Source organism: Pseudomonas syringae, from assembly GCF_000737245.1.
Taxonomy (GTDB): domain Bacteria; phylum Pseudomonadota; class Gammaproteobacteria; order Pseudomonadales; family Pseudomonadaceae; genus Aquipseudomonas; species Aquipseudomonas syringae_J.
Genome location: NZ_JPQU01000034.1, coordinates 113,900 through 171,570, shown reverse-complemented (window position 1 = coordinate 171,570; position 57,671 = coordinate 113,900). Strand labels below are relative to the sequence as shown.

Sequence of the window (57,671 nt, the reverse complement as noted above, 5' to 3'; positions counted from 1 at the left end):
TAGAAGACCTCCAGCTGGTTCTCCTCAATGGCTTTGCGCAGCTGGATCTCCAGCTGCAAACGCTCAAGGGTGCTGGCCTGCAAACTTTCGGTAAAGAACTGAAAATTATTACCACCCAGATGTTTCGCGTGTTGCATGGCGATATTGGCCTGGCTGACCAGCGCGGATATCTCCCGCGCCGAATCCGGCAAGAGACTGATCCCCACCGAGGCACTGACAACCAGATCATGCCCGGCCACGGAGATGGGCGTGCGCAGTTTGGCCAACAGGCGACTGGTCACCCGGGTGAGGCTGGACAGATTGCCGTAAGCGTCAAACAGCACCGCGAACTCATCCCCCGACAATCGGGCAATGGTGTCGGCTTCCGGCATGGCGCTGCTCAGGCGGCGCGACACCTGCTTGAGTAACTGATCGGCCACTTCATGACCCAGGCTGTCATTGAGAAGCTTGAAACGATCTAGATTGATATGCAGCAAAGCCAGGCTCCTGCCGCCTTGCCGGACGCGCTGATTGGCCTCGCGCAAACGCTCCTTGAACAGCGAGCGGTTGGCCAAGCCGGTGAGCTCATCGAAATGCGTCAGGTAGCGCATTCGCTCTTCCGACTCGCGACGAGCTGACAGATCGGCGAAGAAGCCGACAATGTGACTCATATTTCCGGCAACATCTCGAACGACACTGAGCTGCAACCACTGCGGATACAGCTCGCCGTTCTTACGGGTTTCCACCAGCTCGCCCTGCCAGCTGCCGGTCTGTTCCAGTGACTGATGAATGGTCTGAAAATGCCGGCGGGCATCACGGCTACTGGCGATGTCAGTCACTTTGCGTCCGACCATCTCCTCCTGCTCGTAGCCGGTGACGCGGCTGAACGCCTGATTCACCGCCAGGATGTTGTAGTCCGGATCGAAAATGACAATGCCTTCACTGGCCGCTTCAAACACAGTCGCTGCAAGCCTTGGCGGGCTTATGCTGAGGGCCAGGTTGGCTTCCTCCAGTTCGCTGGTGCGCAACGCGACGCGCACTTCCAGCTCGGCCTGAGCCTCCCGCAGCTCCAGCTCGGCCTTGCGCCTCTGGTCGATTTCATGGCCCAGCTCAGTATTGAGCTGCGCGCCGTTGATTTGCGCCTGCTGCAATTCGTCAATCAAGGCCTGATTCTGAAAGCGTCTGATCAGGCCACTCTGGATCAGGCGATTGACCTGCCAGGCAACCACGATCAGTGCGACCAACAGCGTTATTCCCAGCCAGCCCCAGCCGCGCATCGGAATGTCACCGCCCCAGAAAAGATAAGCGATCGGCGGCAGCAGACACGGCAAGGTAAATGTCAGGAAGGCCGGAATGCTGGCGGCGTAGGCGATGCTGGCAGAAAGCGTCGCGGCACCGATCAGGCCGAACACCCAGGCCTGTTGCTGGAAGTTCTCCACGGGCACCAGCACCAACGCCGCGCTGGCCAACGTCAGACCACTGACCGCGGCGCCCAGCAGAAACATTCGGCCCCAGACCGGGTCAGCACGGCGTTCAGGTGTTGCGGAGCGAAACGCGGCAACCTGGATGACCCGCAGACTCACCAACGCCGATAGCCAGCCGAGCCAGACGCTGACCAGCAGATAGCGCTCCGGACTCCACAATAAAAAAGCGCAGACCGCCCCGTTGATGAACATCAACAAGGTGGGCAACAACGACCCTTGATAAAGCAGGCGCGTGCGCTCCACGGCCAGGGGGCCTGCGTACTGCTGACGAATGGAGTCGCGGCTCACGCGTGTGGCGTCCGAGGCGCTGAAACTGAAAGGCATGGCGGATTCTTATAATAATGAGGCTCTGAGCGTGCATCGGAGCATACACAAGCCGTGCGGGAGACCAAACTGTCTGGCGTCATTAAATCCACCTGTTTGCGTCCGTTGGGGATCTCGGTTTGCCGGGAGGCCTTCGCTGAACCCCCAATAGGTTTGACGGACTCAGAACCTGTGGGAGCGAATTCATTCGCGAAGGCAATATCCCAATCATCGAAACTGCACTGGATTGACTGACCCCTTCGCGAATGAATTCGCTCCCACGATAGACCGCAACTCCTCTGAGTGTCAGACAGCGGCCCCTCAAACTGGTTTATCCAGATAAGCCACCGCAGGTCACTTTTGTCGCGCCGAACAAAGCATGGTTTGCCCGGTTACGCTCGGCACCCTAGAATGCGTCGATGCGCGATGATCTCTCCCTTCTGCTTAATTCCCTCAACGATGCCCAACGTCAGGCCGTAGCTGCCTCCGTGGGTCGTCAGTTGGTCCTGGCCGGCGCTGGTTCCGGCAAAACCCGTGTGCTGGTGCATCGCATCGCCTGGTTGATCCAGGTCGAGCAAGCCTCGCCCCATTCGATCCTGTCGGTGACGTTCACCAACAAGGCGGCGGCAGAAATGCGCCACCGGATCGAACAGCTGATGGGTATCAACCCGGCCGGCATGTGGGTTGGCACTTTCCACGGCCTGGCGCACCGCCTGTTGCGGGCGCACTGGCAGGAAGCCGGTCTGGCGCAGACGTTCCAGATCCTGGACAGCGACGATCAGGCACGGCTGGTCAAACGAGTGATCCGCGAGTTGGGTCTGGATGAGCAGCGCTGGCCGGTCAAGCAGGCCCAGTGGTTCGTCAATGGCCAGAAAGACGAAGGGCTGCGGCCGAAACATATTCAGGCCAGCGGTGATCTGTTCCTGACCACCATGAAATCCATTTACGAAGCTTACGAAGTCGCCTGCCAGCGCGCCGGCGTCATCGACTTCTCCGAGCTGCTGCTGCGGGCCCTGGACCTGTGGCGTGATAACCCTGGCCTGCTCGCCCACTATCAACGGCGTTTCCGCCACGTCCTGGTGGACGAATTCCAGGACACCAACGCCGTGCAGTACGCCTGGTTGCGCCTGCTGGCTCAGGGCGGTGACAGCCTGATGGTGGTAGGCGACGACGATCAGTCGATTTACGGCTGGCGTGGCGCGAAAATCGAAAACATCCATCAGTATTCGTCTGACTTCCCGGACACCGAAGTTATTCGCCTGGAACAGAACTACCGTTCCACCGCCAGCATCCTCAAGGCGGCCAACGGGCTGATCATCAATAACAGCGGCCGCATGGGCAAAGAGCTATGGACAGATGTTGGCGACGGCGAACTGATCAATCTCTACGCAGCCTTCAACGAGCACGATGAAGCTCGCTACGTGGTAGAAACCATCGAGAGCGCGCTCAAGACCGGCCTGGCGCGTAGTGAAATTGCCATTCTCTATCGCTCCAACGCCCAATCCCGTGTTCTTGAAGAAGCCTTGCTGCGCGAGCGCATTCCGTATCGCATTTATGGCGGTCAGCGCTTCTTCGAACGTGCTGAAATCAAAAACGCCATGGCTTACCTGCGCCTGCTGGAAGGCCGTGGCAACGATGCGGCACTGGAGCGGGTCATCAACGTTCCTGCACGCGGGATTGGTGAAAAGACCGTCGAAGCGATACGTCAGCACGCCCGCCATGCTGATGTCTCCATGTGGGAAGCCACGCGTCAGTTGATCGCCAATAAAGGCCTGACCGGTCGTGCCGCCGGGGCGCTGAGTGGTTTCGTCGAGCTGATCGAGAACCTAGCCGCCAAGGTCATGGAGATGCCGTTGCATCTGATGACTCAGACCGTGATTGAGCAATCCGGTTTGATCAACTATCACAAGGAAGAGAAAGGCGAGAAAGGCCAGGCCCGGGTAGAAAACCTTGAGGAACTGGTCAGCGCTGCGCGCAACTTCGAGAACAGCGAAGAGGATGAGGAACTGACCCCACTGGCGGCGTTCCTCGGCCACGCTTCGCTGGAAGCCGGCGACACTCAGGCCGAAGAGCACGAAGACAGTATTCAGCTGATGACCCTGCACAGCGCCAAAGGCCTGGAATTCCCTTACGTTTTTCTGGTGGGCATGGAAGAAGGCCTGTTCCCGCACAAGATGAGCCTGGAAGAGCCTGGCCGCCTTGAGGAAGAACGGCGTCTGGCCTATGTGGGTATCACTCGCGCCATGCAGCAGTTGGTGATGACCTACGCCGAGACCCGTCGCCTGTATGGCAGCGAGACCTACAACAAGGTTTCGCGTTTCGTACGGGAAATCCCGCCATTGCTGATTCAGGAAGTGCGCTTGTCCAACAGCGTCAGTCGACCTTTTGGCGGCACACAGAAAGTCAGCACCAGCAGCCTGTTCAACGGCACGGGAATTCCGGAAACCGCTTTCAGCCTCGGCCAACAGGTCAGGCATGCGGTGTTTGGTGACGGTGTGATCCTGAATTTCGAAGGCGCTGGCGCCCAGGCCAGGGTGCAGGTCAACTTCGCCGAAGGCAGCAAGTGGCTGATGATGGGCTATGCGAAGCTGGAAGCGATTTGAAGATCCGCCTGTAGGCCGACATACCTGTGGGAGCGGTGCTTGCCCGCGATAAGGCTGGACGCGATCTAAAGTGAACGCGTCCAGCCTTATCGCGGGCAAGCCTCGCTCCCACAGGGTTATGCGATTAAGGTTCTATCGCCCTCCCGCTTGAATCCACCGCCGGTCAGCTCCATATAGATGAGCAGGCCTGACGATCCGTCCTACAGAACTTTTACCGAAGCCCTACAGACCAACCTTTACAGGCTCTGCAAGCTTCTACGTAAAAGCCGGAAACATTTGGCCGCTAGCCATACACATAGGCCCTATGCAATATGGCGCGCGTGCAATTCATAAAACGGGAATACCCTTATGCAACGTTTTCTTAGCATCGCTCTGGCGCTGTGCATCGGGCTCACCATGAGCCTCGACGCCAACGCTGCGCGTTTCGGTGGCGGCAAGAGCATGGGCTCCGCGCCAAGCCATCAGGCGCGCCAAACTGCTCCGTCCACTCCTGCTGCAGCGCCTAACGCTGCTGGCCGTCCGGCCCCTGCTGCCAGCGGTGCTTCTCGTTGGCTCGGCCCATTGGCCGGTATCGCTGCCGGTGGCCTGCTCGCTTCCATGTTCATGGGCGACGGCTTCCAGGGGATGCAGATCTTCGACATCCTGATCATGGCGGTTATTGCCTTCCTGATCTTCCGCTTCATCGCGGCCCGTCGTCGCAAGCAGCAAGGCCCGCAAATGGCCACTCCTGCTGGTCCGGTGCCGTATCAGCGTGAAAACACCGAGCAGCCTGCACAGAACTCGATGTTCGGCGACATGGGCGCAGCTTCAGCCGCCGCTCCGGTGATCAACGCTCCGGCCTGGTTCAACGAAACCCGCTTCCTCGAAGCCGCTCGTAGCCACTTCCAGTCGCTGCAGCAGCACTGGGACGCCAACGAGATGGACAAGATCGAAGAGTTCGTGACCCCGCAGATGCTGGCCTTCCTGAAGAAGGAACGCGCTGATCTGGGCGAAGGCTTCCAGTCGACTTACATCGACAATCTGACCGTGCAACTGGACGGCCTGGATGATCGCGCTGATAAAACCATCGCGACCCTGACCTTCAGCGGCGTATCCAAGACTTCGCGCTTTGATCAAGGTGAAGTATTCAGCGAAAGCTGGAACATGGAACGCCCACAGGGCGAGAATCAGCCTTGGCTGGTTGCTGGTATCCGCCAGAACGGCTGATCCAGAGCGCTCCATGCTTGAGCAAAACCCCGGACTTGTCCGGGGTTTTTGTTTTATCCGATCGGATAGTTATTTTGAGAAAGGCTTTACGCTACTGTATAAACCGCGCCATCAAGTCAGAGGAGCCAGGCCGTGGAAGAAGTCATTGAACAATTACGCGAAGCGAATGAACCTGTTCCGGTTCCGCTTGAACTGCCCGACGAGGATCAACTCGTCGAGGTCGAAGAACAGCTGTTTATCAACATTCCCTTCGTCTTCAAGGAATTCCTGCTGACGGTAAGCGACGTGGTTTACGGCAGCCTGGAGCCGGTGACCATTACCGACCCACAGTCGCACACCTACCTGCCAGACGTTGCTGCCAACGCTTGGGACGTAGGCGTACCCCGTGAGCTGATCCCGATTTGTCAGGACGGCGAAGACTACTACTGCGTCGAAGAAGACGGCACCGTGGTGCTGTGGTCCGGCGAGGAAGAACTGGTTACCGAAGAAAACTGGGAATCGGTGTGGCACTGGGCGCGGGACGTTTGGCTGGAAAGCTGAGTTTCTGACGCATCCCCTAAAGCACCGATACCTGTGGGAGCGGTGCTTGCCCGCGATAAGGCTGGACGCGGTTTCACTTAGGATCGCAGTGACCTTATCGCGGGCAAGCACCGCCCCCACAGGGGTCTATCGCCGCTCAATGCTCATTCGGCTCCTGATGATTGCCCAACGTATCCAGCAACGCGATCTGCATGCGCGTATGCACCCGAATGAACCAGCGCCACGCCACCGCAGCGACGATCGCCGCAATCACCACGATCAAAATCAGCAGCTCATTGGTCGGCAGAATGCTCGCGGACAAAGCCGCCAGCAGTACGAAAATCACCAATAGCGACAACAAAGGGATCACCTCGGCGATCACCTTGCGCACCCGCGCCGTATGCCGCCCCGCCATCTCGGGTTTGACGCCCATTTCCGCCAGCAACATCGACAGCGCCTTGAGCTTGCGATACGCGGCAATCAGGAAAGGCAGCGACAACAACAGCGCTGCGCCACAGATCCAGGCTTTCTGCTGACCCACGTCGCCGATCCAGTCGCTGATATAGATGCCGATGCGCTCGGCGAAATAGCCGCCGCAGAAGAAAATCGCGATCACCAGCGCCAGATTGACCCCGACCTGCAACAGAATCCGCCGAATCATCGAAGCCAGAAGCGCACCCTCGCCTTGCGGCTGGATGCTGCGCAGCCACTCGCCATACATGCCGAAAACCCGGGACATGCGTTCGGGCATGATGCGCGCCAGATGATGAGACAACGGGTCTGCGCCCCGAATAAGGTAAGGAGTCAGCAACGTGGTGATGGCGGATACGGCAACCGCCACCGGGTACAGAAAGTCGCTGGTGACCTGCAACGTCATCCCCAATGCCGCGATGATGAAGGAAAATTCGCCAATCTGTGACAGCCCCATGCCCACCCTAAGTGAGGTTTTGCCGTCGTTACCGGCGAGAAACGCCCCCAACCCGCAGGAAAGCATCTTTCCCAGGACCACTGCCACCGTAATAACGGCAATGGGCCACGCGTACTGAAGCAGGATCGCCGGGTCTATCATCAAGCCGATGGCGACAAAAAAGATCGCGCTGAACATGTCGCGGATGGGTTCGATGAGGCGCTCGATTTTCAGTAACTGGCGGGATTCAGCCATGATTGCGCCAATCAGGAACGCGCCGAGCACCATGCTGTATTCCAGCTTGACCACCAGCAGGCAGAAACCGAAGCACAGGCCGAGTACGGTGATCAGCAGCATCTCGTTGCTTTCGAATTTCGCCACATAGGCCAGCAAGCGCGGCACCAGCAAGATGCCGATCACCAGTGCAACGATCATGAACAGCGACAGCTTGCCCACCGTGGAGAACACTTCACCTGAGCTGACCGAGCCGCTCACTGCAATCCCCGACAGTAGCGCAATGATGCCGATGCCCAGGATGTCTTCGACGATCAGCACACCGAATATCAGTTGCGCAAAGGGCTGATTCTTCATTTTCAAATCGTTGAGCGCCTTGACGATGATGGTCGTCGAGGAAATTGCCAGGATTGCCCCAAGGAACAGCGAGTCCATGGTGCTCCAGCCAAAGAACTGGCCGATTTCGTAGCCAATCCAGATCATCAGGGTGATTTCCAGAAACGCGGCAATGAAAGCCGTCGCGCCCACCTTGAACAACTTGCGCAGGCTGAATTCCAGCCCGAGGCAGAACATCAGGAAGATCACCCCCAGTTCAGCCAGGGTCTTGATGGTGTCTTCGTCGTGGATCAGGCCGAAAGGCGGGGTATGCGGCCCGATGATGAAACCGGCAACGACATAGCCGAGCACCACCGGCTGTTTGAGCCGATGGAACAGGATAGTGACGACACCAGCCACCAGCATGATCACCGCCAAATCCTGAATAAAGCTGATGGCATGCATGGGTCCGGCTCCTTATGAAACGCATCGCAGGTAGCCGAATTGCCGCAAAGACGACGGGCAATTCAGCTACTGCACTGCAAAAATTCTGATTAATTTGTAAGAAATTACCCGTTCCACGGGCTTTTGCAGGTTAACACCGCACATTCCTCGGTAAAGCCGGTGCAATATATGGAAACAGATGGACCCAAGCGTGACGGGCCGCGGCTGATAAGCGTCCCGATAACTGTTCATGCAAAGCTTGAATCGATGAGCACCGCCATAAGGTGCAATTTCTGACCCGAACCGCCTTGATCGTGAGAACGCTATGGAACCCGGAAACGCCCAGCTGTCGATGACTGTATTGATGACACCGGACATGGCCAACTTCTCTGGCAACGTGCACGGTGGCACCCTGTTGAAGTATCTCGATGAAGTCGCTTACGCCTGCGCCAGCCGTTACGCGGGGCGTTATGTGGTGACACTGTCGGTTGATCAGGTGATTTTCCGCGAGCCCATCCATGTGGGTGAGCTGGTGACCTTCCTTGCCTCGGTGAATTACACGGGCAACACGTCCATGGAAGTCGGCATCAAGGTGGTCACGGAAAACATCCGCGAGCGCTCGGTACGCCACACCAACAGCTGCTTCTTCACCATGGTGGCTGTGGACGATCAACGCAAACCGGCCAGCGTTCCACCGCTGGTGCCCGAAAGCCTGGACGGCAAACGCCGCTACATTCAGGCCCAACAACGCCGACAGATCCGTCAGGAACTGGAAAAGCGCTATCAGGAAATCAAAGACGAGACGTTATAAGTATCTGGCGTAATGCAGACCTGTGGGAGCGAGCTTGCTCGCGAAAGGGCCAGTGCATCCACATGACGGGTGCCTGAATAACCACCTTCGCAAGCAAGCTTGCTCCCACAAATGGCATGCGTGAGGGAGAGGTTTACAACCGCACCGCTTCAAACCTCACCCGAGGGTGCGCGGTGCGGTCCTGGGCGCGGACCAGTTCCAGTTCGTAACTGCCGCAGGCCTGGGTTTCCAGCAGCACTTCGTGAACAGCCGCGGCGGCAAACTCGAACGCAGCCACCCAATCATCCCCCAGCAGTACCCGAGCCAGGAACAGCCCGGACGTCAGGTCGCCAACACCCACTGGCTGGCGCGGAAAGGCCAGTAGCGGGCGACGCAGGTGCCAACTGGCATCGGCAGTCACCAGTAACATTTCGAAGCCGTCAGCAGCCTTACCGGGGTAATCCAGATGTTTGACGACGATAGCTTTCGGCCCGCGCGCCAACAGGCTACGAGCCATCGCCACACAATCAGTCAGCGAATCAGGCTTGCGCCCGGAAAAACTGTCTAGCTCCAATTGATTAGGGCACATGAAGTCAGCCACGGCCGCGGCTTCTTCAAGGAGAAAATCGCTGACCTCTGCCGGTACGATGCAGCCTTTCTCAGGATGGCCCATGACCGGATCACACAGGTACAGCGCATTAGGATTGGCCAACTTGATACGGGCCACACCCTCGAGAATCGCCCGCCCCTGAGCGGCACTGCCCAGATAGCCGGACAACACAGCGTCGCAGTTGCCCAGCTCGCCAATGGCGGCAATGCCGTCGATCAGCGCGGGAATCTGCTGGGGAGGCAAAACATCCCCCGCCCACTGCCGATATTGAGTGTGATTGGAGAACTGCACGGTATTGAGCGGCCAGACGTTGACCCCGACTCGCTGCATGGGGAACACGGCGGCGCTGTTGCCCGCATGGCCGAAAACCACATGGGACTGAATGGCGAGCAAATGGGGTGTGCGTTTCATCTAGGGGCCCTGAACACGATGCAAATGCAGTAGTGAGAAATTTAAGTCGCGCAGTATGGCTGGAAATCCTCGGAGACAGTTAAGCTGGTGGCACTTTGTTGGAGTACCTGCTCATGCTGACCCTGGGAAACATGTTTGTATTGATGCTGTTCGCCACCGGCGGCGCATGGTGGTGGCACTCCCATGGGCTGCGCGAGCGTGCGCTGGAGCGGGTCAAGCAGCATTGCGCTCGCCTGGATCTTGAATTGCTCGACGGCAACGTCGCCCTGCGCAAGCTCACCTTCGCGCGGGACTCTGAAGGTCGTAAACGCCTTGCCCGGGTCTATAACTTCGAGTTCACCGTAACCGGCGAGCAGCGTCATCCCGGCACGATCACGATGTTCGGTGCCCACAGCGCCCAGATCGAATTGGCGCCCTACCCGTTCGAAATCAAAACCCCGCCGCCCACTGCAGAAATTATCCAGCTGAGCGAGTGGCGGCAGGAACATAACAAGTGGAAGCAGTAGCAACGCGGTGTCACGACCTGTACACGGTCCCTGTAGGAGCGCGCTTGCCCGCGATAGCGGTGGGTCAGTTGAAAAATGATAGTCTGATCGAACGCAATGGCGGGCAAGCGCGCTCCTACTGATCGCAGTGATCTAGAGCACGCAGGCCACCAGTTCTGCCTGTAATCGAGCTTCATCCTGTGGCTCGGTAAAGATCAACTCCAGCCGCGAATCCTTGCGCCATTCGCTGGCTTGCCAATTCAACGCAGCCCCTTCCAGCGCATTACCCGAAACCCAACCATTTTCGCTGTGGATAACCAGCTTGGCGCGTTGCCAGTCCATGCCTTGTAGCCAGTGCTCAATGCGCTCCAGTGAAAAACGCTGACTGGGGTGCCAGCGCCAGCCGGTGCTCCAGCCCTCTTGTTGCGACTGGCTCAGGCAAATGGGCTGACGGGGATCGGTCCAGACAGCCGGGATACTCCCGAGGCTCTTGGGTAGGGACAACTTATCCACAGCCGACTCACTAAACACCGCGCGCCCCCCAATCCCAGGCAGATCAGCCAAGGGCAGCGCGCCTTGATCGGTCCAGAACAGCGGCTTGTCGGCGGGCAAGCCTTTGGCAATCTGCTGACGTTGGTCTGCGTCCAGATGTGCGGATTTGTTCAGCACCAGCAACCCGGCCTGAGCCAGAGCCAATTGCTGGCTGAGCGGTAACGGCCGGCCCGCCGCAAGCGCTGTAGCGTCCAGCACCATGACACTGGGCTGCACGCTCAGCACGCCCAGCCACGGCGCCTGGTTCAGTTGCTCGATCAGTTGCGCGGGATGCCCAAGCCCCGACGGTTCGATCAACAATCGATGCGGTCTGGCCTTGCGCAACAGCCGCCCCAAGCCGATCTGAAACGGCGCGCCATTGACGCAACACAGGCAACCGCCAGCCACTTCGCCAAGTGCGATACCATCGGCCCCGGTGGTCAGCAGCGCCTCATCCAGGCCAATCTGACCAAATTCATTGATCAAGATCGCCCAGCGCTCATCCGGCGGCTTTTGAGCCAGCAGGTGCTTGATGAGGCTGGTCTTGCCTGCCCCTAAAGGTCCGCCAATAACGTGGGTGGGAATGTTCTGCAGCATATGGATCGCTTATGAGGGTCGCATTGAAAACCAGGATCGTATTCTGTCTGCCGCTGTTGCTGGCGATGATTTCAGGCCAAGTGTGGGCCGAGGCGTGTCTGGTGCATAGCCAGGCGGAGCGGCTGGACGTCAAGGTTTGCCAGCAAAACCGCACGATTCCACCAAAACTGTTTCACGACGGCTTTTGCAAGCCGGAGCTGGCCGGGCAGAAAACCGAGGTGAGTTTTCTGGAGCAATGTCCAACCGGCGCCTTTGGCGTTTGCAGCAATGCACAAGTGGCCAATATGCCTTATCGCGAAGACATTCACTATTACGGCATTGCCAGCGATACGGCGTATCTCAAGCCGTTTTGTGAAGGACAGAGTCGGGGGAAGTGGCTAGTGCCATGACGCTTGCTCAGTAGGAGCGCGCTTGCCCGCGATTGCGGTGTATCAGCCAACGTATAATTGCCTGACCCACCGCAATCGCGGGCAAGCGCGCTCCTACGGAAATGACAGCGTCACCCCAACCAATCCAGACTCAACAGCAACCGCCTTTCGTCTCGCTTGGGCTGAGGTGAGCGGTGAACAAGCCCGTGACCTTCGTTGCCGATCCACCGTTCGCCCTTGAGCAGCGCCACGTCGCCGCAATTGATCTGCTGGATCTTCAACACATCCTGAGGCTCGGCTTGCGGATTGCCCAGTTGGCTGCGATCAATCGCCCCTTCCTTGAGCCATTGACTGCCGATGCCCGCGTAAGTGGTGATCAACCGAATAGGAACGTGATCCACATGGAAACGCGGACACATGGCCTTATCCAATACCCGCAACCGCACCCCAATGCACTTGGCGCCCAACAGGCAGGCATAAGCGCTGATTAGCCAGGCAACGTCCGCGACAAAGCCCTCGTAGCCTTCGAGATCCGCATAGGCCGAGGCGAATCCCTGAAGATCAGGCAACGCTTCTTCATCGTTGATTTCCAGCGTCAAGGATTCAGCCAATGGCTCATTCAACGCAAGTAATAGCCTGCCAAAGTCTTCAATGTGCGCGGGTAATTGCCGCTGCCAGACCGCCAGGTTCACATCGTCTTCCAACACCTTGCCAAGGATCGCGGGAGTGGCACCTTGGACCTGACGAACCAGCGGCCGCCAGCGAGTCATCGGCGCCAGCATTACGCAGCCTCCTCTTCATGCCACGGGCCGAACGGGTCCGGCAGCAAGCGCCAGGCTTCGCTGCCCCCGGCCATTTCAGCATCGGTCAGCAGGCAGTTATCCAACTCGGCGGTGAGCTGCGCGAAGTCGATATTCTGCCCGATGAACACCAGTTCCTGACGGCAGTCGCCGGTTTCTGCCGACCAATTGCTCTTGATGGCGCTGACGCTTTCATCGTCTTCAGGCCAATGCGCCTTGGGCACGAAACGCCACCAGCGACCGGCGAAGCCATGCCGCATCAAGCCGCCCGCCTGGGACCAACTGCCAGCATCCTGATGCTTACTGGCCAGCCAAAAGAAACCCTTGGAGCGCAGCAATTTGCCATTGGTCCATTCGCGATCGATGAAGCTGAAGAACCGCTCCGGGTGAAACGGCCGACGCGCTCGATACGCCGTGGAGGCAATGCCATATTCCTCGGTCTCGGGCACGTGCTCACCGCGCAACTCCTTGAGCCAGCCGGGCGCCAGTGAAGCGCGCTCGAAATCGAACAGGCCGGTATTGAGGATTTTCGCCAAGGGCACTTCGCCCATAACCATCGGTACGATTTCCGCCTGGGTGTTGAGGCGCTGCAAGATGGCGATCAATTCCTCGCGCTCGCTTGAACTGATCAGGTCGATCTTGCTGACCAGGATCACATCGGCAAACTCAATCTGCTCAATCAACAAATCAGTGATCGAACGTTCGTCATCATCACCCAATGTTTCGCCGCGGCTCGCGAGGCTTTCGGCGGCCTGGAAATCGAGCAGGAAATTCACCCCGTCGACCACTGTGACCATGGTGTCGAGGCGCGCCATGTCCGCCAGGCTTTTGCCGGCTTCATCTCGAAAAGTGAAGGTCTCGGCAACCGGCAAAGGCTCAGAAATGCCCGTTGATTCGATAAGTAGATAATCGAAACGACCTTCCTGAGCCAGTCGGCTGACCTCTTCCAGTAAATCTTCGCGCAATGTGCAGCAAATGCAGCCGTTGCTCATCTCGATCAGTTTTTCTTCAGCACGGTTCAGGCTGACATCACGCTGAACTTCGCTGCCATCAATGTTGATTTCGCTCATATCGTTAACGATCACGGCGACCTTCAGGTTGTCGCGGTTACGTAAGACGTAATTGAGCAATGTGCTTTTGCCCGCGCCGAGAAAGCCGGACAGCACGGTTACAGGAAGACGACTTGGCATCGGAAATCTCATCAGCCTCACGGGCTAGTTGGCAAGGCTCGGAACCTTGTTCATAGGAAGGGTGCGGGGCACCTCAAGCAATCACCCAGACATGTTATAGTATAACAATGCTCGATTACCAACGGCTTGATGAGGATTTTTCCACTTATGAAACTAGCAACACTTCCCGACATAGCAGCCCAGGCCTCCCAACAGACGCAGCCTCTTGATTGGGTGGGTATGTGCGGCATTGCCCTACCTGTGCTCATCGAAGGTCACCGTGTGCAGGCCAAGGTGGATGCGGGGGTAAGCCTGGATGATGGGGAATCGCGAGGCATTCACATGTCGCGCCTTTACCTGGCGCTGGAGTTGCTTGAAACCGAGAATCTAACCCCAGCCCTGTTTTGCCAGCTATTGCATCGCTTCCTCGATAGCCACGAGGGACTTTCGCAGAATGCTTACGTCACGATTCATGCAGATTACTTGCTGAAACGCCCAGCATTGATTAGCCCTTTGGCCGGCTGGAAAGCCTATCCAATCAGCATCTTGGCAAGCATCAAAAACGGAATGTTCCACGTGGAACTAAAAATTGACGTGACCTACTCTTCCACTTGCCCCTGCTCAGCGGCCTTGGCTAGGCAGCTGATTCAAGCGCAATTCGCCAGCGAATTTGCCAATAACACAGTGGAATACTCAGCCGTTCATGACTGGCTAGGAAGCGCGAACGGCATCGTGGCAACGCCCCACAGCCAACGCAGTACTGCACATATTCAGGTGCAGCTCGATCAGTTCGCTCAACGCTTGCCTATTACGGAGCTGATTGATCAGGCGGAAGCAGCGCTGGGAACAGCCGTTCAGACCGCCGTGAAACGCGCGGATGAACAGGCTTTCGCCCTGGCTAATGGTCAGAATCTGATGTTTTGCGAAGACGCAGCCAGACGTCTGCATCAGGCGCTTAGGCAGAACGCGTTGCTGAAAGGCTTCGATGTGAAAGTAGTACATGCAGAAAGTCTCCACGCCCATGATGCTGTGGCTCACAGCAGTTGGCGTGGAGACGTGCACAAAAGCAGGCTCTGATCAGGGCGAACAGAACCGTGGAGCATCATGTGCGTGGCTGAACCGCGCCGCACTGCTGACCCAACCAAACCGCACGAGTGTCCATGCTACCCTTCTGCTGCTGGCCCGTCGCGTTGAAGGTGCCGATTACGTTGGTCGTAAATTCTCTATCACTCAAGAACTGCGCCTGACCATTGCCCTGTGCTTTCGGGCAACTGAACGTGAATTTCCAGTTCTTGCCGTTACGGTCAGTAATGCGCTGCGTGCAGCCCGACTTTGGATCAGTCAGCGGAATGTCATCGCTTTTTACCTGGGCCTGGGTAAGGCAGAAACGCACACCTTTACCACCCAGAGTGATCCCCTGATTCTTGAGGTTCTGTTCAACCATGGCGCGCTGCTCAGGCGGCAAGTTGTTGAGCTGTCCAAGGATCATCTGCAAGTCAGGCATGGCCTGACCGTCTACTTGCATGTTGCTGGAGGTGAGCTCCCACAAACCGGGTTGTAGCATCTGCGCCTGGGCAAACGGCGCGACCAGACAACACATCAATACCAGGGAAGAATTTATCAGGGGCAGCTTCATGTGGAGATCCTTGTTGAACCGTTACGGGCAAGGGCAACCGGATGCAGTTGCCGACAATGAAGGCTTAGACGACAGAACCTGCCGCCAGTTGCACCGCTAATAAAATAGCGACAATCCGGGTCTGCTGTGGTCTGTTAAGCAGGTCAGGAGAGAGGTTACGCATGGATTATCACAGCCCGTATTTCTTCGGCTACGTCATCGGCTTCATTCACCTGCTGGGTATCGGCGCTGCCATCCACGCGCTGTTGACTGTCCGTACAGCACAGGGCTCTATCGCCTGGGCTATGCCGCTGCTGTTCATCCCCTATTTCACCTTGATTCCTTATCTGGTATTTGGCCGCAGTTCATTCGACGCCTATATCAAGGCAAGGCGCCAGGCTAACGAAGAAATGCGCAGCGCCATCAGCGATATGAACTGGCGTCCCTGGATTGAGGAAGCGGTTGCCGCACGACGTTCCGATGCCTATGCCTCACTGCGCGCAATGCCCAAACTGGGCCACACCCCGGCGCTCGCTAATAATGAGGTCAAACTGCTGATCAATGGCGACGACACCTTCGCGGCGATTTTCGAAGCCATCCGAGCAGCAAAAGAGACGGTGCTGATTCAGTTTTTCATCATTCACGATGACGAGCTCGGCCGCAGCATGCAAACCCTGCTGCTGGAGAAAGCCGCTGAGGGCGTTGCCGTCTATGTGCTTTACGACCGGATCGGCAGCCACGCCTTACCCGGCGCCTACAGTGAAAAGCTTCGGGCTGGGGGCGTGCAAATCAAAGCCTTTGCAACTCGTGGCGGATGGCTGAATCGCTTTCAGATCAACTTCCGTAACCATCGCAAGATAGTTGTGGTGGACGGTACGACGGGCTTCGTTGGCGGGCATAACGTAGGCGACGAATATGTCGGCCTAAAGCCGCCGCTGGCCCCATGGCGGGACACCCACGTACAAGTCGTCGGTCCAGTGGTGGCATGTCTGCAAGAGTCGTTTGCCGAGGACTGGTTCTGGGCCACGCGCAAGTTGCCGCCGCTGAGTTTGCCCGACTCATTCCCGGAAGATGGCGTTCTCTGCCAACTGCTCACAAGTGGCCCGGCAGATAAGCAGGAAACCTGTTCGCTGTTCTTCGTCGAAGCCATTCATGCAGCCACGCAGCGGGTCTGGATCACTAGCCCCTACTTTGTTCCGGACGAGGCTGTGTCTGCCGCGTTGCATCTGGCGGTGTTACGCGGGGTAGATGTGCGCCTGTTGCTGCCGTCGCGGCCTGACCATTACGTGGTGTACGCCGCGTCCAGCCTGTTCGCGTTCGAAGCCGTCCGCGCCGGCGTTCGCGTGTTTCGCTACGGGCCGGGCTTCATGCATCAGAAGGTCGTGCTGGTGGATGACGAGATCACTGCAATCGGCAGCGCCAATCTGGACAACCGCTCGTTCCGCCTCAATTTCGAATTGATGTTGCTGACCGTCGATGGAGACTTCGCCCGGGAAGTGGAACGCATGCTTAACGAAGACTTCGCCCTGGCCCACGAGATTTCGGTTCAGGAAAGCCGCGAGACGCACCATTTGCAACAGCTGGGGATGCGCGTGGCGCGGCTTATCTCACCGATTTTGTAGGGATACCGATGACCATCCCTGTGGGAGCGGTGCTTGCCCACGATTTGGGCGACGCGGTTCAGCAAACGAGGCGCGTCCAGCCTTATCGCGGGCAAGCACCGCTCCCACAGGTCATCATTTACCGATAAATATCCTCGCGGGTCCATGGCAAATCATGGCTGCCATCAGCGCGAGGTCTGACCGCGAGGATCTGATGCAAATTGATCCAGCCATGGGCAAAGGCATACGCGCATCCCGCCAGGTACAAACGCCAGATTCGCAGCGTCTGTTCAGGCACCATCGCCGCAGCCTGTTCGAGATGGGTTTCCAGGCGCGAGCTCCAATGTTCCAGGGTTTTGGCGTAATGCATGCGCAGACTCTCGACATCGACAACTTCCAGCCCGGCTTCGCTGATCTCGGCGCTGATGCGCGACACGTGAGGCAGCTCGCCATTCGGGAAAACGTAGCGGCCGATGAATTCACCGGCGCCTCGCCCCACTGGACGCCCGTCTATATGCTTGGCGGTGATGCCATGGTTCATGACCAGCCCGCCCTCCTTCACCGCGCCAAACAGCCGCTGGGTATACAGCTCAAGATTGGCGTGGCCGACGTGCTCGAACATCCCGACACTGACAACCTTATCGAAGCGACCGTCCTGAGGCAGATCCCGGTAGTCGAGCAGCTGCAGATCAACCTGATCCTGCAGCCCTTCTGCTTTTACCCGAGCAGTCGCCAGAGCCAGCTGCTCCCGACTTAAGGTGATACCGAACACCTTGACCCCGTATTCACGGGCAGCGAAGCGGGCAAGGCCGCCCCAGCCACAGCCGACATCCAACAGGTGTTCGCCAGGCTTGAGGCGCAGCTTGCGGCACAGGTGGTGGAATTTGTCCTGTTGGGCCTGTTCCAGCGTTTCATCGCCAGTCTTGAAGTAGGCGCAGGAGTAGACCATCTCCTTGTCCAGCCACAACTGGTAGAACTCGTTGGACAGGTCGTAATGGTAGGAAATAGAGGCGGCATCGGTGGCTTTGTCGTGCTGGCTACGAACCGGGGTGTCTTCGTCTTCATCATTCAACAGAGCCTGGCTCAGTTCGTCGCAGACCCTCACGACCTCACTGATTGAGCCCTCCATCTCCAGCCGTCCCTCAACGAACGCACTGCCTAGCAGGTGGAGACTTGGGTGGGTAAATTCGGAAACCAGAAGCGGATCTTTTACAACGATGGTGACGCTGGGTGCCGGACCCAGATCCAGTTCGTGCCCGTCCCAGAGTATGAGACGCAACGGTAGGTGAAGTTTTTGCAAGGCCGGTGGAAGTTGCGCGAGCATTTGAGTAACCCCCAATGATCAAGAAACTCGAAAAAGGGTAGTTCAAAAACGGCTCCACTCTGGAACCGACAGGCTATAGACGCTATAGCGACTGACTATAAATCGACTTCCGGGAACGGCCCTGTGCCCTCTGATACGCCCACTAATGCAGCCTGGAGTGAACACCCCTTGATTTGACTGACTGTTAATTTGTAACAGAGTTCTTCAAAGCTCAAGCGCTTTTTTATACTTAGTGCATGCCTCTAGCTCAGTGCTTTCGAGGCACGACGTTGTCGCACAGCCTTGTAGGAGCGCGCTTGCCCGCGATTGCGGTGGGTCAGTCCCAGAAACTATCGTCTGACCCACGCCATCGCAAGCAAGCTTGCTCCTACAGAAAAGCATGTAATTCAGAGAGTTAAATCACCTTCACCAGCGGTTCATTGAACCGCAGCAACCGACCTGCATTGCCCAGCACCAGCAGTGTGCTCAGGTTGTGCAGGATGGCAGCAACCATGGCGCCAGCGGCACCCAGCAGGCCGAAGGCGGCGAATGCGACAATGGCCAGCGTCCAGCCCAGGCCGATGATCACGTTGACTTGCAAGGTCCGGCGGCACTGGCGGCTCAACCGTACGCACGTGCCGAGCCGGCGCAGATCGCTGCCGATCAGCACGATGTCAGCTGAAGCCAGCGCTATATCAGCGCCGCCCGCTCCCATCGCTACGCCTACGACGCCTGCCTTCAAGGCCAGCGAATCATTGATGCCATCACCCACCACCATAGGCCGGAAGCCACTGGCGATTTCCCCTCTGACCCGGCTCAGTTTGTCTTCAGGTAGCGCCTGGGATTCAACATCGCTGATGCCGACTTTCAAGGCCAGGTTATCGGCGACGGTTTTCCGATCACCGGTCAGCAGCAGTTGCCTGCCCATGCCCAACTCCCGCAGTTCAGCCAAGGCCAAATGCGCCTCGGGTTTGAGGGTGTCGGCCAGTAACAACCAGGCCAGAAACTCGCCGTCCAGCGCCAGCCCGGCAATCGGTCCGTCGTGGCTGGGCACCGCTGAAGTCGTAATACCTAATTGCTCAAACAACTCAGGACGGCCCAAAGCCGCCTTGCCCAACTCCGTCATAGCCACCACACCCAGGCCCTGGCGCTCATGGATATCACTCAGCGTCAGCAACTCATCCTTGGTCACCAGCCCGGCCAGCGCACGGCTCACCGGATGGCTGCTGGCAGAACCAAGGCTGGCGGCCAGGGGCAGGAAATACTGGCGCTGGGCAACCACTGCCTGCACCGACTCCAGCCTCAGGGTGCCGAAGGTAAGGGTGCCGGTCTTGTCCACCACCAGCGAGGTGAGATCCGCCAGCTCTTCGAGGAACGCCGAGCTGCGAATCAGAATTCCGTGGCGTGCCGCAACCGCGATGCCGGCGATGGCCGTGGCCGGCGCGGACAGCACCAGCGCGCAAGGGCATGCGGCGACCAGCACGGCCAACATCGCCTGAGCGTTGTTGGTGATGAACCAGGTCACCGCCGCGATCAGCAGGACCAACACCATGTAACTTCCGGCATAGCGCTCCAACAGGCGAGTGATGGGCGGTTTCGAGCGCTCGGCGCTCTGCATCAGGGCGATGACTTTACCCAGCGTCGACTCATTGCCAATGCGCGTCACCTCAATGCGCAGCAGCCCGTCCAGATTGATCGCGCCACCGAAGACTTCAATGCCTGCCCTCGCCTCCAGCGGTACGGACTCCCCGGTAATGGGCGCCGTATCGAGGCTGGCCTGACCGGAAATCACCCGACCGTCAGCGGGCACGCGATCACCGGCACGCACTTCCACCTGATCACCGGCCACCAGGGTCGAATTGTCAACTTCCTGCACGCTGCCATCGGCGGTAATCAGCCGTGCGTTGCTGCGGGTCAGCCGACCCAGCGCCTGAATCGCTTCTTGTGACCCGATCACGCTGCGCTCTTCCAGTACATGGCCGAAGATCATGATGATTGGCAGCAAGGCGGCGGTCATCAGATCTCCGGTTGCCCAAGCGCCCAGCATGGCAAGGGCAATCAGCTGATCAGTGATGCCGTGCAGGCTGGGGTGACGCAGGCTGTGCCAACCGGCGCTGACCACCGGGATCGCCACCAACAGTGACGCGGCGCCCAGCAGCAACTGGCTGACGCCAACCTGATCAGGAGCGAAAAAACGCCAGATCAATCCCAGCCCCAACAGCCCCAGCGCAAGCATCGCCAGGGTCAGTTGCCGGGCAGCGCTGCGCTGTTCAGACCTGCCCAGCATGCTGCCCGGCGCAGCTGGCTCAACGTGGATGTGCGCGGCTTCGCCACTCATTGCTCTGCTCCCTGAATGATCAGACGGGAATCGTCACGCGGATCGACGGTGGTGACTGAACCAGCCTGTTCGAGAATCTTCGGCACCCGCTCGCGATAGATCCGCTGCAATAAGCCGGGATCGCTTTTGTTCTGGATCGACTGCGCCAGACTGGCGACGGTGGCTGTATCGGTCCGGGCTTTTGCCAGTCGCTCGGAGGCCTGAGCGTGAGCAACTTGCAATGTTCGGTCGGCTTGCTGATTGGCGGCCTGAGTGGTTTTCTCGGCGTCGTTACGGGCGTTGGCGACTTCCCGGTCAGCGAGCTGGCTGGCGGTCAGCACCGCGTTGAAAGCGTTCACCGCAGCCGTCGGCAGGCTCGATTGCACATCGACCCGGGTCACCTCGATACCCATCCCGACACCCGTAGCGCTGAGTTCGCTCAACCGCTGATTGATACCGCGCACCAGATCTCCGCGCAGACGCTCCCGGCGCTGGGCTGACTGGCTGTCCGCCGAGACCATTTCCGGACGCGCTACCAGAATGGTGTCCAGATCCCGCGCCGCCGTGAGGGCTACGGCGCTGCGATTGACCAGGCGATCCAGCGCAGGCAATACGTGATCGCCCTGCAAAACGTAGGCGTAAGGGTCGGTCACCTTGTAGTACACCGTCACGTCCAGCTGTACGACACCGGCGTCACCGGTCAGCAGATAACCCGACCCCGCCAAAGCATCGCTCATGGGCGCGGCGAAGCTGGCGATTTTGTCCGCCCGCACCGCCTCGAATGAACGCAGCAAAGTCTCGACCCGACGCTCAATCACCCGATCCGCCGAGGGCAGCAACACCACTTGCTCAAAGGGCTGCGGCCAGGCGGTGAGCAATCCGGCATTCTGGATGCGCTCCAACGCACCGAGGCGCAATACCACCGCGCGATTTTGCGGATCGATTTGCCGCACGTTGGACAATGCCCAGCCCAGCGCGGCCAGTAAGGTGACGCCGTACAAGGCCAGAAACGCAAGGCGACTGGCCTGCACCCATGGGCCTTGTAGCGGCGGTTTTTGGTCGGACGCAGTCAGGGGTTCAGTCATGGCTGCGATCCGCTTTTGCCATCCAGTGTCGGCGGCCCGTCGACCAACACTCGGAACGGCGCGGCATCGGTGCGCAGAATCAGTTTGGTGCCTGGGGTGACGATGGTGCCCAGGGTGTCCAGCGAACGCAGCAAGTTATACAGCTGTGGCGAGCCCGCGTAGGCGCGGCCATAAATCTGCGCCGCCTCGACGCGGGATTGGGCTTCGATGTCTGCGGCCTTCACCGTGGCGTCGGCCTCGACAATCCGCGCATCGCGCTCTGCTGCCGAACGAATCTGCGCAGCCTCGCGCTTGCCCACGGCGGTACGTTCCGTGGCGATGGTTTCCCGCTCGGCACGCATGCGGTCAACCGTGGCGTTGAGCGTGACGGAAGGCAAGGTCAGCCGCTCGACGCCCACTTGCAGCACGCGCACGCCGTAGGTGGCGAGCAATTGCTGATCGATCTGCTGACGCAACTGGTTTTCAAAGTCGGTAATTCGCACCTGGTTGGCGTCGGTATTCACCAGACTCGACAGGTCGAAACTGCTGGCAGTGGTTTCCAGTGCAGAGCCGATAAAAGTGCGAATCTGCCGCGCCGCCTCATCCGGCTGGTTCTGCACGGCGCGCATGAAGCGCTGGACGTTCTCCGGATCGCCCTGCACCTGCCACGCCACGTAGGCCTGAACGATGATGCGCAGCCCATCGCGGGTGCCGACGTCCTGCAGACCGCTGGAGGTGGTACGCAACCGCAGATCAACCGGAATGGTTGCTTCAAACGGCGCGGGCCAGCGCCAGCTCAAGCCTGGCTCAAGCAAGACACGGGACGGATTGCCGAACCGGGTAATCACCGTCGCTTCGCCGGAACGCACCTGCACCAGGCTGGCTGCCGCGATCGCAAAGGCAATCAGGACGGCGGCCAGCGCAGCCCGTCGCCACGGGAAAACCGTTGGGCCGGCCCCTTCGCCGTGGTGGTGATGGCCGTGGTGGCCATGCCCGCTGTGATCGTGGCCGGAGTGATCATGATGGTCGTGGCTGTGGTTATGAAACAGACTCAAGGGTCGACTCCTTACTGAACGGCTTTACGCGGCGCCGTTGGGTCTGCCGGTAGGGTGAAAGTACGCAGGTCGATGGTCGGCGCGTTGTTGGCGCCGCCCAGACGATGATCAAGCACCAGCAATTTGGCTTTGTTCAGCCCCAGACTCAGCTGCGTGAGGTATTGCTCCAGCAGGAAGGCTTGGCCGGCCTTGGCATAACCTTCGCGCTCGGCGCTGAAACGCAGGTCCGCGCTTTGGGCCGCCGACATTACTTCCCGAGCATTACCAGCCGCCTGATCGCGGGCGACGCTGGCATTCAGTTGCGCGGCATTGGCCGCCGCACTGGCCGCGCCCCGCTCACGGGCAATCAAGGCCTGAGCACTGATCTGCGCAGCCTGAACCGCGTGGTAGGCGTTGGCCGCACCGGCTGGCGGATGGATTGCTTCCACTACCGTGGCGAGGATTTCCACGCCGCTGTTCAGTTGCTGCAGGTCGGCCTGAACCGCGTTGCCAATGTCATCGGACAGACCCGAACGTTGCTCGCCTAGCAGTTCGTCCAGGGTCCTTGAAGCAAAGTCGTGCACCAGCACGCGGCTGGCGGTACTGCGAATCAACGTCGGCACGTCTGCGCTGTTGTAGGTGGCGGCCATGGCAGCCTCGTCTGTCAGGCCTATGCGGTAGACGAAGCGCACGTCCATGTTGACGATCTGAAAGCCCTGCTTGTCGGCAGAGCTGCTGGCGATCACCTGAGATTTTTCGTTGATGTGGCTGGCGTCCCACAGACGATTGGCACTGCTCGGTGCCGGGCCTTCAGCGGCGTCGAGAATCTGCTCAATGACTGTAGAGTCGGCAACGCTGGTGGCCAGTTCGTGAACCACGCCATTTTCCACTGCCAGCACTCGTCCGAACGGCCACGGCAAACCGGCGTGCAAACCTGGTTTCAGAACGGCCACCGGTTTGCCGAAACGCTCGTAAATGCCACGCCCTTGCATGGGGATTTCGTGCACGCCGCTGAGCGCCCAACCCAATGACGCAATCGTCAGCAGCACAGGGAAAAATGCCCGGCGCATGTAGGTAAAGGCCCAGACTTGCCGTAGGTCGATTCCAAACCGATTGTGCAGTTCATGTTGCAGAGCGAGTAGCGGCTGCGGCGGCCAGCGCAACAGGCCTGCCACGAAACTGCTGGCAGTCAGACGTGGCTCAAGGCGCGGGTTCCGGGGGCTGAACAGTGAAAGAACGGCGCGCAACAACAACTCTGCAGCGACCACGCCCGGCAGCAAGCCAATCACCACCGCCAGCCGCGCAGGCCAGACCCGCTCAGGGCTGGAGAAAAACAGGCACAGCGCGCCCACCAGCAAAACCGCGATGACCACGCGAGTCAGCTGCGCAAGTTGTCCAGCTTCAGGCCATTCGTTCTGCTCGGCATTGAACTGCCGCTCCAACACCAGCGCGCCAAATGCCAGCAACAGAGCGATGCCACCCGCCACACTGCCCGTCTGCGAAAGCTGGGTGCCGGGCAACGACAGGTTCCAGGTCAGTTCAACGCTGATCAGTGCGAGCACGGCCCAACCGGCGAGCCACAAGGTGGGCGCGCCGATCTGCGCCAGTGTCGACTGGCCAAGGTGGCTGATGCGATTGACCAGCCGGTCGTACCAGTTGGTTTCAGCGATTCCTGGTTGAACATAGGGTTGGATGCTGCCCACATCGCCACTAAGCGCCAACGCTCGCCATAGCGCAATGCCGTGGGCGGATTGCAACGCGGCGGCCAGCACGAATAATGCGGCGGCATTGCCAGTCAACACGGCTGTCCACAGGGCGTCAGGAGAGAACAGATCAACGGCCAGCGCCATGACCAACCCGAAAACTCCCAGCCCGCCACTCAGCCAGATGAGCCGCCGCAATAGCGCAGCCTGCACCAAGGCACTTTGAAACCTCGGCAACCCCTCAAGGCTGCCGTGCTCAACATCCAGATCAACCCGCATTGATACCCCAGACCCCACTGAACATTGATATCCCCGCCCGCGCAGAGTCGCGCAAGAATAGAGCGTTACGATATAACAAACATAGTGAAACTTTCGTTGGTCTGATTAGAGCGTCTACTGCGATTCCGTGGGAGCGAGCTTGCCCGCGAATCAAACGACTCGGTTCGTCAGGACACCGCGTTATCGTTCATCGCGAGCAAGCTCGGCTCCCACAGATGATCACCCAACCTGTGGAAGCGCGCTCCTACGGATCACCAAGACCTGTTGGAGCGAGGCTTGCCCGCGAATCAAGCGACTCGGTCCGTCAGGCACACCGCGTCATCGTTCATCGCGGGCAAGCGCGCTCCTACGGATCACCAAAACCTGTGGGAGCGAGGCTTGCCCGCGAATGGGACTTAGCGGTCCGTCAGGCACACCGCGTCATCGTTCTTCGCGGGCAAGCGCGCTCCTACGGATCACCAAAACCTGTTGGAGCGAGGCTTGCCCGCGAATCAAGCGACTCGGTCCGTCAGGCACACCGCGTTATCGTTCTTCGCGGGCGAGCCCGGCTCCTACATCTGACCGCGATGTTCCGTGAACTCAGGTAATTCCCCGTGCTGAGACCCCGCGCACAAAGAACATCACGCCGCCGTGGTTACGTTGTGTTTCACTAAGGGCATTGACCTGCCGACAAGGAAAGCCGTCCGTTGATTTCGATCTACCAGCTCAAGCCCCGTTTTCAGAATCTCTTGCGCCCCATGGTCCAGCGTCTGTTCGACCGGGGTGTGACGGCCAATCAGGTGACGTTGAGTGCCTGCGCGATTTCCATCGTGGTCGGCGCTACCGTGGCGCTGTTCGCCAGCCACCCTTGGGTATTCGTGTTGATACCGCTATGGATGATCGTTCGCATGGCGCTGAATGCCATCGACGGCATGCTGGCCCGGGAATTCGGTCAGCAATCACGGCTGGGCGCTTACCTCAATGAGTTGACCGACGTGATCGCCGACAGCGCGCTGTTTCTGCCCTTCGCCTTGATACCCGGCGTCAATCTGCTGCTGATCCTGCTGGTCACCCTCGGGGCGATTTTCAGCGAGTACGCGGGCGTTCTCGGCCCCATGATCGGCGCCAGCCGCCGTTATGACGGGCCGATGGGCAAGAGTGATCGCGCATTCGTGTTTGGTGTGATCGGCGCCGCAGTCGCTGTGGGCTGGTTCGTCCCCCTGTGGATAAACATCATTCTGGCGGTTATCGCCGGTTTGCTGGTCTACACCGTGATCAATCGCGTGCGTCGTGGCCTGGCTGAGTTGCCTGCAGGCGAAGATGTTTCCCGGTAAGGCCCGTCCAGATCACACCCGTTTAGCTACAGCCGGAATAAGGAAATCCCATGCGTGACGTTCAGGATCAACGCTTCAGCACCCACGATGGTGTGGAGCTGTTCTATCGCCATTGGCCAGCGACCACAGTCGACCCGTCGGTGCCACGTCAGGCGGTACTGCTGTTCCATCGAGGGCACGAGCACTCGGGGCGCATTGCCCATCTGGTGGATGAGCTGGACTTGCCGGGTTTCGACTTCTTCGCCTGGGATTCACGTGGACACGGCCAGTCGCCGGGTGCTCGCGGGGACAGCCCGAGTTTCGCCACCAGCGTGCGCGATGTGCAGACCTTCGTTGATCACCTGAGCGCCACCTTCGCTATCGCCGAAGAAAACATGGCCGTCGTCGCCCAGAGCGTCGGCGCAGTGATCGCAGCCACCTGGGCTCATGACTATGCGCCGAAAATTCGCGCGCTGGTGCTTGCCTCGCCGGCCTTCAAGGTCAAGTTGTACGTGCCGTTTGCGCGGCCTGGCCTGGCGTTGCTGCGCAGGTTCAAAGGCAATTTCTTCGTCAACAGCTACGTCAAGGCGCGCTTTCTCAGCCATGACCCGCAACGCATCGCTTCCTACGACACCGACCCGCTGATCACCAAAGCCATTTCGGTGAATGTTCTGCTCGGCTTGTATGAAGCCGCAGATCGAGTGGTGGCCGATGCCCAGGCCATTTCGATTCCGACTCAGTTGCTGATCTCCGGTGCCGACTTCGTGGTGCATCGCGGTCCTCAGGAGCGCTTCTTCGAGCGGCTGGGCAGTGTGCGCAAGGAGAAACACATCCTGCCGGGTTTCTTCCACGACACCCTCGGCGAGCGTGACCGGCATCTGGCGGTCAGCCGTGCCCGGCGTTTCATCCTGCAGAATTTCGAAGAGCCGCTGTCGCGCCCTTCCCTGCTGGACGCCGACAAACTCGGCGCGACCTGTGCGGAGTCGGAAGAACTGGCTGCACCGCTGCCGCATAACTCGCCCCGCGACCTTTACTGGCGCATGACCCGCGCCAGCATGGCGTTGGGCGCGAAGTTATCCACAGGCGTGAAGCTGGGTTTCGATACCGGCTTCGACTCCGGCAGTACGCTGGATTATGTCTACCGCAATCAACCCACTGGCACCTCGCCGATTGGCAAGCTGATCGACCAGAACTACCTGAACTCCATCGGCTGGCGCGGCATTCGCCAACGCAAGCTGAACGTCGAAGAGCTACTGCGCCTGGCCATGGCACATCTGCGAAATCAAGGCACGCCAGTACGCATCGTCGATATCGCCGCTGGCCACGGACGCTACATTCTCGAGTCCCTGCAAGGCGTGGAGCCATTGCCGGAGTCGATCCTGCTGCGCGACTACAGCGACATCAATGTGCGTGACGGCAGTGCGCTGATCGAGCAAAAAGGCCTGGGGCACATCGCCCGCTTCATCAAGGCTGACGCCTTTGATCGCGACGATCTGGCGGCTCTTGATCCGAAGCCGACATTGGCGGTGGTTTCAGGTTTGTATGAGCTGTTTGCCAGCAACCAGATGGTGGGCGACTCGCTGGCCGGGCTGGCAGCGGCCGTTGAACCGGGCGGGTATCTGGTTTACACGGGCCAACCCTGGCACCCGCAGCTGGAACTGATTGCCCGCGCATTGACCAGCCACCGCGCCGGCCAGGCCTGGGTGATGCGTCGGCGCAGCCAGTCGGAAATGGATCAACTGGTGGAGGCCGCAGGCTTTCGCAAGATCACTCAGCGCGTGGATGAATGGGGGATCTTCAGCGTCTCACTGGCGCAGCGGATCAGTTGATGGCTCAGCGTGAAGCGGGTCTATGGAAGCGGGCTGTTGTCTGGCTGGTGCTGCTGGCACCTTTTTTCTTTGCCAGTTACGGCTTTGCCACCTGGCTCACAGCCCAACGCGATGATGTCGGCACGCTGGTGTTCGCCTGGGAAATGCACATGCCGTTCTGGGCCTGGACGATTATTCCGTATTGGTCGATTGACCTGCTGTACGGCTTCTCGCTGTTGGCGTGCCTGACCCGTCGCGAACTGGATACCCATGCGCTGCGGCTGTTCAGCGCCCAACTCATTGCAGTGAGCTGCTTTTTGCTCTGGCCCCTGCGCTTCACTTTCGAGCGCCCGGAACTGGACGGTCTGTTCGGCTGGTTGTTTGCGGTCCTGGCGGGCTTCGACAAACCCTTCAATCAAGCACCTTCGCTGCACATCGCGCTACTGGTGGTGCTGTGGGTTTGCTATGACCGCTACCTGCGCAACTTTCATCAAGGGTGGCGTTGGTTGCTGCATGGCTGGTTCGCCCTGATTGGCCTTTCGGTGCTGACGACTTGGCAACACCACTTCATAGACTTACCCACAGGCGCGCTGGCAGGGTGGTTTTGCATCTGGCTCTGGCCTGATCAAGGTCGCAGCGCGCTGCGCTCTGCGAAGCTGACGCAAGACCCGCAACGCCTGAAGCTCGGCGGCTATTACATCCTCGGCGGCGCGCTGTGTCTGGGGTTGGCATTGCTGCTCGGCGGGGGTTGGCTGTGGCTGTGCTGGCCTGCGGTCTCCCTGTTGTTGGTGGCGATTAGTTATCTGTTATTGGGAGCTGACGGTTTTCAGAAACGGCCCGACGGCAGCCTCAGCCCTGCCGCCCGCTGGTTATTCGCGCCCTACCTCATAGCAGCGTGGACAAATTCTCGGCTGTGGACAAAATCACAGCCTGATCCTCGGGAGATTGTGGATAACGTTTGGCTGGGGCGAATCCCAAACCAGGCCCAGCTCTTGCCGTTCGCGGCGGTTGTGGATATGTGTGCGGAATTGCCGCTCAATCCGGGGATGCGCGGTTATCAGGTGGTACCGGTGCTGGATCTGACCGTGCCCAGCGCGGAGCAATGCCTGCTCGCGGCCGAGTCACTCGAACGTCTGCGCCAGCAAGGCCCGCTACTGGTCTGCTGCGCCTTGGGTTATTCACGTAGCGCAACAGCGCTGGCCGCTTGGCTTTTACACAGTGGGCGGGCTGAGTCTGTGGATAAGGCGGTGGCGATGATTCGTCAAAGTGCACCGAGGATTGTCCTGAAAAACACCCATCTCTTGGTATTACACAATTTTGTGGGAGCGGTGCATGCCCGCGATGCAGGTACACCCCAATCGCGGGTCAGCACCGCTCCCACATGGGACTGCGATCCTTCAACAATTGGTGATAAACATGTCCCATGAAATGCAGCTCCACATAGTCTCCAGCCTGTTACGCAGGGGCAAGGCGCTTGACAACTTGTCCACAGGGCTGACGCTGCTGTGCCTGGGCTTCGGGCTGGTTCAGCTGTTGATAACTACGCCCAACGCGCTGTTGCTGATTGTCGTGGTCATTGGCGTTTTGCTGGGGATACTCGAAAAGTACTACGCGCTGCGAGTGGCTTTCGACGGAGATTTGTTCCACATGGTAGCCAGCGATCCACAATGGCTGAGCGACCGCACCTCCGCGCTGGACGATGCGCTGGGCCAGCTGGGCCTTGCGCCTGTGGACAAAGCGGGGCGCTCATGGGCGTTACGCAGCCAAGGCGCGTTGAAGCTGCTGCGCCAACAGGTCCTGTTTCTCGCTGTTCAGCTGTTGGTGGTGCTGAGCGCCATTGTCATCTTCCCTTGGTTGTCCTTCACCTCTTAAGGAAACGCCATGTTCGAACCCTTGGTCGCGACGCTCATTACCGCTGGCGCCCGCAGCATCACCGGCGCCCGCAGCCTGTGGTTGGGTTGCACGCCTGAGCCGGTGCAGCGGATCTACTTCGCCAACCACAGCAGCCACGGCGACTTCGTGCTGCTTTGGGCTTCGCTGCCCCCAGCACTGCGCAAACTGACTCGACCGGTCGCTGGTGCCGACTACTGGCAGAGCAGCCCGTTACGCCGTTACATCATCAATGGCGTCTTCAACGGTGTGATGGTTGATCGCCAGCGCAATACGCCCGACAGCAACCCACTGCAACCCATGCTCGATGCGTTGGAAAACGGCGATTCGCTGATCATTTTCCCGGAAGGCACACGGAATCTGGAAGAGGGTCTGCTGCCCTTCAAGAGCGGGCTGTATCACTTGGCAAAAAGTTACCCACAGGCTGAGCTGGTGCCGGTGTGGATAGCCAACCTCAACCGGGTGATGCCCAAGGGCCGGATATTGCCGCTGCCGTTGTTATGCACAACCAGCTTCGGCGCACCCTTGCAGCTGGACGCTGAAGAGAGCAAAGAACAGTTTTTGTCGCGCAGCCGTGAAGCGCTGCTGGCCTTGGCACCGGAGCAGCATTGATGGATAAGCAGACGCAAATGTTGTTCATGGGGATTGGCGCGATCCTGCTACTCGCCTCGCTGATCGGTTACATCCTCAAGCGCAAAGCCGGCGGCCCAAACTCGGTGATCGACAACCTCAATGCGCGAATCAATGCGTGGTGGGTGATGGTGATCGTCATTGGCATCGCCTTCGCGTTGGGCTACACCGCCGTGATCCTGCTGTTCTACGCGGTGTCGTTTTACGCCCTGCGGGAATTCCTGACTCTGACACCAACCCGCAAAAGCGATTACCCAGCGTTGGTGGCGGCCTTCTACGTGGCGCTGCCGCTGCAATACCTGCTGATAGCCATGGACTGGTACGGGCTGTTTTCGATCTTCATTCCGGTCTATGTATTCTTGCTGCTGCCAATCCTGGCTTCCCTGGGCGGCGACAGCAAACACTTCCTCGAACGCGCCTCCAAGGTGCAATGGGGGTTGATGATCGCCGTGTTCTGCGTGTCTTACGTCCCCGCGTTGCTGACCCTGGACATCGCCGGCTATGAAGGCCGCAATCTATTGCTGATCGCTTATCTGGTGATCGTGGTACAGCTCTCCGACGTGTTGCAGTACGTGTGCGGCAAGCTGTTCGGCAAACACAAGATCGCCCCCAACCTATCGCCGTCCAAAACCGTCGAGGGCTTCGTCGGCGGCATCGCCCTGGCCTCTCTCATCGGCGGCGCGCTGTGGTGGATCACGCCGTTCAACCCATGGCAGTCGATCCTCATTGCCTTGCTGATCAACTTGCTCGGCTTCGCGGGCGGCATCGTCATGTCGGCGATCAAGCGCGACCGGGGCGTCAAGGATTGGGGCCACATGATCGAAGGCCACGGCGGCATGCTCGATCGGCTGGATTCAGTGTGTTTCGCCGCGCCGATCTTTTTCCACCTCGTTAGATATTGGTGGACTTGACTTGAAGCAGCTACAAGCTGCAAGCCTCAAGCTATAAGCGAAGCAAGATTGCTTTTAATTTGAAGCTTGACGCTCGCAGCTGCGAATATTACAACCATCATTTAATCGCCCGCTATTCTCTGGGCTGCACTTCTCTGCGTATCGACTCAGGAGCAAAAACAGCCATGAGCAGTTATGACGTTGTGATTATCGGTGGGGGTCCGGGGGGTTATAACGCCGCTATTCGTGCCGGACAGTTGGGTTTGAGCGTGGCCTGTATCGAAGGCCGCGAAACATTGGGCGGCACTTGCCTGAATGTGGGCTGCATTCCGTCCAAAGCCTTGCTGCACGCTTCCGAGCTGTACGAGTCGGCCGTGGGGGAAGAGTTCGCCAAGCTTGGGATCGAGGTCACTCCCACCCTCAATCTCGCGCAAATGATGAAGCAGAAAGACGAGAGCGTTACGGCCCTGACAAAAGGCATCGAGTTTCTGTTCCGCAAATACAAGGCTGAATGGATCAAGGGCTGGGGCCGTATTGCAGGCCCGGGCAAAGTGATCGTGACCGATGCCCAGGGCGTGGAGACCGAGCTTCAAGCCAAAGACATTATCATCGCCACCGGTTCCGAGCCGACCCCGTTGCCCGGTGTCGAGATTGATAACAAGCGCATCCTCGATTCCACCGGCGCGCTGTCGCTGCCCGAGGTGCCCAGGCATCTGGTGGTGATCGGTGCCGGGGTCATCGGCCTTGAACTGGGCTCGGTGTGGCGGCGTCTGGGAGCGAAAGTCACAGTGGTGGAGTATCTCGATCACGTAGCGCACGGCACTGACCTGGAAACCGGCAAGACCTTGCAGCGTTCTCTGTCGCGTCAGGGAATCAACTTCAAGCTCAGTTCGAAAGTCACTACGGCGACCTCATCTGATCAAGGTGTAAACCTCAGCGTCGAACCTGCCGCCGGTGGCGAAGCCGAGCTGATCGAAGCCGATTACGTGCTGGTCTCCATCGGCCGCCGCCCTTACACCAAAGGTCTGGGACTTGAGACGGTGGGCCTCAACGTGGACAAGCGCGGCATGCTGGAGAACAAGGGCCACCGCACCGCAGCAGAAAACGTCTGGGTGATTGGCGATGTCACTTCCGGTCCGATGCTGGCGCACAAGGCTGAAGACGAGGCGAGCGTGTGCTTGGAGCGCATCGTCGGCAAAGCCGGAGAAGTGAATTACAACCTGATCCCCAACGTGATCTACACCCGCCCGGAGCTGGCGAGCGTGGGCAAAACCGAGGAGCAGCTCAAGGCCGAGGGCCGCGTTTACAAGATCGGTAAATTCCCGTTCAGCGCCAACAGCCGCTCCAAGGTGAACCACGAGACTGACGGCTTCGCCAAGGTGCTGGCTGATGAGCGTACCGACGAGATCCTCGGCGTGCATCTGGTGGGGCCAAGCGTTAGTGAAATGATCGCCGAGTTCTGCGTGGCCATGGAATTTGCGGCTTCGTCCGAAGACATCGGCCTGATCAGCCACCCCCACCCGACCCGCTCCGAAGCCCTGCGCCAGGCGGCCATGAGCGTGATTGGGTTGCCGACCCAGACTTGATGCCGAGGGCAACACAGGTTCCTGCACATTCCAGCGACAATTCCTACACATCTAAATCGTAATTATTTATGTTTTTTTCGAACCAGATGCTGTGTTTGTTATCTGTTATGGGTAGTTTGGCGTTCAGCAAGGAGTCGTAGCGCGCAATTTCGTGTGCAGGACGCACAGTACTCGTTAGAGGCTTCACCTTATGAATCGCAGGACTCTTTTGAAAGCATCCATGGCGTTGGCGGCTTATAGCAGCGTGCCTGCCTCGGGGCTTTTTGCTGCACGCGCTATGGCCGCCACGGCCGACGGCGAGATCGAACACTTTGACTTTGACGCACTCAAGGCCCACGCCAAGCAACTGGCCGGCCGGGGTTACGTCAGCACCAAGCAGGTATTGCCTCCCGTCTTGGCCAACATGACGCCTCAGCAGTTCAATGCGATCAGATACGACGCCGGGCATTCCCTGTGGAACGAGCTTCATGGCCAGCTGGACGTGCATTTCTTCCACGTCGGCATGGGCTTCAAGACGCCAGTGCGCATGTACAGCGTCGATCCCAAGACCAAAGAGTCGCGAGAAGTCCACTTCCGCCACGAGCTGTTCAACTACGAGTCCAGCGGCATCGATAAATCCCTGGTCAAAGGCGACCTGGGCTTCGCTGGCTTCAAGCTGTTCAAGGCTCCCGAGATTGCCATCAACGACGTTGTGTCGTTCCTCGGCGCCAGCTACTTCCGCGCGGTAGACAGCAACAAGCAATACGGTCTGTCAGCACGCGGCCTGGCCATCGATACCTACGCCAAGCGTCAGGAAGAATTCCCCGACTTCACCAAGTTCTGGTTCGAAACCCCGGACAAGAATGCCACCCGTTTCGTGGTCTACGCGCTGCTGGATTCCCCAAGCTGCACTGGCGCCTATCGCTTCGATATCGATTGCCAGTCCGGGCAAGTGGTCATGGACATTGATGCAAACATCAATGCCCGTACCGACATCGATCAGATGGGCATCTCGCCGATGACCAGCATGTTCAGCTGCGGCACTCACGAACGTCGGATGTGCGACACCATTCACCCGCAAATCCATGACTCGGATCGTCTGGCCATGTGGCGTGGTAACGGCGAGTGGATCTGCCGTCCGTTGAACAACCCACCTAGCCTGCAATTCAATGCCTTCGCCGATAAAGACCCGAAAGGTTTCGGCCTGGTGCAGACCGATCACGAGTTCGCGAGTTATCAGGACACGGTGGATTGGTATCACCGTCGTCCAAGCCTGTGGGTAGAACCGACCACGGCCTGGGGTGAGGGCGCGGTCAACCTGGTGGAAATCGTCACCACCGGCGAAACCATGGACAACATCGTGGTGTTCTGGACGCCGAAGGACAAGATCAAGGCTGGGGAATCAGCCAACTACGGTTACAAGCTCTATTGGGCACCGCTACCGCCTGTGCGGACCCCGCTGGCTCAAGTGCACGCCACTCGCTCCGGTATGGGGGGCTTCACCGAGGGCTGGGCACCGGGCGAGCACTATCCGAAGTTCTGGGCTCGCCGTTTTGCCGTGGATTTCAATGGCGGCGGTCTGGACAACCTCCCGCAAGGTACGGCTATCGAACCTGTGGTGACCGTGTCCCACGGCAAGCTTCAGGAATTCAACATCCTCGTGCTGCCGGACATCAAGGGTTACCGGATCATTTTCGACTGGCTGCCAGACAGCGACTCGGTCGAGCCGGTTGAAATGCGCATGTTCATCCGCACGCAGGATCGGACCTTGAGTGAGACCTGGCTGTACCAGTACTTCCCGCCTGCACCTGAGAAGCGTAAATACCCGTCCTGAGTGGCACTTGTCAGGAGGTGATCGCCCGATCACCTCCTGTTTTATTTTCCAACGTCAATTTTTAATCATCATCTAATTCAATGGGTTGCGAACGGCACTAATTCACGCCCATCGGAGGCTGCGCAAAATTTGACGAATTGATTGACAGCCTCGTTAACTCAGGCTGATATAGCCACTGTCACTTCTGATACACCTTCCCTGTTTTCCACTCGCGTTGGCCATCTACATGGTTGATGGGCGGTAGCGTGGCTGCGGTCCTCACTGCCCTGTAGGAGCGCGCTTGCCCGCGATTCGGTTCCTAATTCAAAAATCCGTTACCTGAACTGACGTTATCGCGGGCAAGCGCGCTCCTACGGTCACCCGCGACTCACCTTTCCAACACCCCAAAGGCAGAAAAACATGATGTTGAACTCTGCGAACGACAGCGGCGCGAAGACGTCGATCATGTCCTTCAACAAATCGACGATGGTGGTATGGATTGCCATCAGCCTGATTATCATCGAAACCTTTTCTGGCGCGCTGCGGTTTTACTTCGATAAGGCCGGCATAGCGCCGTTGCTGTACGTGCCCAAAGTCGCGTGCCTGGTGATGTTTGCCCTGGAGTTGCGCGACTACAAGGCCGGTCGGATGGTGTGGCTGAGCTTGCTGCTGTTGATAATCTCTTCGGTGCTGGCGATGCTCCACGGCGCGTCGCTGAACAACATTGCGTTCGGGTTGTTCGGCATCAGCCCGTTGCTGTTTGGAATGACGTGCAGCGAGCATTTGATCCACCAGCGCCGCCTGTTTCTGTGGGTGATCGGCCTGTGTCTGCTGGCGTCACTGATCGGCGTTGCATTGGACAAAGTCACTTCCGTGCCCTGGAAAGGCTACGCCTACAGCGTTGGCGAAGTGGAACTGAGCGCCAACACAGCATGGAGTGCCGGGGCCGAAGATCGCATCGCTGGTTTCGCCCGGGTGTCCAACGTCCTGTCGATCCTTATCGCGATCTATACCCTCTATCTGGCAATGTTCATCCGCTCCCGGTTGGTGCTACTGACGTTAAGCGTTGCGGCGCTTTACGGCATCGTCCTGACCACCAGTAAAGCCCCCGCCGCAGCCTTTGTGGCAACCATGGGCATTCTGCTGCTCAGCAACCTGCGCTGGACCTCGCGCATTATCTGCGTGGTCGCTGTGATTGGCGGCTTGACCCTGCCGCTGGTGGGGCTGGTGTATGACTTTGATGTACGCACCGTCAGCAGTAGCAGCGATTCGCTAGCCTCCCTGTATGACCGGCTGATCAACACCTGGCCAAATCTGGTGGAGATTATCGAAGGGCTTGGCTGGGGTTATACCGGGGCGGGTTTTGGCCTGTTTGGCAGCCCCGCGTCGATGTTCCCGGTACCGGGCGCAGAAATGCTCACCGGAGCCGACAGCAGCGCCATGTATCTGTGGGCAACTTTCGGTGTGTTTGGCCCACTGTTGTACGCCCTTCAGATACCGCTGTTCTTCGCGTTGAGTAACAACGACAGCCGCATTGGTCGAGCCTTGCTGGCAATCACGTTCTGTTGCTGCCTGATCAGCTGGACCACTGACATGTTCGAAGTGACCATCGCCAACCTGTTTCTGGGCCTGGGGATCGGTCATGTGTTGTCTGGCAAGCTGCTGGACAGCCGCAAGACAGCTCGACCGCAGGCGTTTCAACTGACGCCGCCGGCCGCTTCGTACTAAGCACTGCGCCCGACGGTTCGCCCCCACGCTGCCAACTCCCAGCCACGAAGACACGCCCATGGACTTCAGAAAAGACATCAATGGACTGCGCGCCATCGCGGTGATTGCCGTGCTGCTATTCCACTTCAATCCCGGCTGGTTACCAGGCGGCTTTGCCGGGGTGGATATTTTCTTCGTGATCTCGGGATACCTGATCACCGGGATTATCCTGCGCAACCTGAGCGCCGGGAATTTCAGCCTGCTGGCGTTTTACCGATCCCGCGCCAGACGCATTATTCCGGCGCTGGCGGCGCTGTGTTTCGTACTGTTGCTGTTGGGCTGGTTCTATCTGTTGCCGCCGGACTACAGCGCCCTTGGCAAGCACATCGCTGGCAGCCTGGGCTTTGTGTCCAATTTCGTTTACTGGTTCGAGGCCGGTTACTTCACGGCCAGCGCCCATGAGAAATGGCTACTGCACACTTGGTCGCTGTCGGTGGAATGGCAGTTCTACATGATTTATCCGCTCGTGCTGCTGGCGCTGAGCCGGGTGGTCGCCGTGAGCAATTTGCGCTGGCTGATTCTGGCAGCCTGCGTGGCAGGCTTTGGCTTTTGCGTATTTGCCTCGTTCAGGTGGCCTGAGCCGGCGTTTTATCTATTGCCAACCCGAGCCTGGGAATTGCTGGTGGGCGGCGTCGCCTGTGTGTTTCCCATCAAGCTGCGCGGTGGGCATCAGCGAGCGCTGGAGACGGTCGGCCTGGGTCTGATGCTGACGAGCTTCGTAGTGCTGTCGGAAAAAGACGTCTGGCCGGGATATCTGGCGTTATTGCCCGTGCTGGGCACACTGGCGGTGATCATGGCTGCCCGCCAGAATTCATTCCTGACTGGCAACCCTTTCTCACAATGGACAGGCAAGCTGTCCTACTCGCTGTACCTCTGGCATTGGCCGGTGGTGGTATTGATGAGCTATGCCGGGTATATGGGCGATACCAGCAATGCGTTGTTGGGCATCGCCTGCGCGTTTGCCTTGGGGTTGGCTTCTTATCAATGGATTGAAAAAGCCCCGGCAAAGTCCACACCCAAGCGTCGTTGGAAATTCGCAACAGTCAGCGGCCTGATCAGCATGGTTTTCGTGGCTGCCGGGGCCGTCAGTGCGACCGAGGGTGCAGTGACGCCGCTGCGTGCGGCGAGCATTTCGGATAAGGCGCTTTTCGTTCAGGACTACGCCAATCGCTACAAGAATATGTACGAGCATTACTGGCTCAAGTGTGATGCGTATTCCGCGTTCGCTGAGCGCCATCAGTCCGCCATCGACCCATCCTGCACCCAGCAACGCGGACATGGCGGTGTATTCCTGTGGGGCGATTCACATGCCCAGGCGCTGTCGCTGGGTTTGCGGACGCAGCTGGCAGCAGACACGCCCTTCTATCAAGTGGCATCGGCGGGCTGCAAACCCAGCCTGACCCAAGGTGCTGGCCGCGACACCATACCGGTACAGAGCTGCAACTATTCCAATAGAACGGCGCTGGAGAACATCCAGCGATTGCGCCCGGACGTCGTGATCATTGCCCAGAAGGATCAGCACGACAAAACCCAATGGAGTGAAATTGCCGCGCGCCTCAAGAGCTACGGCGTCAAACATATCGTCCTGCTCGGGCCGTTGCCGCAATGGAACCCGTCGCTGCCCTTCGTCATCGCCAATCGACATTGGGGCCAGACAGAGACTCACATCACCGACCCGGCGCTCGATCAGAGCATCATGGCCACCGACCGCGCCACGCAGAGCCAGATTGACCCCCAAGCCGTGGACTTCATCTCCCTGATCGACAAGCTCTGCGTGGTCAACTCCTGTCTGGTGCGCTTGCAGGAAGACAACTCGCTGTTGCAATTTGACTCCGGGCACCTGAGCGAGAAAGGCTCGATGTATATCGTGAAAAACTTCGTATTGCCTGAGCTGCGCAAACAGTCCATTCGTTAACCCGCGCCCCTCGCTTCAAAAGGCCCGCCTGGATCCGCCAGTGCGGGCTTTTTTGCGCCCGAGATATTCACGCCAACGCCACGTTGGCCTGCTAACTTTGGACTAGTTTTCTAGAGCAACACTTTGTGGGAGCAAGCTTGCTCACGAAACGGCTATTGGGTCCGAGACATCTGCTGGATCTGTAAACCATATTCGCGAGCAAGCTCGCTCCCACTGGGTTGAGTGCTCCCCCTATATTGCAAGGAAGCGACCATGTTCGTTCGGCAGATATTTCTAGGGTTGATCCTGAGCAGCGTCCAGTTAACGAGCAGTGCAAAGGCCGAACCCTGGCAAGCGGGAGGCACGCAATGGCGGCCGTTCAGCTATGAAGGTGAGCAGGGTCAGCTGCGAGGGATCGCCACGGATATAGCCCGGCGCGTTTTGCAACTGGCCGAGATCGACGCGCAGTTTGTTTCCTATCCGGTCAACAGGCTTCAAGCCATGCTGATCAAGGGCGAGCTGGACCTGAATTACGCAGACTCTGTGCAATGGAACAACGCTGACGAAGTACGGCGATTTGCCTTCTCCAAACCTTACATGAATGTGCGAGAACACCTTTACGTCCTTAAGGGCAGTCCTATGGCGCACACGCCTGTGGATAAGTTGAACGGCCAGACCGTCGGCGTTGTTCGTGGTTATACCTATCGCACAATGGACCCGCTATTTGCCGACAAACGCCTGACCAGACTGCAAACATCTGAAGATCCAGCACTGCTGCAACTCCTCCAGACGGGTCGGGTAGACGCAGTGGCGATGGTCGATGATCTGTTCGAGTATCTGATTGCCAGCAAAGGCATGGACCGCAACCTGTTCGAGCGTGGTGCCAAGCTCAGCGAAGCTCCTTTAGGCATGAAGCTGCAGCCGCAGTACGCTGTCTTGCTGCCACGGATTAACGCAGCAATCGCGAGCCTGGTGCGCAGTGGCGAGGTGGCTCGAATTCGCCATGCGTACCTGACCACGAATGAGTCTGCCGGTGAGACCCCTTGACTAGGGTCCGATAACAGCGCATTTACGTTTAGGAGGTGCCGAAGGCTGCGATCTGCGGTGTGTCATTCGAATCGCCTTCGTCGCCGTCGTAACCTCCGACAACTCCTAGACCGATCATTTAGACCCGCTTATTTACTTCCCCTTACAGATTTCTATTTCTGCCCTGCTACGAAATGTTAGATTGCCCGCCTCATTTCGCCCGGCTGTTTGCTGGTGGAGGCACTACATGAATGAGCTACTGACACGTCGCCAGGTCATCGGCGGACTCAGCCTGCTGAGCCTGGGTTTGATCGCCGGCTGTGATAGTTCCAGCGCGCTGTCGTTCAAATACGGCAAAGACCTGAGCAACAAGATCCTGGGCAGAACCTTCAAGCTCAAGGACCCGCAAGGCAACGTAAAAACCCTGTCGAGCTTCAGGGGCTATATGCCCATGATATTTTTCGGCTTCACCCAATGCCCGGCCGTCTGCCCCACCGCCCTCGCCCGTGCCGCGCAGATCAAGAAGCTGCTGGGCAAAGATGGCGATATCTTCCAGGTCATTTTCATCACCATCGACCCTGAGCGGGACAAACCCGAGATTATCGACGCCTACGTCAAAGCCTTCGATCCGTCGTTTGTGGCGTTGTCCGGCACCCTTGAAGAAACCGCAGCGACAGCGAAGGAATTCGGGGTGTTCTACGAGAAGATACCCACAGGCGACACTTACACAATGTCCCACACCGCGACGAGTTACGTTTACGACACCCGTGGCGTATTACGCCTGGGCCTGTCGCACTCCCTTTCTGCCCAACAGTGCACAGAAGATCTGCTCACCGTCATGGAAGTCTGCTGATGAAATTTACTCAATCCACTTTCACTCGCCCTCTCAAAGCCCTGATCGCTGCTTCTGCGCTGTGCATTGCCGCTCAGGCCTCCGCACAAACAGTGATCACCGATGCCTGGGTTCGGGCAACCGTACCAGGCCAGCCGTCCACCGGCGCCTTCATGACCGTCACCGCCAGCACCGATAGCAAGCTCGTCGGCGCCCAGTCCCCAGCGGCCAAAACAGTGCAGATTCACCAGTCCTCCATGACCAACGATGTCATGAGCATGAAAGAAGTCGCCGCCGTTGAATTGCCCGCAGGCAAGCCAGTGACAATGGACTCCAATAGCTACCACGTGATGCTGATTGACCTGGTGAGCCAGGTGAAAGAAGGCGATCAAGTGCCGATCTCGCTGACCGTTGAAGACGCGACTGGCACCAAGCAGACCATTGAAGTCCAGGCGAGCGCCCGCGCGTTGACGGCCCCCGACCATGGCGCTATGCATGACCACAGTAAGATGCATTGAGGTTGTGGATAACTTAGAAGCACTAAAAACAAACCCCTCGGATTGAGGGGTTTGTTTTTTCTAAATGTGTCGTAAGAATAAAGGTTGTCACAAGCCCCCTCGCAGTTGGCGGCCTCCAGCCAGAAAACGAGAATCTACAAATTAATAAAGGCTGTCACAAATCTCGCTTTTACATAATATGATGGAGTTTTTAAAAGAATAAAGGTTGTCACAACGAACCTGCAGGAGAAAAAGAGGCAAATGGGCCACTAAAAGGACCTCACCCAGACATGATGTTACATTTTTGAGGAATCAACTCACTTGTGATTGGGAAAGGTGCTTCCTCCTGCGTAGGTCGCCTGATAAGAGATTCGTTTGGAAAACCAAGGCAAGCGGCCAAGAGTTGGGCGTGGAAAGGCATGAAACAGAACACGTCCCCGCGGTCCTCCTTTCGCTGATGGGCTTACCTTCTGGCTGCCACGCATAGAGCCCGGTAGCCGATAGGACAACACACGATGAGAGGTGCGGCTACACTAGATCCTCATATGGGCTTGCACCGGTTTCATCAGTGGGATTAGCTAAGCGCTTTTGAGCTTCACCCAAGCTATTGCCGCCAGCCGAAGCCCCCCGAACTCCGCCAAATTCAGCTCAGAGGCTACGCGCCATGGCTTTGACAGCACGAAGGCTTGAGGAAATGCTCACTCGGGCCAAAAATGAGATTCTTGCAGCAGGACGTTTCCGTACTCCAGATTGTATCGCCCGACTTCATGGTAAAGCACCCGATAGACTTAAGCTGAGACTCCAGCAAGCAGAGGCGAAGGGGGAGATCTTTTCAATAGAGTATCAGGGACAAGTACATTACCCGGACTATGCATTCATGGATAACGAGGAAGAATGTTTGCTTCCAGCCCTGGCCGAGGTAATAGCAGTCCTTCACTCAACCAAGGGTGGTTGGGGAATGGCGTTTTGGTTCAGATCACCTAACAACTTCCTTGGAGGCCTTCGGCCTGAAGATGTTCTTCCTCAAGCTCCAGATGCAGTACTTTCAGCGGCGAGCAGGGAAGTCGACGACATCATGCCCGGATAACCTCTGGGGAATACTGTCTGGAAGAACTCGGCATCTGGTCGACTCGCTCGAGGTATCACCGTTGTATTGGCGGATATCAAGTATCTTGAATGCCAATTTCGTTCGGGCTCTGATCACCACTGGCACCTCTTCAGCGACTTTTGGATCATGCCGACAGTTATGGACAGCGATACTTATCCCGCAGCACCGCTGCGGGCGTTGCTAAAAAGGTAGCCCTTGTCAGGAACGAATTTTTCAAAGACGCTGGCCACTGACACATCGTCTCCCGACCTCCTTGGCAGCTGGGTGGTTGGGTAGTTCCCAGTTGGATGAGCGAGGTACCGAATGAAAGGGCGTCGTAAGGTCAGAACTGACAAGTGGTGGCGTCAAGAGCAGTTCATCAGAGAGGCTCGAGCCGTTTTGGCTGCTAATCCGAATCAGGGTCATTTTCTACGAGCGGCGGTCCAAGCAACATGTGAAGAGCCTACGGGAATACTCGCAGGGAAACGTCGAGTGCCAAAGTAACCGTCCACTGGTCGCCCAATTGGGCAGATATCATTCGTGACCCTCACCGGATGTAGGACAGACCCTGCATCTGAGCTCCGAAATCAGAAAGGTGTTTTCAATGGCACTTTCCAGATGATCTGAATGAGGCCGGGCGGATGCTTGGAGCGGAAGCAGCTGCAAGCCAATTGGGTAATTGCATTCCACTTGACCACCCGCTTGCATCGCACTTGACCACCCATTTGCATTCGGCTTGACCTGTACATCGGGTGGCTTTGACCGGCAGAAATCGGCCATGAGCGGCCATTCTAATGCGCGTATCACCATCTACAATTGGCTCTAATGGTCAGCACTGGGAGGGTCTACCCCCCGCTTTCTGAATCACCAAAAAAATCATCTCGAGTGACCAAGCCAAAATCATCATTGACACTAACTTGGTCGGTTTCATCGAATAGATTCTCTACACGCCGCTCTTGCTTGAAGTAAGCAATGGTGCCGAAAAAGCATCCCTCGCATAGGTGGAACTCATAGCGCTCGCCATCATGCTTCGTACCAAACCCCCATTTTGCTTTGAGAGTAGCGAACTGAAGACCGCCGGCGTCTACACGGGTCGAGCGTGTACAAATGTCACACTTTACGTCGGTCACTACCTCTGTTTCGACTCGCCCAGTGATCTTCATCGCCTTGCCCCACCCTTATGTACTCGTTGAGCCAGCATACACGCGCTAAGCAGATGAGCGTCTTCGCCCGATGTGATGCTCGCGGCGCTAACGTCGCCTATGGGTCGACTGCGGCCCTTCTTGCACAGGGTCATGCTAAGCCTCCATCAACGGAGGTAATGACATGAACGCAAAAACTGCTATCTCGTACCAGCCCTGGAATAAAGGCAAGCTGGTTGGTCAAAAATCACCGCTCCGCCTGCGCGACATCTGGGGCATCAGAATCAGGCTTGAGCTTGCGCAAAACGTGAGGGATCTAGCGCTTTTCGATTTAGCAATCGACAGCAAGCTTCGTGGATGCGATCTGACGAAGCTACGTGTTCATGATGTCGCGCACGGAAATCACGTTGTAGCTAGGGCAATGGTGATGCAGCAGAAGACAAAACGGCCCGTCCAATTCGAGATCACTGCGCAGACGCGACTCGCTGTGGAGGAATGGGTACTACAGGCTGGACTCAGAAATGGAGACTTCCTGTTTCCAAGTCGGCTAAAAACTTCCGAGCATCTGTCTACGCGTCAATACTCACGCATAGTGAAAGCCTGGGTAAGCTCAATCGGCCTCGACCCAGTGCCATATGGTACTCATACGATGCGTCGGACCAAGGCATCGTTGATCTATCGCAGAACGAAAAACATCAGAGCAGTACAGATACTTCTTGGTCATACCAAGCTAGAAAGCACTGTCAGATATCTTGGCATCGAAGTGGACGACGCGCTTGAGATGGCCGAGCAGACTGAAGTATGACCGGGCAACCGCGACGGGGCAGTCACCCCGTCGCTTTCGACCCTTTGCGGACACTCATCACCTACTGCTTCTAGTCAATCTATGTCGTTGTCCATGGTGAGCTTTTCAACGCTACGGTCGCGAACCCTCGCGACTACATTCCCTCGAACGGGAATCAGGTAAGGTGTTTGAATTTAGGGTTCATGGAGCGAGAAAAAAAGCCCTGCATTAGCAGGGCAGAAAGGTATTTACAACAACTCAAACTTAGATCGGGTTTAAAGAAGCTCTAATGAGATTTGGGTTAGCCTCTGACTGCTGCTCAGTTTTATAGCAGTTTATTTTAGCTGCGACTTTTTCTGTTGTATGACCTTCTTTTTCGAACAGAACTATTATTGTTCGCCCACAAACAGATCTATTAAATGGAGTCGTATTGCTCCCAGTCATTCGAAAGGTTTGTGGTGTTTTGCCGATATCTTTATCTATTGAGTTATCCAGGCCATCCGAAATTATCCTCACGGTCGCCAATTGAGGAGTTGAGTTAAAATACAATTCCGCAAAATCGCCTTTGCCTGAGGTTGGGGACTCAGCAGTCTCTCCTCTATGGTCGAAGACATTAACATCAAAAGTACAGCCAGACATTAACAATAGTGGAAGCAGAACTCTTGCTATTTTATTCATGGTGCTCTCTTCCCGTCGAATATTTTCTTCGCAACTTCGCTTTGTGCTTTAGCTTTTTTGAGATAGTCATCTGCTTTCCGGGTCGTGGTATCTCCAAAGTCAGCATCAGGTGTCCATGGTAGCCGTCTATCTGGATCTGGTGAACGGGGGAGCAGTGTACCCAGATAACCGATAATCTGAGGGTTTGCTATTCTTAAGGTGGTACCGTCAAAACTTCCTACGACATCCTCTTTAGTTGTTGTCGTAGAGTAAGAACCACGACAGCTAAACGGACCATATCCACCACTTACCGACCCGGAAAGTGTGCTTTGGACGAATTTTTTCTCCTCCTCAGAAAAGGTAGCAGAAATGAATACGTTGCGCGCTAGAACTATATCTGTAGGCAGCACCGGCATCAGCCCCTGAGGGCCTAGCGGGGATGTTGATCCAGGTATGTAACCTTCACTGATTGGTCGAAATCCGAAAGCTTTTTTGTAGGTCCAAAAGCGATATTTGAAAACATCAGGAATCAACCACGGCCTAAGAATTTTCACTCTCAAATACTCAAATTTTAGTTCTATATCGATATTTTCCGAGTTTTCATATTTTTCCGCATTTGACCCACTTGCCCCACCTCCGGCATGCCAAAGACCGAAATTGCCACTTACAGAACCTGACCAGGATGTATGTTTGGAAAAGGTATGTAGTTCTGAGTACTTGAATGTTTTCTCAAATTGAGCCCAGCCCGCGTATGGTGAACTCCACTCTTGGATAGACGGTGACAGATAAGTTGCCTGGTATGTAGAGGTTCCTGCCTGAGCGGTATGCTGGTCAAAACGAGCCTTCAGATTTGCAAAATGTCGACGAGGTGAGACAGATCTCCAATACGAGACTTCAGCCTCGAGGTCCTGATATTGCTCTTTGTATCCTCTGCGCTTCCACTCGATGTCAGCTAAATCCCTTTTTTTGTATAGCTCATAAATAACGCTTGAGGGCGCACTATTCTCCTGCTCGCGATAAATGCTTCCAACAATCTCGTCATATCGTTGTTTATATTTCATGTATGCATCTAATATTTTGAGCAGCTCTGCTTCTTTCGCGTTCAAGTATTTTTCTTGGTCAGCTGTTAGCTTCATCTCAGGCAGTGCTGCCTGCTCAAGGATGTCGCTATACGTTTGCGTTACTGTTGTCATTAAAGGATTGTAAAGTAGTGACGCACTAAAGCACCCATTGAATAGTTGAGAGACTAACTCCATATCCTTGCTATTAGGTTTGTCAGTAAGTTTGGGGTCGATGAATATCCCCGGATGTGGAACTGTATAAAACTCTCGATCAGGCCCTCCGGTACTGCCGTTAAAAATAACAGTTTCCAACATTCCTATGAGCTTGCAGAAGGCTTCTAGCTGAGGTTGTTTACTAGGCATGGGTAGCTCCATACAAACAGATGTTTAACGTTTCTGAACTAATAGAGTTCAGTCGGGGTGACTCAGAGAAGACTATAGCGTGTTTGTAGATTCCTGGAGCTTTTACGCGAAACCTGCACCTTAGTGTCACTCATCCCCAGGCAGCAGCGAGCTAAATTGGCAACATATTCCTTATTCCTTATTTGGTGATGCGGTTTAGCTGCATATATTCATCTTATGAAATCGTATGCACGTCAGCTAGTTACGCTGTCAGTCCAAGTGCCATGCTTGTGCTTTTACGAGTCAGCTACCAAGTGGATGACGATTTTATCGACTTCAAAGCTGCGGCTTTTGGCAGTTTTTTAACGACGATCGGCGCTGCTGTTCGCCACTCCTCAATCGTTATATAAGTCGCCCCCACTTTCGTAGACACGGTTCAATGACCGCTTCTGGCCGTTTTCTGCCTGTCTTGACAGCTGCAAACGACCCTAACCGGTTAGGGTCGTGACAGGCAGAAACGCCCCAAGATAAGAAAAACCGCGGGCTACCGCCTGATCCTCCATTATCCGTTAATAGACTACATAAACGCCGAATTGGAAACAAAGTGGCCAGGCCTTACCTCCAGATAGCTTACGTCGGGCGCTTGATAGTCAATGTCGTAAATCCTGCTCGGCACAACTTCTTCCATTAGGCTGAAGGGTATCCTGGGGGCGTTCAAATCAGCTGAAGGTACGGCGCTCAATAATTTTGGGGTGTAGGCATGATGCGGATTTTCAAATACCGAGCGACGCGGGCCAATTTCAACAATACGGCCGTGGTACATCACTCCCACCCGATGGCTCACCCGCTCAACCACCGCAAGGTCATGGGAGATGAACAGAAATGAAATCCCCATATCACGCTGCAAATCCTGCAGAAGATTGATTACCTGAGCCTGAATGGACACGTCTACGTGAGGCTTCGATCTGGCTACCTGACGTTGTATCAGGCGATACATCGGCCTTCGGATGCATTGAGTGAGTAGAGTTTCTTCTAGACCCGTCGATCTGACTGTTTCCTGGGTCTCTTACGTCATCTTCCTTTTCGGGCAACGACTGTACCGAAATGAAACGGCGTATCCATGACTCCCTAGGCAGTCGTAGAGTATTTCTAAAGAGCCTGCGCCTTTTTTGTCGATCAGGTCTTCTGTGATTTTTTCATAAAGAGTAATTAAATCCATTTTTTATGCCTGCTATGAAAAAGTGGCGTAATGATATTCTTTAATTTTTATTATATCCATGAGACCTGGTCAAGAGAGCGGCTTTCCAAAAACCCTCTCTCAAGATTATTGTTTTATCATCAACTCTCCTTTGATGGTATTCCAGCAAGCTGATCGAAAAGTTGTCAAGAGCGTAATCTAGCCCCACTTTTTCAATCAATCGAAGCAGATCGGTATTGTTGCCATGTCCAGACTTAGCGTAAGACGTCCATCTTGACCACAAACCGTGCTCGCCATACGCTGATCCAACATATTTTTTCCCTGTCGCATTGTCAGCGATCAGATATATCCCTTTGATACTAGATAGTGCAGCCACCCAATCTGATGGGTTATCGTATGAAAGCGCTCGAAGTTGGCGAAAGCTTATGTGAATATTCTCATACCCTGGAAACGGTTCTCCATTAAAGGGTTTCCGCAGAACTTCAAACACACTAATATTTTCTAAATACCTCTCACCTTTCAGGAAGGGTTTGGATGCACCGCCTCGGTTAAATTTTAATTTTAATCTGCCGACTAAACCTTTCAGTTCGTGACGATAACGAGCTTCAACACCTTTGTTTGCGCGCCCCCAAACATCAATGAACCCTGCAAATAGCCATATATTACGCTGTGAAGGAAATTCAACTAATGAAATTATCGTATCGCAGTTGATGCTTTGTGGAATATCAATTTTTTTTAAGACTTCCGGCCAACCAACCATGTCCTTCTGAAACACATCCAGAGCGGTGTATTCGCCTGCTTTTGTCGCGAGATGAATATCGACCTTTTCGAGAAGGGTTTCCGGGACGATTTCTGCAAGTTCAACTTCCGTATCAATCATCTTAGGTCCTTACTTGGTTTTTAATGTTGGACTTATTTTTTCGCAAAACCTTATCTGTTATATAGAGTTGCATACAGATAAGCCTCTGTGAGTCAGTTATCTTAACTCATCGGCTGAGCAATTCAGTCCCCGCGTCTATCGAAATCCTAAAGCGCATGGCGGGGCGCAAGCCAGAAAACGATTTGCGTGCTATCAACGCGGTTCTGACTCTGAACTGTCATGTTTAGCTGGCAGGCAAGAAGCTTTGAACATCGGGCGTAAAGACTAACTCGTGCATCGCTACTTTCATCTGCAGAGAAGCAAAGGCCCCGGCCCGGCTGTTTTTTTGAGAAGTCAACGATGATCATGCGGACTGTCTTGAAAACTTCGTGTGCTGATCCGACACCCGTAACTTTTATAGAGTTATCTTTCTGAAGCACAAACGAAACGCTCCATGTCGGAACCCCCTCCGGTGCTACGTATTCAGGTACATAGAAGAAACAGACCCTGTAGCCGGTACCCCGTCTGGTAGAAAAGTAGGCAGTATCACCTGCCTCGTTCCAGTGCCACTGTTCTGTCATTAAATTCTCGCTGTCGACGGACTATATGTAAAAAACAACAAGCTCGGATGCCTTGCACCGATCTGCAATTGCCCCAACAGCCATTGCGCACCAAGCTTACTACAGACCATAAGCCGAACGCTCTATGTCCAAAGCGCGCCAGGGTAGGTCTGTCCGTCTCGGTCAACCGCGACGGGGCAGTCACCCCGTCGCTTTCGGCCAGTAGCAGTCATTGCCTAACGTTGAAAAACAGCGTCGCCGATACGGTTTCCGGTAGATGGAATTAGCCTAAGTCTGTGTTTTTGGGTTGCAGAATTGGGCAGTGAGACTGGTTGATACTCCTGCTGTGTGAGGAATAATTACCAGCTCTATGCCCAAGCTAGATATGAGGACCAATCTACTTTTTTGTATAGCTCGGTCGTCCGAGATGAAATATTTCTGAGCATGGTTTGCTTTGAATATCTCTTCAAATGAGTTTGACTTTTTGAAGAAAATATCACCAAGAGCTTCCCTTATTAAAGATTCTATTCGAATTTCAACACTTTGAAACGGTCGACTGCTACCTTTGTTTTTCTTGACAATATCATCTACGTCAACGCCTACGACTAAAAAATCACACCTTTCCTTGCATGCCCGCAGGTAGTTTCTATGCCCTTCATGCAGAAGATCGAATACTCCAGAAGTATAACCAACAATTCCGTTTTGGTGAGGTATGATTATGTTTGGCATGCTTAGTACCTACGACCGCTTCAAAATCATGCTTGTCGCTTGTGCGGCATCAGTTAGTCTGTACGTTCCTAAATAGATATCTAGGGCAACATTATTTGACTTGATAGCCTCTATGATAGGTAAAACAGTCTTTGAGATCGCTTCGTCAGCGAGGATCCTTCCGCTGCCTAATCCAAAAATTGGAATGAATACCGATTTGCAGGAAGAATTTACGCACTCACTTATCGTAGTTTGAATAATCTTCCTGATTGACGGCTCATCAATCAGGTTGACGCCATCGTCTCGCTTTTCAAGGGCTACGGCATGAATTATATGTTTTATGCCGGCGGCACAGGCATTAAATGGCGGTGACACAATGGTCGTTCCTAATTGGTAAGGGCCTGAATGAGGCTGTGACTTTTTCCATTTATCTATGAAATTTCCAAGAGGATCGGCGCTGAGCGATCCGTCTACTCGAAACGATGCGGCCAGCCTTCTTACCCTGCCGGACACCGAGGTTCCGTCGATCCCGCCGAGTTCAAGATATCTGTTCTCTGATGTAACTAAAACCTCGGCTTCGGTTAAGCCCACAATCGAACCACAATAGCAGTAGATTTTTGACTTGCCGATGATTATCGGTTCGCTGACTGCCTTTGTATCTACCAATGGTTCTCTTGCTGTGGATCCGCCTGTTCTTCTTGATATTTCAGCAAACAAGATCGCCAGGACAAGAAATACGACGCCGGATACAATGGAAGGAATTGGCCCACTAATGGGCTTTAGTTCAAGTGTGACAGCTGCGCCTTCTACAGCTTGTTGCCAGAATGGTGTGACTAAAGCTCCTCCGCCTATGATTAGCGCAGTTACTGATAATTTTGAATATACATTATGTGGTCTTTTTAACTTGCTTATTGCCACTTCGAAAATTAATCCGAGAATATATCTTGCTGCGGTGGGTCTATTCATTCTGATGCCCCAAATTCCTTGGCTAATTATAAGTAGGCGACATAAGCTGGTGATAATTTCCGCGCCTCATGATAGCTTCCTTGTCAATGGCTAATTCCTCAAACAGCGCAAGAGACGCAACGGAGACTGCGAGATGACGCCAAAAAAAGCTATATAACGCGCACAGAGATTACAAAGTCGGCGGCAGCGTGTCCATGGCCTGATTCTAGCCGGCTACTGCTGCCCGCTATGAGGCAGGAGCTACCACACTGGAGGGGCAGCCTCTGGCCGATCTCTGCCCATCGCCACTGTCAGCTTTGGGTCGACAGCGGGCACCCTCGACCGACCGTATTCGACCAAAGCTGACGGTGGCGACAGACAGAAATCGGCCATAAGCGTTCATTTAGAGGACTTTTACCTCCAAGTCACCACCACAACCAAGCTGGTTGCGCTTGCGCGCAACGCGATTTGCCTGGCGCACAAAAACAAACCCCGCTTCTTGCGAGAAAGCGGGGTTTTTCTTTAGTCGCAAGCCTTACCTGGTACTAAGTACATCAAAGGAAGTACACGTCGCAGTCGTCGGTTCATTGAGCAGTAACAGGTAATTGCGTACGTGATCAACCATCAGCGACGGCTACGCACCCGCGAACAGGGACCCGGACGTTGCTGTTGCGGTGCTCAGGTTTACCGTACCGCTGAGTTTGACCACGATATCCCCGTTGCTGAAGCCTGCAACGCCATCGGCGTTTTCGACAATGTACGTATTGGAGTCATAGATGAACCAGCGCGCAGTGTTATTCGGCACCCCCAGCAACGCCGCGGTCAAGGCATTACTCAGGCTGGTGGGTGTTGCCCCAAAATTGACCTGGACGTTGTCAAAGGCAAGGCTACCGGCAAAGGTAATTTGGTCGCCCAGAACAAAGTCGGTGATCGTGGTGAACTGCACGGCGTTGGTATTCCGGGCAATGGCCGCCGTCACCCTAATGGTGTCCGTACTTCAGAACTTCCTTAAGTGAGCTAAAAGCTTCATCTTTGAAGCGAACAGCATCGGATTTTTGTATCTGGCGATGGATCAAATCATCAACAAAAACTCTGCATCCTTTTCCCGCTTTTTCCAGCCCTACGGCCCGAGTAACTGCACCGCCTAAAATGAAATCGCCGATCGCGCGATTGATCTTGTCTGGCTCTACAATCTCCTCATATGAAATTCCACCTCTAGAGAGCAGGCCTGCGTTGACTGACTGCCACATGAATGCGCGAGCCGCATCCAAAACCGCGAGAACAATCTCGGACCAGATGTATGCGCAGTCAGATAGCTGAGCAATCTTGACCTGCTTATGAGATGTCCTGACTGCTGCTAAGCAAGATCGAAATGTGGTAAGTAGCTGCCCGCAGAATAGATTCGCTGATGGAGAAATGGATGGGCTCATTCCCCTGGCTTTGAAATCATCCTCACCTATGGTCACCTGGTTCTGCGTCAGCGCGCCGACCCCCAGCATATCCACGAAAAATACTGCTCCTTGGTATTGATTCATACGTCCTCTGCCTGAGCTCGTTGGGTTGTCACCGCATCGCTCAGCTCCGCGCAAGCGTGAATATGCACCTTGGGGTCCATCGTCGCTGCTCTTGAAGTACAAAGGCACAGGCTAAGACATCATGGTATTCATACGCGCTGGCCATTTGATCTTTTCGACTATGAACAGCCGTCATGGGCTGAGCCACTCACTTCGACTAATGAGAGTCTTCGACGCCAGGCTCACCCAGAACTGTCGGGTCGAACAGCCAGGAGTGATCAGGATTTCGAGTACATCGCACGATTGTCGCTCGCTGCTCTTTTTCTCCAATATCCCGCAGCTTCAAAACGCCGTCGCATTTGGGACATTTGCCCTCGATTTTGGTCAGAAACACATCGCCTGCTTTGTTCGACTCGATAGTGAGAAATTGAGACAGTCGTGTAAAACGCTGACGGCTCAGACCCATGCCCACCACTAGAGTTACCATGCTGAATGCCATCAGGAATATCAAGAAGTACTGGGTTGTCGACTGCCATACGCTCCAGATACTGGCGATACTTCCCACCATTCCAAGGGCGCCTGAGAACGTTATCCAAGCGGCTTTGATCGGATGCCCTGCGACCGTCAGAGGGCGAGTTTTGACTCGATCAATGCAGGCCTGCGGCTCGGGATCACTTCGACTGGGTTCCAGATTGATCGTATTGCCGGTAAAGACGTTATGTTGACCAGAGTTGAAGCTGCGGTCGCCGGAAGTGGATATGTAGTGCTGGGTCGAGTCAGCAAGGCTTTTTCCACACTGACTGCAGAACCGATCAAGCTCGCTGTGGGAAGCGCTGCAATGGGTGCAGTACATTTGTTGCTCCATATGTGGCTGAAAGACATCGGTGGAGGCGCAGGGCAGGCTGTCACCGGTTATCTGCTTATGCTCTTCGGACGCCTCTGAAATTGCAATCCAACTGGGGGCAGTTAGTCATGGTCCCTAACGCAGAGCGTGAAGATTGTCCATAAGGCTGTTCAGTTACCGTCTCCCTTCGTGGATGAGGGACATCGCTGAATGCTTTCGCGGAGCAGTCCATTTCCAATGGCATCCGCTAAACGGGATTTTCTCGGGAGCGGAGTATTGGACAAAGCGGTGGCCGGTCCCCATGAGAAACGGGTCAGTGGCTACGGCCATTACATGGTGGGTGTACAGCAGCCCGGATATTTCAGCGCTTGTGCTTTTTAGCTTTTTTCTTACGCTGCTCTAGCTTCTTATCAAATACAATTTTATTCCACTGCTCTGCCATTTCGCCAGCCTGCCTATAAACGCTTTTGCTCATTTTAATACTTTCAAATATTCCAAGTATCGCAGGGGAGATCTCCATTCTCTGTTTTGTAAGAATGAAGACCATCTGGTGTGAAAACACACAAAGACATAGGGCAGTCAATAAGAGCGTTATCTGAATCCACAGGGATTCTCCGGGCGCGAATGCACTGGAGCTGATTTGTATTAGGTAATAGATAAATACGCCTATGATGAAAAGCTGAAGTCCAATCATGGAGCGAGTCATGGACTTAGGAAGTCGAACACCGACAATCTTTCGTTTTTGCAACGCAAAGCTGTCATACACGCTTAACAATAAAAATGGAAAGCCAGCAAAAGCTATGTCAATGCTTGACAGGCTGTAAACCGCCGAAGAGATGTTTATAATGAATGTAAGTGATAAGCCACTAAGTAGTGCTATACAGAAATCTTTCTTTAGCTCACCATAAAACTCCCTGTAATAGGGGGAGCTTCGTCCAGTCAAAGCTTGGATACAGTCATATGTGTATACCGTGCCGAGAATCCATGAGACGGATATCGCTGACAGCAGAAAAAAACTCCACCAAGAATGGTTTTGGAAACTCAGCTGCCATACAGTCGATGCGGCAGCAACGAAAAACAGGATGTACTTCATTAGGTTCAGCAATCTCTCATTGGCACGAGCGTCACGTTTGGAGACATCTCTGATGCCTGCTTTGATCAGCAATTCATGCATTGCATCAGGTGGCGCTTTTTTTCAGGCTGGCTTAGGTGAGTCACGCGCATGCCAATAGGGCCTTTACGTCGTCATCGTTGAGCATGAATACACCTGCCGCCACACTTGCTCCTGGTGTGCCCATCACAACCAGGTCTGCGTACATTCCTTGAGTTAGGGCAAATCCGTGCTGCTTCCCAGGAGCCGCGAATGCACCTTTTTGCTCAAGTCCAGCATTCTCGTAAAAATCTACCAGGTCATAGCCGCACAACAGGGCGGTATCGCGCGGATCGTCGATCAGCGCATTGAGAATCTGTGAGCCTATACCGTGGCCGCGAAAATCTGGGAAAACAAAGATTTTGTGACAATAGCGTGGAACGTTTGGGTCTGGATGAACGAACAGCAACGCATAACCGTAAAGGCAGCCATTTTCATGGCTCATGGCAACCTTCAGTTGCCCTGCTCGGTAGCATTCGTCAAAAATTCCCACTACATGCTTGATGGCCTTTCGGGTTGCCTCTTCTGAAAAGAAAAGAAACTGCATGGCTAGAGTGGGCTGAGCGAGCAGATCCTGAAGCACGCCTTTGGCTTCGTTTTCCAAGATCTGGAGAAGGAAGGTGTCGATCACTTGTTGATCAGAAAGAGTGGTGTCTAGCATGGATAAGCGCTCCTGCTTTGACTGGATAGCCTGCTCGTTCGAATGGGCGATACCAGTTGTCCTAGGGTAGAGCGCCGAGCGTACCTGCCACTGTGAGAGTTTGTCATCCAACATGTTGCGGCTTGGATACCCGGCTATGAAAGCCATTTAGCTGAGCTAGTTTGATTTTCGGGCACGGCATTCGTGACGACCAATGGAAAATAGTCCTGGCGTTGAGCCGCGCCTATTTTCACACCCCTCAACTCACTGTGTCGGCGTAGGCATGGCAAACGAGCTGTTAAAGGAATGGGGCTCACGCCTTATTGACTAAGCCCTCCTTTGTTATCAGATCGGGACGCCCGCTAAAATCATCAGATTCTCAGCCACTTCCTCAGCTTTCCGAGCAGCGATGGCGCTTGGAGTTGCGCTTGGACGACTGGAGTTGGTTGGCGGATTGCATCATCACTAGGTCGATTGGCTTGCAGTCGTGCCTTCGCCTGCTTGTCACGTCTGCGCCCTGCATCGATTGCATCTTGGGACATATCACCTGACCACTCGATGCTGCCAGAGCGAACCCAGTAGTGTGAGCGGCACTTGAACGTCCAATTGCCAATAGAAGGCTTGAGCGACACCGTTTGGCCATCGAATGACATCTGCCAGTCGGTTGGAGAGAACGGTGTGATCACCTTGTTGCCGCAACCACAGGCACACAGGTGTGCTGCAGTCGCGAACTCCATTGCCAAGTAAAGCTCACCCGCCTCTAGCCTCTCCGGGAAATGCTCCACGAATTGAGGCGTGAGGCTCTTAATGCTCATGGGCGCTCCTCGCTGTTGCCCATCTCGTTCAGGTTGGTCGAGTAGGTGAAGTGATCAGCCTGGACGTTGTCGACGTAGAAACCACACAGCCGTTTCCAGGTACCAATCGCCAGTACCGCGTTGAGGGCATTCAGATCAGCAATCTGAATGTTCGAGCGGTAGACATCCTCCCCAGCGTTCTCGGTCAGCGGCATGGTGCGATTGGCGTGGTCATGATGCCCAGGTGTGAGTGTCGTGACTCGGCAAGTGCCCCAAACCTGATGCGTTTCTCCTACCAAGTGAACGCCCATTCCAACGTCTAGCAGTGAGGTGCCAGTACCACGAAGCTCCCGCACCACTAGCTCACGAACCGCCGTGTTGTCGACGCTGAGGAACACGTAGTCGAAGGCTCGGAGCTCAGCGATATTTCCTGCTGTGATCATGCACACATGAGGAACGACATTGCGATGCATCTCACCGTACACCTCGTGCAGGTACTCTACCTTCATCATCCCCCGTTCGAGATGGGCGAAGGTGACAGCGCCCGGGTAGCGGAACGCGTTGTGCTGATGGAGTGCATCACCATCGAAGAGATGGATTTCTGCCACCGGCGTTTTCGCAACCTGATCCAGGATGTAAGCACCGGTACCTCCGAGTCCGACGATTGCGACCTTCAGTCCTTTGAACCTCTCAGTAGGCGTTCCGATGCCGGCACGTGCTGACGCCGTGTCGGTGTAAGTGAACACAGTCTCTTCAACCTCCGACCGAATAGGCGCGAAGGTTTTCGCGGTAACACAGTTATCAAGCGCTTCCGCCTGGCCACTCAGAATCGAAACGTAGATCGAGACCTTCTCGAAGTAATCGGCGTAGTTGCCACTGCGGAGCTTGGCCGAGAAATAATGGTTCACGACCAGATCTGGCAACAGCGAATTCAGATTGCTGTTGTTGATAATTTGCTCGAGGGGACGCCCTTGCGAATCGCAAGGGCAGTCACCAATGAAATGTGCAGTATGGTCGCTCGGTTGGCCCGCAACATCAGCCACCAGATTCAGCGCCATGACCAACACGCCTTTGCAAACCTGGCGCTGAGCATTTACGTAGGGCACGTCCCGAACCAAGAGGTAACCCTCCTTGGTGTCCAAGTTGTACCCTTCATTGCGCAAGCGCAGGAGGTAAGGACTACGACTTATCAGTTGGTGTGACATTGAAGTGCATCCCCTTCTTGATACGGACGTGTTGGCCATCGACCAGGTTGGTGAGAGAATTCCCTTCGTGCCCCTTGGCAAAGGTCACGGTGAAATGGGCATTCGGGCCTGGCTCAGCTTCCGGGTAGGCAAGCCGCACTACTTCCCAGTAGGTGAGGCTGCGGGAGTGGATGAACACAGGCAGCGTGTTGACGAAGACCTTGATGTTGATCTCCACCGCTGCGAAGTGCTCGACACCAAGGCGCGCCAAGTCGAACAGATCACGATCCTCAATCAGTTCATCGTCATCGCCCGGGATGACCAGGAAGATGTCGTATTTCTGAGCATCCACGCCTGCCAACTGCTTCAAGGTGCGACCAGAAATGCGCTGAGCGCCCCAGTCCTGCGCACGTCCATCGATGAAGAAGCGGAAGGTACGGTCGCTCTTGAATGCCAGGAACTTCTCGATGCCGGCCAGGCGCAAGTCACTGGTTTCACTAGGGCTGAGCAGCTCCAAGTGGCCGTTGGTGAGAACCTGAAACAGCAGGTACTCGTCCACCGGACGGAGCTCCGCAGCCTCCAATACTTGCTGCCCGGTTGGAACAGGATCAGCGATCACCAGTGGCCGGTATTCCAGAGCATCATTGCCGAGCTCGATTTTGTACGGGCCGTGATCCCGTACCGCGCGGCCCGCCAAGACGGCGGCGGCCACGTCCTCAACCTCAAAATCGTTCAACTGTGACATAGGGAAAAATCCTCGCATCCGAACCAAATGAGCTGTTGCCTAGGCAGACAACACCACCGATCTTAAAAAACGACCCGGGAGTCGTTGTCCAGCCAGACAACATTGGACTTCAAAAAAAACCCGCTTATCATGAGTGATGAATCGCGAGCTGTTGTCTGTCTAGGCAACAGACTACTCCCGCCCGTCTGGGCATTGCAATAGGTTGGAGAAAAAAATGGATTTGGCCGGGTTCATCGCTACCATGCGTGAACGAAAAGAGCTGAGTTTTCGGGACTTGGAAAAGCGTGCAGGCGACTTGGATCACGCTTACATCTGGAGATTGGAGAAAGGAGATCGGGCAGCGCCATCAGACGAAGTCGTCGCGCGCCTGAGCCATGCGCTCGAGCTAGATAAGCGAGAGGGTGAGGTGTTTCGTCTCTTGGCTAAGTCAGTAACCGTCGACGATGCGCTCTATGACTTGATGACTTCCCGCGTAGATCTCCCGTGGGATGTCCTGGAGGACGCCGCATCAATGAGCTTCCGAGGCGGGCGCCCCACCACGAAAGAAGCCTGGCTCAAGCGAATCAATATGCTCTTGGAAATGGACTAGAGAGGGATTTCATGGACGAAACTGTTGTAGTGGCTCGAGCTCGTAAACTGCTTAGAGATGCGAGCGTCACTTCAGCGCCAGTAGATGTAGAGGCGCTCGCCCAATCCCTAGGCTTCAAAGTTTCTCGCAAAGACTTGGAGGATGGTGAAGCAGGTAGCACATTCAAGCGCGGCGAAAAGAAATTCATATGGGTAAACGAAAGAGACAGCTTACTGCGCCAGCGCTTCACTATCCTGCACGAGATCGCGCACCACGTTCTTGAGCTCCCATCCAAGCATGGCGAGAAAGTTCCA

Annotated in this window: 51 protein-coding genes (2 of these 51 running past the window's edge); 25 read left to right on the top strand and 26 right to left on the bottom strand. The window is 56.0% G+C overall.

Features of this window, described 5'->3' with window-relative positions; translation table 11 throughout:
- A protein-coding gene (locus tag IV01_RS12845; protein ID WP_050507541.1) for a putative bifunctional diguanylate cyclase/phosphodiesterase crosses the window boundary here: on the bottom strand, positions 1-1,787 show its 5' portion. It extends 715 nt beyond the left edge of the window; 1,787 of the gene's 2,502 nt are visible here — the first part of the coding sequence; the start codon lies at positions 1,785-1,787; the stop codon falls past the left edge of the window.
- Positions 1,788-2,185: 398 nt separating this feature from the next.
- On the opposite strand from IV01_RS12845, the gene uvrD reads away from it, so the two are divergent.
- The 3 genes from uvrD to IV01_RS12860 all read left to right on the top strand — a co-directional run bounded on the left by uvrD (position 2,186) and on the right by IV01_RS12860 (position 6,115).
- Positions 2,186-4,369 (top strand): DNA helicase II, encoded by a 2,184-nt coding sequence (uvrD, locus tag IV01_RS12850; RefSeq protein ID WP_032628565.1) that lies wholly within the window; start codon positions 2,186-2,188, stop codon positions 4,367-4,369.
- Between the two features lie 348 nt (positions 4,370-4,717).
- Positions 4,718-5,575, top strand: coding sequence for a Tim44 domain-containing protein (locus IV01_RS12855; RefSeq protein WP_032628564.1), 858 nt, complete (start codon positions 4,718-4,720; stop codon positions 5,573-5,575).
- 132 nt (positions 5,576-5,707) lie between these two features.
- A complete protein-coding gene (locus IV01_RS12860) occupies positions 5,708-6,115 on the top strand; it encodes an SMI1/KNR4 family protein (protein WP_032628563.1) in 408 nt (135 codons plus the stop codon).
- 136 nt (positions 6,116-6,251) lie between these two features.
- Here the strand turns inward: IV01_RS12860 and IV01_RS12865 are convergent, their stop codons facing one another.
- The gene (locus tag IV01_RS12865; RefSeq protein WP_032628562.1) at positions 6,252-8,015 is read right to left on the bottom strand and encodes a cation:proton antiporter; all 1,764 of its coding nucleotides are present in this window, start codon (positions 8,013-8,015) and stop codon (positions 6,252-6,254) included.
- Positions 8,016-8,319: 304 nt separating this feature from the next.
- Here IV01_RS12865 and IV01_RS12870 point away from each other — a divergent pair, with 304 nt between their 5' ends.
- Entirely contained in the window at positions 8,320-8,805 is a 486-nt protein-coding gene (locus IV01_RS12870) for an acyl-CoA thioesterase (RefSeq protein WP_032628561.1), read from the top strand.
- Positions 8,806-8,938: 133 nt separating this feature from the next.
- On the opposite strand, the gene pdxY is transcribed toward IV01_RS12870, so the two are convergent.
- Complete coding sequence (gene pdxY / locus IV01_RS12875) at positions 8,939-9,805, bottom strand: pyridoxal kinase PdxY (RefSeq protein ID WP_032628560.1); 867 nt, start codon at positions 9,803-9,805, stop codon at positions 8,939-8,941.
- A 113-nt stretch (positions 9,806-9,918) separates the two neighbouring features.
- Between pdxY and IV01_RS12880 the strand changes: the two genes are divergently transcribed.
- Positions 9,919-10,311, top strand: coding sequence for a DUF3301 domain-containing protein (locus IV01_RS12880; RefSeq protein ID WP_032628559.1), 393 nt, complete (start codon positions 9,919-9,921; stop codon positions 10,309-10,311).
- Between the two features lie 132 nt (positions 10,312-10,443).
- Here the strand turns inward: IV01_RS12880 and IV01_RS12885 are convergent, their stop codons facing one another.
- Positions 10,444-11,418, bottom strand: a complete 975-nt coding sequence (locus IV01_RS12885; protein WP_032628558.1) for a CobW family GTP-binding protein — start codon at positions 11,416-11,418, stop codon at positions 10,444-10,446.
- A 65-nt stretch (positions 11,419-11,483) separates the two neighbouring features.
- Between IV01_RS12885 and IV01_RS12890 the strand changes: the two genes are divergently transcribed.
- Positions 11,484-11,807: a hypothetical protein gene (locus IV01_RS12890; protein ID WP_032628635.1), complete on the top strand. Its 324-nt coding sequence runs from the start codon at positions 11,484-11,486 to the stop codon at positions 11,805-11,807.
- Between the two features lie 110 nt (positions 11,808-11,917).
- Here IV01_RS12890 and IV01_RS12895 read toward each other — a convergent pair whose 3' ends face one another.
- Together IV01_RS12895 and zigA are read right to left on the bottom strand one after the other, a co-directional pair.
- A complete protein-coding gene (locus IV01_RS12895; protein ID WP_032628557.1) occupies positions 11,918-12,568 on the bottom strand; it encodes a DUF1826 domain-containing protein in 651 nt (216 codons plus the stop codon).
- On the bottom strand, positions 12,568-13,776 hold the full coding sequence (zigA, locus tag IV01_RS12900) for a zinc metallochaperone GTPase ZigA (protein WP_032628556.1): 1,209 nt from the start codon (positions 13,774-13,776) through the stop codon (positions 12,568-12,570). The genes IV01_RS12895 and zigA overlap by 1 nt, the downstream gene beginning before the upstream one ends.
- Positions 13,777-13,923: 147 nt before the next feature.
- Between zigA and folE2 the strand changes: the two genes are divergently transcribed.
- Positions 13,924-14,832: a GTP cyclohydrolase FolE2 gene (gene folE2, locus IV01_RS12905; RefSeq protein ID WP_032628555.1), complete on the top strand. Its 909-nt coding sequence runs from the start codon at positions 13,924-13,926 to the stop codon at positions 14,830-14,832.
- Between the two features lie 25 nt (positions 14,833-14,857).
- Here the strand turns inward: folE2 and IV01_RS12910 are convergent, their stop codons facing one another.
- Positions 14,858-15,391 carry a DUF3617 domain-containing protein gene (locus IV01_RS12910; protein WP_032628554.1) on the bottom strand — a complete coding sequence of 178 codons (534 nt, stop codon included), beginning with the start codon at positions 15,389-15,391 and terminating at the stop codon, positions 14,858-14,860.
- A 161-nt stretch (positions 15,392-15,552) separates the two neighbouring features.
- Between IV01_RS12910 and cls the strand changes: the two genes are divergently transcribed.
- Complete coding sequence (cls, locus tag IV01_RS12915; protein WP_032628553.1) at positions 15,553-16,992, top strand: cardiolipin synthase; 1,440 nt, start codon at positions 15,553-15,555, stop codon at positions 16,990-16,992.
- 118 nt (positions 16,993-17,110) lie between these two features.
- Here the strand turns inward: cls and cfaB are convergent, their stop codons facing one another.
- From cfaB to hflK (IV01_RS12940), 5 genes are all read right to left on the bottom strand, one after another.
- Positions 17,111-18,295 carry a C17 cyclopropane fatty acid synthase CfaB gene (cfaB, locus tag IV01_RS12920; protein ID WP_032628552.1) on the bottom strand — a complete coding sequence of 395 codons (1,185 nt, stop codon included), beginning with the start codon at positions 18,293-18,295 and terminating at the stop codon, positions 17,111-17,113.
- Positions 18,296-18,689: 394 nt separating this feature from the next.
- Positions 18,690-20,612, bottom strand: coding sequence for a heavy metal translocating P-type ATPase (locus IV01_RS12925; protein WP_032628551.1), 1,923 nt, complete (start codon positions 20,610-20,612; stop codon positions 18,690-18,692).
- Positions 20,609-21,676 (bottom strand): protease modulator HflK, encoded by a 1,068-nt coding sequence (gene hflK, locus IV01_RS12930; protein ID WP_032628550.1) that lies wholly within the window; start codon positions 21,674-21,676, stop codon positions 20,609-20,611. The genes IV01_RS12925 and hflK (IV01_RS12930) overlap by 4 nt, the downstream gene beginning before the upstream one ends.
- The gene (hflC, locus tag IV01_RS12935) at positions 21,673-22,710 is read right to left on the bottom strand and encodes a protease modulator HflC (protein ID WP_032628549.1); all 1,038 of its coding nucleotides are present in this window, start codon (positions 22,708-22,710) and stop codon (positions 21,673-21,675) included. Before hflC ends, hflK (IV01_RS12930) begins: the two co-directional genes overlap by 4 nt.
- An 11-nt stretch (positions 22,711-22,721) precedes the next feature.
- Positions 22,722-24,671 carry a protease modulator HflK gene (gene hflK, locus IV01_RS12940; RefSeq protein WP_032628548.1) on the bottom strand — a complete coding sequence of 650 codons (1,950 nt, stop codon included), beginning with the start codon at positions 24,669-24,671 and terminating at the stop codon, positions 22,722-22,724.
- 686 nt (positions 24,672-25,357) lie between these two features.
- On the opposite strand from hflK (IV01_RS12940), the gene IV01_RS12945 reads away from it, so the two are divergent.
- From IV01_RS12945 to IV01_RS13015, 15 genes are all read left to right on the top strand, one after another.
- Positions 25,358-25,984 carry a CDP-alcohol phosphatidyltransferase family protein gene (locus tag IV01_RS12945; protein ID WP_032628547.1) on the top strand — a complete coding sequence of 209 codons (627 nt, stop codon included), beginning with the start codon at positions 25,358-25,360 and terminating at the stop codon, positions 25,982-25,984.
- Positions 25,985-26,034: 50 nt separating this feature from the next.
- Entirely contained in the window at positions 26,035-27,792 is a 1,758-nt protein-coding gene (locus IV01_RS12950; protein ID WP_032628546.1) for a bifunctional alpha/beta hydrolase/class I SAM-dependent methyltransferase, read from the top strand.
- The gene (locus IV01_RS0125065; RefSeq protein WP_050507553.1) at positions 27,789-29,198 is read left to right on the top strand and encodes a phosphatase PAP2/dual specificity phosphatase family protein; all 1,410 of its coding nucleotides are present in this window, start codon (positions 27,789-27,791) and stop codon (positions 29,196-29,198) included. The genes IV01_RS12950 and IV01_RS0125065 overlap by 4 nt, the downstream gene beginning before the upstream one ends.
- Positions 29,199-29,253: 55 nt before the next feature.
- Complete coding sequence (locus IV01_RS12955) at positions 29,254-29,643, top strand: hypothetical protein (protein ID WP_418903531.1); 390 nt, start codon at positions 29,254-29,256, stop codon at positions 29,641-29,643.
- 9 nt (positions 29,644-29,652) lie between these two features.
- Positions 29,653-30,273 carry a lysophospholipid acyltransferase family protein gene (locus IV01_RS12960; RefSeq protein WP_032628544.1) on the top strand — a complete coding sequence of 207 codons (621 nt, stop codon included), beginning with the start codon at positions 29,653-29,655 and terminating at the stop codon, positions 30,271-30,273.
- Positions 30,273-31,202 (top strand): phosphatidate cytidylyltransferase, encoded by a 930-nt coding sequence (locus IV01_RS12965; protein WP_032628543.1) that lies wholly within the window; start codon positions 30,273-30,275, stop codon positions 31,200-31,202. The genes IV01_RS12960 and IV01_RS12965 overlap by 1 nt, the downstream gene beginning before the upstream one ends.
- Positions 31,203-31,366: 164 nt before the next feature.
- On the top strand, positions 31,367-32,767 hold the full coding sequence (gene lpdA, locus IV01_RS12970; RefSeq protein WP_032628542.1) for a dihydrolipoyl dehydrogenase: 1,401 nt from the start codon (positions 31,367-31,369) through the stop codon (positions 32,765-32,767).
- 190 nt (positions 32,768-32,957) lie between these two features.
- Complete coding sequence (locus IV01_RS12975) at positions 32,958-34,580, top strand: glucan biosynthesis protein D (RefSeq protein ID WP_032628541.1); 1,623 nt, start codon at positions 32,958-32,960, stop codon at positions 34,578-34,580.
- Positions 34,581-34,979: 399 nt separating this feature from the next.
- On the top strand, positions 34,980-36,287 hold the full coding sequence (locus IV01_RS12980) for a membrane protein (protein ID WP_032628540.1): 1,308 nt from the start codon (positions 34,980-34,982) through the stop codon (positions 36,285-36,287).
- 58 nt (positions 36,288-36,345) lie between these two features.
- Positions 36,346-38,241 (top strand): acyltransferase family protein, encoded by a 1,896-nt coding sequence (locus IV01_RS12985; protein ID WP_032628539.1) that lies wholly within the window; start codon positions 36,346-36,348, stop codon positions 38,239-38,241.
- 252 nt (positions 38,242-38,493) lie between these two features.
- Positions 38,494-39,267 (top strand): substrate-binding periplasmic protein, encoded by a 774-nt coding sequence (locus IV01_RS12990; protein WP_032628538.1) that lies wholly within the window; start codon positions 38,494-38,496, stop codon positions 39,265-39,267.
- A gap of 226 nt (positions 39,268-39,493) precedes the next feature.
- A complete protein-coding gene (locus IV01_RS12995; RefSeq protein ID WP_032628537.1) occupies positions 39,494-40,099 on the top strand; it encodes an SCO family protein in 606 nt (201 codons plus the stop codon).
- Positions 40,093-40,596, top strand: a complete 504-nt coding sequence (locus tag IV01_RS13000) for a copper chaperone PCu(A)C (RefSeq protein ID WP_418903533.1) — start codon at positions 40,093-40,095, stop codon at positions 40,594-40,596. The genes IV01_RS12995 and IV01_RS13000 overlap by 7 nt, the downstream gene beginning before the upstream one ends.
- A gap of 643 nt (positions 40,597-41,239) precedes the next feature.
- On the top strand, positions 41,240-41,662 hold the full coding sequence (locus tag IV01_RS13005) for a hypothetical protein (protein WP_154232217.1): 423 nt from the start codon (positions 41,240-41,242) through the stop codon (positions 41,660-41,662).
- 1,326 nt (positions 41,663-42,988) lie between these two features.
- Positions 42,989-43,609: a tyrosine-type recombinase/integrase gene (locus IV01_RS13015; RefSeq protein WP_032628533.1), complete on the top strand. Its 621-nt coding sequence runs from the start codon at positions 42,989-42,991 to the stop codon at positions 43,607-43,609.
- A gap of 243 nt (positions 43,610-43,852) precedes the next feature.
- Here the strand turns inward: IV01_RS13015 and IV01_RS26650 are convergent, their stop codons facing one another.
- The 14 genes from IV01_RS26650 to IV01_RS13065 all read right to left on the bottom strand — a co-directional run bounded on the left by IV01_RS26650 (position 43,853) and on the right by IV01_RS13065 (position 56,789).
- Positions 43,853-44,266 carry a hypothetical protein gene (locus tag IV01_RS26650; RefSeq protein ID WP_154232216.1) on the bottom strand — a complete coding sequence of 138 codons (414 nt, stop codon included), beginning with the start codon at positions 44,264-44,266 and terminating at the stop codon, positions 43,853-43,855.
- On the bottom strand, positions 44,263-45,669 hold the full coding sequence (locus IV01_RS13020) for a hypothetical protein (RefSeq protein ID WP_032628532.1): 1,407 nt from the start codon (positions 45,667-45,669) through the stop codon (positions 44,263-44,265). Before IV01_RS13020 ends, IV01_RS26650 begins: the two co-directional genes overlap by 4 nt.
- Positions 45,670-46,225: 556 nt before the next feature.
- Positions 46,226-46,594 carry a hypothetical protein gene (locus tag IV01_RS27290; RefSeq protein WP_324294256.1) on the bottom strand — a complete coding sequence of 123 codons (369 nt, stop codon included), beginning with the start codon at positions 46,592-46,594 and terminating at the stop codon, positions 46,226-46,228.
- Between the two features lie 313 nt (positions 46,595-46,907).
- Entirely contained in the window at positions 46,908-47,726 is an 819-nt protein-coding gene (locus tag IV01_RS13030; RefSeq protein ID WP_050507536.1) for a GIY-YIG nuclease family protein, read from the bottom strand.
- A gap of 827 nt (positions 47,727-48,553) precedes the next feature.
- Complete coding sequence (locus tag IV01_RS26330; protein ID WP_080290294.1) at positions 48,554-48,994, bottom strand: adenylyltransferase/cytidyltransferase family protein; 441 nt, start codon at positions 48,992-48,994, stop codon at positions 48,554-48,556.
- A gap of 9 nt (positions 48,995-49,003) precedes the next feature.
- Entirely contained in the window at positions 49,004-49,939 is a 936-nt protein-coding gene (locus IV01_RS25915) for a macro domain-containing protein (RefSeq protein WP_154232215.1), read from the bottom strand.
- Positions 49,940-50,552: 613 nt separating this feature from the next.
- Complete coding sequence (locus IV01_RS13035) at positions 50,553-50,864, bottom strand: hypothetical protein (protein ID WP_154232214.1); 312 nt, start codon at positions 50,862-50,864, stop codon at positions 50,553-50,555.
- A 34-nt stretch (positions 50,865-50,898) separates the two neighbouring features.
- On the bottom strand, positions 50,899-51,453 hold the full coding sequence (locus IV01_RS0125050) for a hypothetical protein (protein WP_050507532.1): 555 nt from the start codon (positions 51,451-51,453) through the stop codon (positions 50,899-50,901).
- A gap of 196 nt (positions 51,454-51,649) precedes the next feature.
- Positions 51,650-52,285, bottom strand: a complete 636-nt coding sequence (locus tag IV01_RS26645) for a hypothetical protein (protein WP_032628529.1) — start codon at positions 52,283-52,285, stop codon at positions 51,650-51,652.
- 352 nt (positions 52,286-52,637) lie between these two features.
- Positions 52,638-53,450: a hypothetical protein gene (locus IV01_RS13045; RefSeq protein WP_032628528.1), complete on the bottom strand. Its 813-nt coding sequence runs from the start codon at positions 53,448-53,450 to the stop codon at positions 52,638-52,640.
- A 40-nt stretch (positions 53,451-53,490) separates the two neighbouring features.
- On the bottom strand, positions 53,491-54,087 hold the full coding sequence (locus IV01_RS13050; RefSeq protein ID WP_032628629.1) for a GNAT family N-acetyltransferase: 597 nt from the start codon (positions 54,085-54,087) through the stop codon (positions 53,491-53,493).
- 350 nt (positions 54,088-54,437) lie between these two features.
- The gene (locus IV01_RS13055) at positions 54,438-54,881 is read right to left on the bottom strand and encodes a DUF6527 family protein (RefSeq protein ID WP_032628527.1); all 444 of its coding nucleotides are present in this window, start codon (positions 54,879-54,881) and stop codon (positions 54,438-54,440) included.
- A complete protein-coding gene (locus tag IV01_RS13060) occupies positions 54,878-56,065 on the bottom strand; it encodes a ThiF family adenylyltransferase (protein ID WP_032628526.1) in 1,188 nt (395 codons plus the stop codon). Before IV01_RS13060 ends, IV01_RS13055 begins: the two co-directional genes overlap by 4 nt.
- Positions 56,040-56,789, bottom strand: coding sequence for a multiubiquitin domain-containing protein (locus IV01_RS13065; protein WP_032628525.1), 750 nt, complete (start codon positions 56,787-56,789; stop codon positions 56,040-56,042). Before IV01_RS13065 ends, IV01_RS13060 begins: the two co-directional genes overlap by 26 nt.
- A gap of 214 nt (positions 56,790-57,003) precedes the next feature.
- On the opposite strand from IV01_RS13065, the gene IV01_RS13070 reads away from it, so the two are divergent.
- Together IV01_RS13070 and IV01_RS13075 are read left to right on the top strand one after the other, a co-directional pair.
- Positions 57,004-57,378, top strand: coding sequence for a helix-turn-helix domain-containing protein (locus IV01_RS13070; RefSeq protein WP_032628524.1), 375 nt, complete (start codon positions 57,004-57,006; stop codon positions 57,376-57,378).
- 11 nt (positions 57,379-57,389) lie between these two features.
- A protein-coding gene (locus IV01_RS13075) for an ImmA/IrrE family metallo-endopeptidase (protein WP_032628523.1) crosses the window boundary here: on the top strand, positions 57,390-57,671 show its beginning. The gene runs 588 nt beyond the window's last position; only the first 282 of its 870 coding nucleotides appear in the window; its start codon is at positions 57,390-57,392; the stop codon falls past the right edge of the window.

Excerpts from the sequence above, each read along its gene's own strand:
- IV01_RS12885 (WP_032628558.1), bottom strand. The coding sequence starts at position 11,418 with ATGCTGCAGAACATTCCCACCCACGTTATTGGCGGACCTTTAGGGGCA.
- IV01_RS13045 (WP_032628528.1), bottom strand. The coding sequence starts at position 53,450 with ATGCATGAATTGCTGATCAAAGCAGGCATCAGAGATGTCTCCAAACGT.
- IV01_RS26650 (WP_154232216.1), bottom strand. The coding sequence starts at position 44,266 with ATGAATAAAATAGCAAGAGTTCTGCTTCCACTATTGTTAATGTCTGGC.
- IV01_RS13050 (WP_032628629.1), bottom strand. The coding sequence starts at position 54,087 with ATGCTAGACACCACTCTTTCTGATCAACAAGTGATCGACACCTTCCTT.
- IV01_RS12995 (WP_032628537.1), top strand. The coding sequence starts at position 39,494 with ATGAATGAGCTACTGACACGTCGCCAGGTCATCGGCGGACTCAGCCTG.
- IV01_RS12895 (WP_032628557.1), bottom strand. The coding sequence starts at position 12,568 with ATGCTGGCGCCGATGACTCGCTGGCGGCCGCTGGTTCGTCAGGTCCAA.
- IV01_RS12960 (WP_032628544.1), top strand. The coding sequence starts at position 29,653 with ATGTTCGAACCCTTGGTCGCGACGCTCATTACCGCTGGCGCCCGCAGC.
- IV01_RS12990 (WP_032628538.1), top strand. The coding sequence starts at position 38,494 with ATGTTCGTTCGGCAGATATTTCTAGGGTTGATCCTGAGCAGCGTCCAG.
- IV01_RS13015 (WP_032628533.1), top strand. The coding sequence starts at position 42,989 with ATGAACGCAAAAACTGCTATCTCGTACCAGCCCTGGAATAAAGGCAAG.
- hflK (WP_032628548.1), bottom strand. The coding sequence starts at position 24,671 with ATGCGGGTTGATCTGGATGTTGAGCACGGCAGCCTTGAGGGGTTGCCG.
- IV01_RS13060 (WP_032628526.1), bottom strand. The coding sequence starts at position 56,065 with ATGTCACACCAACTGATAAGTCGTAGTCCTTACCTCCTGCGCTTGCGC.
- hflK (WP_032628550.1), bottom strand. The coding sequence starts at position 21,676 with ATGACTGAACCCCTGACTGCGTCCGACCAAAAACCGCCGCTACAAGGC.
- IV01_RS12975 (WP_032628541.1), top strand. The coding sequence starts at position 32,958 with ATGAATCGCAGGACTCTTTTGAAAGCATCCATGGCGTTGGCGGCTTAT.
- uvrD (WP_032628565.1), top strand. The coding sequence starts at position 2,186 with ATGCGCGATGATCTCTCCCTTCTGCTTAATTCCCTCAACGATGCCCAA.
- IV01_RS12950 (WP_032628546.1), top strand. The coding sequence starts at position 26,035 with ATGCGTGACGTTCAGGATCAACGCTTCAGCACCCACGATGGTGTGGAG.
- IV01_RS12880 (WP_032628559.1), top strand. The coding sequence starts at position 9,919 with ATGCTGACCCTGGGAAACATGTTTGTATTGATGCTGTTCGCCACCGGC.
- IV01_RS26330 (WP_080290294.1), bottom strand. The coding sequence starts at position 48,994 with ATGCCAAACATAATCATACCTCACCAAAACGGAATTGTTGGTTATACT.
- folE2 (WP_032628555.1), top strand. The coding sequence starts at position 13,924 with ATGAAACTAGCAACACTTCCCGACATAGCAGCCCAGGCCTCCCAACAG.
- IV01_RS13020 (WP_032628532.1), bottom strand. The coding sequence starts at position 45,669 with ATGCCTAGTAAACAACCTCAGCTAGAAGCCTTCTGCAAGCTCATAGGA.
- IV01_RS12985 (WP_032628539.1), top strand. The coding sequence starts at position 36,346 with ATGGACTTCAGAAAAGACATCAATGGACTGCGCGCCATCGCGGTGATT.
- cfaB (WP_032628552.1), bottom strand. The coding sequence starts at position 18,295 with ATGCTCGCGCAACTTCCACCGGCCTTGCAAAAACTTCACCTACCGTTG.
- IV01_RS26645 (WP_032628529.1), bottom strand. The coding sequence starts at position 52,285 with ATGTACTGCACCCATTGCAGCGCTTCCCACAGCGAGCTTGATCGGTTC.
- IV01_RS13065 (WP_032628525.1), bottom strand. The coding sequence starts at position 56,789 with ATGTCACAGTTGAACGATTTTGAGGTTGAGGACGTGGCCGCCGCCGTC.
- IV01_RS25915 (WP_154232215.1), bottom strand. The coding sequence starts at position 49,939 with ATGAATAGACCCACCGCAGCAAGATATATTCTCGGATTAATTTTCGAA.
- lpdA (WP_032628542.1), top strand. The coding sequence starts at position 31,367 with ATGAGCAGTTATGACGTTGTGATTATCGGTGGGGGTCCGGGGGGTTAT.
- IV01_RS12865 (WP_032628562.1), bottom strand. The coding sequence starts at position 8,015 with ATGCATGCCATCAGCTTTATTCAGGATTTGGCGGTGATCATGCTGGTG.
- IV01_RS13055 (WP_032628527.1), bottom strand. The coding sequence starts at position 54,881 with ATGAGCATTAAGAGCCTCACGCCTCAATTCGTGGAGCATTTCCCGGAG.
- IV01_RS12890 (WP_032628635.1), top strand. The coding sequence starts at position 11,484 with ATGATTTCAGGCCAAGTGTGGGCCGAGGCGTGTCTGGTGCATAGCCAG.
- IV01_RS13030 (WP_050507536.1), bottom strand. The coding sequence starts at position 47,726 with ATGATTGATACGGAAGTTGAACTTGCAGAAATCGTCCCGGAAACCCTT.
- zigA (WP_032628556.1), bottom strand. The coding sequence starts at position 13,776 with ATGCCAAGTCGTCTTCCTGTAACCGTGCTGTCCGGCTTTCTCGGCGCG.
- IV01_RS0125050 (WP_050507532.1), bottom strand. The coding sequence starts at position 51,453 with ATGAATCAATACCAAGGAGCAGTATTTTTCGTGGATATGCTGGGGGTC.
- IV01_RS12870 (WP_032628561.1), top strand. The coding sequence starts at position 8,320 with ATGGAACCCGGAAACGCCCAGCTGTCGATGACTGTATTGATGACACCG.
- IV01_RS12855 (WP_032628564.1), top strand. The coding sequence starts at position 4,718 with ATGCAACGTTTTCTTAGCATCGCTCTGGCGCTGTGCATCGGGCTCACC.
- pdxY (WP_032628560.1), bottom strand. The coding sequence starts at position 9,805 with ATGAAACGCACACCCCATTTGCTCGCCATTCAGTCCCATGTGGTTTTC.
- IV01_RS12910 (WP_032628554.1), bottom strand. The coding sequence starts at position 15,391 with ATGAAGCTGCCCCTGATAAATTCTTCCCTGGTATTGATGTGTTGTCTG.
- cls (WP_032628553.1), top strand. The coding sequence starts at position 15,553 with ATGGATTATCACAGCCCGTATTTCTTCGGCTACGTCATCGGCTTCATT.
- IV01_RS12925 (WP_032628551.1), bottom strand. The coding sequence starts at position 20,612 with ATGAGTGGCGAAGCCGCGCACATCCACGTTGAGCCAGCTGCGCCGGGC.
- IV01_RS12965 (WP_032628543.1), top strand. The coding sequence starts at position 30,273 with ATGGATAAGCAGACGCAAATGTTGTTCATGGGGATTGGCGCGATCCTG.
- IV01_RS12980 (WP_032628540.1), top strand. The coding sequence starts at position 34,980 with ATGATGTTGAACTCTGCGAACGACAGCGGCGCGAAGACGTCGATCATG.
- IV01_RS13005 (WP_154232217.1), top strand. The coding sequence starts at position 41,240 with ATGGCTTTGACAGCACGAAGGCTTGAGGAAATGCTCACTCGGGCCAAA.
- IV01_RS13070 (WP_032628524.1), top strand. The coding sequence starts at position 57,004 with ATGGATTTGGCCGGGTTCATCGCTACCATGCGTGAACGAAAAGAGCTG.